The sequence below is a fragment of the Lewinella sp. genome, from assembly GCF_050633125.1.
Lineage (GTDB): Bacteria > Bacteroidota > Bacteroidia > Chitinophagales > Saprospiraceae > Lewinella.
On sequence record NZ_JBOEFX010000024.1, the window covers coordinates 1 to 52,203 of the forward strand.

Sequence of the window (52,203 nt, forward strand, 5' to 3'; positions counted from 1 at the left end):
TCGATGGTTCGATATAGTAAAATAAAAGCGGCAGTTCCTGGAAATGGGGACTGCCGTTTTTTGTTGGACCACCAGACATATTGAACGACCAGATATCTGAACCACCAAGCACTGAAGGTTTTTTTGAACCATATAAGGGATTATAAGGGCATTTAAGTGGGGGGGAGAGGGCGGTAAACCAAAAGACTGGTTAACTGGTCTTTATGTTTTTAGGGATGGAGACTGCGGAGTGAGTACGCTGCTTAATCAGGTATTCGGACAAGGGGTAGCAGTGGTATGTGCACCTTAGGAATACTCGCTTAGGAGAGGAACAAGGGTGCGCATAAGAACGGATGACCCGGTGGCCAGCCCGAAAGATGATGAATTGCTATTGATGATCAAAGCAACGAGGGCTGGGCATGGCCCCAAATGAATCATGTCTTGAGTCAAGTAAGGAACAAGGAGTCAAAGCCTATACCGAATCTGGATAAGGTAAATTCACGGATTTAGTAGATGCAAAAGTTTGCAAGTAAGCCAAGACTGCAAGGAGGCCCCAAAAGAGCGCAGCTACTTTGTCGTAATGGAGGAAGTTATTAAAAAGTCCGTGGACAAAGTAAGTGAGGAGACTAAAGAGGATACCCAGACTCAGCGTATTTTGCCAACTTGAAGGAGAGGCATAGTTGATATGGAGCACGGTCCAGAGAACGACGAAAATAAGTGTGATCCAAAGTAGTAGTGCGGGTAAGCCGGCTTCAGCGAGCAACTGGAAATACTCAGAATGTGCACCACCACCCATCCCTGCCCGATGTTTGCCGGGACTAGTAACACTGAGGCGAGTCATTTCTTCAGGGCGCTGATAGTCGAGGTAGGTGAATTGGAAAGTACCAGTACCGAAGCCAGTAATAGGGCGGTCAAGGAACATGCGCCAAGCACAACTGTAGCGATTGATGCGCTCTAAGTTGGAGACGTCGGTAGTGAGATTGGTAACAGAAGAAAGGTGCTCTAATTGGTCATCTGTCCTACCTGTGTTTTTGTTGTTGGATAGATGTGGAATAAGGCTTGGGGCAGTGAGGAGTATGCCGATGAGAGAAACTACAAAAGTAAAAAGTATGGTTTTGAAGCTTGGTTTGAATAGCTTGATAATGGCAAATAGAACAATGCTCAGGAGGCTACTTAACCATGCAGCACGAGAAAAAGATAGATAGATGCCCATAGCGAACAAACTACTGAGGGCGAGCCATAGCCAATGGCAAAGGAAGCCGTGTGTTTTGCGGTAGAAAGAAATGAGAAAAAGGCTGAAAATGGGCCCCAGTAGCAGGAGTAGGCAACTACTGTACAGGCCATGGTCAAAATAGAAGGGCCGAGCTGTAAGGACGGATGCGTCAATCCGAAAATTGTATTGAGCGTGTACCGTCCAGGCAAAAAGAAGGATAAGTAAGAAGCTGGCGGCGTACTGTTGGATAAAGCGGAATAAGCATTGTGGACGACGATCAAATAAGATGGGTAAACCGTGATAAAAGACCCACCAGTGGAGAAAGGTGATCAGAAAATATTTGGCACTCACCAAGGGGAGTGTTGTAAATATTACGCTAACAAATAGCCAAAACAACATTAATATGCTTGCAAATGTCAGCGGTTGGTGATAAAAGGAGCGACTCCACCAGCCTTGGGTGAAGAACCACAGGCCGAGTAAAACACTGATGATAACAATAAGCGGCTCACTGGGAATATTGATTTGGTGCTGGTGAAAACTGATAGGTAAGGAGAAAGGTAAGGACAAAAACAAAGCCAGGTAAGCATAGCGGATAATCCGATAGAGTAGGGGGGCTAAGGGAGTCGTTTTGAAAAGATATGGGAGGTTGCTAGAGGTTAGAGGCAGCGTAGAAGCGTGGTTGCAGTACTGAAGAAAAGCAGCATCGGATGCCCGATCTCCGTAGCCATAGACTTCGAAGGCGGGGTATTGTGATAAAATGGAAGCTATTTGTTTAGCTTTTTCTTCGCCGTAGCAATTCTTGCCTTCGATTTTACCCGTATAACGGCCATTTTGGATGGCGAAAGTTGTGGCAATGAGTTCGAATTGATGCGTTTCACACCAGTTTTTTAGCCAAATAGCGGAGGATGCTGTGAGGATGATAATCCGGTGGCCTTGCTGCTGATGCCAATGAAGTTGCTGCCATGCACCAGCATAAATCATGGAAGGGAGCTTTTGCTGGCAGAATTGCTTTCCTTTTTGTGCCAGGTCTTCTTTCGTTTTTCCGGCGTAGAAATGAGTGAATATTTTTTCTTTGAAGCGGTCATTGGGATAGCGGCCCAACAAGTACATCATCAAGTAAGGCAAATGAAGCAGAAAGCCCCAGTACAGCCCCCAGAAGCCATGCGTGTGGCGGATAAATGCCAAAAAGGAATCCTGATCGCTAATGGTGCCATCAAAATCAAAAACAGCAACCGCTGGCTGGGTGATCTGACTCATAAAGAAAGGCGTTGGAAGATAAACTCGGGAATATGGCGAATAATAAGCATGATTAGCCGCCAAGTTGGAAGCGTGTAAACAACCGATTTTTGTTGTTTGTAAGCCTTGTAGATGGTGTTTGCTACTGCCTCTGGGGTAGCCGTAAGAAAACCGGGTGTGGGTAGGTCGCCGATCATTTTGGTGCGGACAAAGCCCGGAATAACGGTGATAACCTTGACGCCTAGTGGCCGCAGGTGTTGCCGAAGGCCACTGAGGTAAGCAGTAAACCCAGCCTTGGCAGCACCATAATGGTAGTTGCTGGCTCGGCCTCGTTCTCCGGCAACGGAAGAAATGCCAATGATGGTGCCTGTTTTTCTTTGTATCATATCGGCCGCAACAATATCGAGTATTGTGACGAGGCCAGTATAATTTGCATTGATAATGCGTGTGACTTCTGCTTGGTCAGTGCGTGCTTTCTCAGGAGAACCAAGGTAGCCTATAGCAGTGAGGGCGACATCTGGTTTTTGAGGCAGCTGTTCGTAAAAAGTGGAATGATCCGCTTGATTCTCGGCATCGAAAGGGAGTGTATTCACTTGGATGTTGAAACGGATACGCAGGTCAGCAGCGAGGTGTTGCTGCTCTTCGTCGATGGTACGAGTAGCCAGTAAGAGGTCGAAACCTTCGGCGGCAAAACGGTAGGCACAGGCTTTGCCGATGTCTGAATTGGAACCAAGAAGTAATAAAGTGGGCATATAGTTACAGGTCAAATAAACGCTCTGATTGCAAAGATCGGAATATATGGGGAGAATGGAGGACAGCTTCAGGATACATCTTTTGAAAGGCCGCGGCCGGGAGCCTTGCATCCTTGGTGAGGTAGATGCGGCCGCTGTGTTGGATCACAATCTCGTCGAGCAGATGAAATAAGTCGAGCACCTTGGAGCTGTATTTGAAATCAATGGCCAACGAGTAGCCAGGCATAGGAAAGTCGGTAGCAGCATAAGGAGTGTGCTCGCCCATTCTTTTGAGTACGACTAAGTAAGGGCAAAGACGCGATGCCTTTATCGCCTCCAATACGGCTGTGATGCCATCTGTGGAAGAAGAGAATGGCAGCACGAATTGATACTGCAGCAGGCCTCTTTTTCCATAAAGGTTGTTCCAATGCTTTATAGCATCTAAAGGGAAGAAAAAAGAAGCGTAATGCTTGATGTGCTGCACAGACTTTCGATTGCTCCAGCGGTAGTAGAGGTTGTTTAAACGTAATACAATAGGTTGAAGTAACCATGATGGAACAATACCAGGAATACTAAGTTTGGCAGGAGGATGGACTTTCAGAGGATTAGGCATGGTTTGTGACGCCAAATCCTGGCGGGTACATGGCTTGCCGGTATGAAGTACTCCTCGTCCAAGCTGATTGCCAGCGGCAAGGCCATCCATCCAGGCAACCAAATAGGGCTGAGCGTGGTGCTGTTCGAAAAGCTCGAAAAGGTGGGATAGGGAAGTGGCCAGGTATGACTTCTGTTGGTAATAAGTCGTCTCTATTTTGGATAACAGCAACGTTGCTTCTAAGACAATACCCGTTGTGCCCATTCCGCCAATGGTGTTTTTAAACAGCGTTTCGTTTTTTGTTCTGGAACAAAGCAATAGCTGTCCATCAGCAGTGAGCAACTTAAAAGACTGTACATGATTGCCAAAGGCGCCAGCATGATGATGGTTCTTGCCATGTACGTTGGCAGCTATAGCGCCACCGATGGTGATTAGCCGTGTGCCAGGAACGACTGGAAGAAAAAGCCCTTTAGGAACGAGTACCGACAAGAGGTCCTCTAACAATACGCCGGCTTGAAGGCGGATAGTCCCTGATACTTCGTCTAACTGTAAAAGCTTGTTGAGCTTGAGGGTAGAGCATACGTTTTCTTGTAGCGCACTATCGCCATAGCAGCGACCATTGCCACGAGGGATGACAGCTTGCCCACTAAGTTGATTCAAGGTTGAACCAACTGTTGAGTAAGAATCAGCAAGGTGGAGGTTGGCGTCGGAGAACGGGTATTTACCCCAGTTGTATAATTTCATTCAGATGTTAAAATAAATTACTCATTTAAAATTTTCTCCCTATTGTGTTTCTGAAAAACAAAAGAAATCTAAGACAAATAGCGCAAATTTTGTACGTGTTTTATTAAAAAAAATCAGTGCAACTCCGCTTTCCGCTTTGATCTGTCAAATCCTTGCCTGTTCGGCTGTGTCTCAGGGGCAGGCAGGCGCGTCCGATCAAGCTAAAGTAGGGTAGGAGGTCGCTTTTACATTTACTACTGCACTTGCAATTCATTATAAAATCGCTTCTCTGTAATGGCCGCATACTGATAGGCCTGCGACTGAAATTGCTTGAAAGAAGCATAAACCCGGGCAGAGAAGGGGTCTTCTTCCGTAAGCGTTTGCAGCACTTCTTCTGTGAGTGTGCGGAAACGTTCGATAACCTCTTTGGGGAACTGCCGGAGTTCTACACCTTTTTCTACCAAGCTGCTCAGTGCTTCTGCGTTGCGCTTTTCCATTTCCATCCAGCACCACAGGTGCGTATGGTAGGCTGCAGAGCGGATGATCGCTTGTAGATCAGCGGGGAGCTCGTCAAATTTTTCCTGATTTGCGAAGAATTCGAGTGCCGTGCCAGGTTCGTGCCAACCGGGCGTATAGTAATATTTAGCAATCTCATGAAAGCCCATCTGGGTATCGTGATAAGGGCCTAGCCACTCTGTCGCATCAATGACGCCGCGTTCAAGGTTGGAATAAAGCTCACTTCCGGGCATCAGCACCTGAGCGCCACCAGCGGCATCGAATACGCGGCCGCCTAGCCCTGGGATACGCATTTTTAATCCTTGAATATCCTGAAGGCTGTTGATCTCTCGGTTGAACCAGCCGCCCATTTGTACACCGGTATTTCCACCGAGGAAGGGTACAACGCCAAATTGTGCGTAAAGCTCTTGCCACAGCTCCATACCACCACCGTTCATGATCCAAGCAGTATGCTGAGCGGCATTCATGCCAAAGGGGACGGAAGCAAAAAACTGTGCTGCCGGAGCAATGCCTGCCCAGTAATAGCCAGCACCACAGCCCATTTCGGCTCCGCCAGAGCGCACGGTCTCGAATGCCTTCAAGGGAGGAGCGAGTTCACCACCACCATAAACAGTAATTTTCATCCGCCCAGCCGACATGGTTTCTATAAGGCTTGACAACATCTCGCAAGCATCCCCCAAGACAGGGAAGTTGGGCGGCCACGTAGTCGTCATCTTCCATTCGTACCTTTTTTGATCAGCGAGGGTGGGGGAGCCACCACCTTTTTGGGCATTCATGTCTCCCGTAAGGGCACGAATAGCAAAAGGCAGAGAAATAGTGCCTAGTGCCAAGGCTTTGAATATCTTTCTTCGGTTAGACATAGCTTATTTTTGAACGATATAAGGGTATAGAAGATAATATAGGATTTTTCTTTATCACTGCCTTAAGTGGTTTAAATTACCTCCCCCAATGATAATAAAATGTTGGATAAAAACCCTAGTTTAGCGACGACAGTTATTAATCCGTCGTTACTTAGCACAAACGAAAATCCAGCATGTCAGAAACGATTTACGATGTAATTATAGTAGGTTCCGGAGCAGGCGGTGGTATGGCTACCAAAATGCTGTCGGAAGCAGGATTGAAGGTGGCGCTGGTGGAAGCTGGCCCTTACTTTGACCCGAAAGACCCTACGACGATGACCCAGATGAAATGGCCCTGGGAATCTCCTCGGCGAGGAGCCAGTACTAATCGCGCTTTTGGTGATTACGACATGTCTTGGGGCGATTGGGAGGTGGAAGGCGAGCCTTATACCCAGCAAGAGGGCACCGACTTTATGTGGTGGCGCTCCCGTATGCTGGGCGGTCGGACCAACCACTGGGGACGGATATCATTGCGCTTCGGGCCGGATGATTTTCAACGAAAAGACATTGATGGACTGGGAGACAACTGGCCTATCACTTATGAGGAAATCAAACCCTATTACGACCGACTGGATAAGATGGTAGGCGTTTTTGGTTCTAAAGAAAACCGACGTAATGACCCAGATGGATTCTTCTTGCCAGCGCCTAAGCCACGCTTGCACGAGCTTTACTACATCAAAGGCGCAAGAAAAGCAGGCGTAGATGTTATCCCTGCCCGTCTGTCGATATTGACAAAGAAATTGAACAACGACCGTGGGGTATGTTTCTATTGCAGGCAGTGCAATCGTTCGTGTAAGGTTTATGCGGATTTCTCTTCAAGCTCAGTCTTTATCATTCCAGCGCTTAACGGCACTGGCCAGGTGGATTTATATGTAAACAGCATGGTGCGTTCTGTGACCACTGATGCAGAAGGAAAAGCAACCGGGGTATCTTATATTAATAAAATAGATAGGAAAGAATATAAGCTGAAAGGTCGCTCTGTCGTTTTGGGAGCCTCTGCCTGTAGTTCTGCCCGTATTTTACTGAATTCCAAAAGTCCACAACACCCCAATGGTCTTGGAAATAGCAGTGATGTGGTAGGACGGTACTTGCATGATTCTACCGGTGGAGGAAGAACTGGTTTTATTCCTGCATTGATGGATAGAAAAACGGATTACAATGAAGATGGGGTAGGAGGAATGCACGTCTATTCCCCTTGGTGGCTCGACAACAAGAAGTTAGATTTCCCCCGTGGTTATCACATTGAGATTTGGGGAGGGCTGGGTATGCCTGCCTACGGCTTTGGTTTTGATGCTACCGCTTTTAATGAATACATTGGCCTGGAAGTAGGCGGCTATGGCGATAAACTGAGAGATGATGTGAAGCGGTTTTATGGTGCTGCTATCGGTTTTGGCGGCAGAGGAGAGTCTATCGCTCGAAAAGAGAACCGCTGCGAATTGGATCCTACTGTCGTCGATCAATTCGGGATTCCGGTACTCAAGTTTGATTACCAATGGTCGGATTATGAGCGTTACCAAGCCCGCCACATGCAGGATACTTTTGAAGAATTGATTCATGCCATGGGCGGGCATCCCGTTGGGGATAAACCAACCAAGGAGCAGGATTGGGGCCTGCTGAAGCCAGGGCAAATTATCCATGAAGTGGGTACTACCAGAATGGGCAACGACCCTAAGACATCGGTGACCAATAAATATTGCCAGTTACATGATGCAGACAATGTATTTGTTGTAGACGCAGGACCTTTTGTAAGTCAGGCTGACAAAAACTGTACCTGGACCATTATGGCATTGGCCATGCGGACTTCGGAATATATTGTAGAGCAGTACAAAAAACGGAACATTTAAGTAACAGCACGAAAAGAAACTATGAAAAGAAGAGAAACACTAAGGACCTTATTGGTCGGAACAATAGGAAGTGCGGCTTTACTAACCGCAAGTGGCTGTGATCCAGATGCTTCTGGTGCTGCCAACCTGGAAGTAGGAAACAATGACAACGGCTTATACGGCCGTACCCCCGCAGAAATAGAGCACGATGAAGAGGTAAATGCAGAGATTTATTTGAATGAACATGAGCTGGCTTCTATTGCCGTTTTGTGTGATATCATTTTGCCGGCTACCACCACGGCTGGGTCAGCAACCGACGCCAAGGTGCCGGACTTTATAGATTTTATCGTCAAAGACCTTCCTGACTTACAGTTGCCTATCAGAGGCGGATTGATGTGGCTTAACTATGAAGCCAATCGACGATTTGGCAAGGACTTTATTACTTGCCTGCCGGAGGAAGAGGTGCAAATTATTGAGGATATCGCCTATCCTGATCCGGAGGAACTTCGGCCCGACATGGCTTATGGAATTACTTTTTTTGACCTTATGCGCAATCTGACCTTAACGGGGTACTATACCACCAAAATGGGCTTGGATGACCTAGGATATACCGGGAATTTTGCCAATGTATGGGATGGCGTACCCGCAGAAGTACTCGCTGACCACGATGTAGATTACGACGAAGAATGGCTGGCGAAATGTGTGGATCAAAATGAGCGAATGACCATTGCGGAGTGGGATGAAGATGGGAATTTGTTGACTTGATGTTTTTTTATCACATAGACACAGAGATTCTTTTCAACACATAGCCACATAGTTTTTGATTGTATTATTTTTGTGTTCATTTTCCCCTAACCAATACCTTGTACCCTGTACAAAGTACCAAGTACCTAACCAAATTGGAAGCATATCTAGTAGCGGGCGTTCGTACCGCTTTTGGCAAGTTTACAGGAACCCTTTCGCCCGTTCGCACCGATGATTTAGGCGCAATTCCTATCCGTGAATTGGTCAAGCGTTTTCCGCAAATTCCTCCAGCGTTGTATGATGATGTAATCCTTGGTTGTGCCAACCAGGCAGGAGAAGACAACCGCAACGTTGCCAGAATGTGCCTCTTGCTTGCTGGTTTGCCTTTTGATGTTCCAGGAGAGACCGTGAATAGGCTTTGTTCATCTGGTTTATCCGCAATCTCACACGCGAACAGGGCCATCAAAGCAGGAGAGGGGGACCTCTTTATTGCAGGTGGCGTGGAACACATGACTCGTGGCCCGTGGGTGATTTCCAAAACATCCAAGCCTTTTGGTCGTGATGCCCAAATGCATGATAGTAGCTTTGGCTGGCGCTTTGTCAATCCCAAGATGCAGGAGCTTTACGGCACCGATGGTATGGGCGTAACTGCTGAGAATTTAGCAGATTTGTACAATATCAGCCGAGAAGATCAGGATTTATTTGCTTACAATTCCCAGCAGAAAGCTGCTGCGGCCCAAGCCGCCGGGCGTTTAGCAGAAGAGATTGTGCCTGTGAGCATTCCTCGCCGCAAGCAAGATGATCTTGTGTTTGATCAGGATGAATTCATTCGTGCTGGTACCACAACCGAGATATTAGGAAAATTACGTCCAGCTTTCCGTAAAACGGGTGGCACTGTTACCGCAGGAAATGCCTCTGGTTTAAACGATGGAGCTGCAGCAGTATTGGTAGCTTCCGCAAAAGCAGTGAAAGAATACGACTTACAACCATTGGCCAAAATTGTTACTTCTGCTGTTGTTGGTGTAGAGCCTCGCATTATGGGTATTGGCCCAGTAAAAGCTAGCTTAAAAGCCCTACAACGAGCTGATTTAACACTTGCGGATATGGATATCATCGAACTTAATGAGGCTTTTGCTGCTCAAAGCCTGGCCTGCATTCGTGAACTCGGTTTGCAGGATGATGACCCACGCATCAACCCCAATGGCGGTGCTATCGCTATTGGTCATCCACTAGGCGTTTCGGGCACAAGAATTGCACATACCGCTGCGCTGGAGCTCCACAAACGAAATGGAAAGTACGCCCTGGTGACCATGTGTATTGGGGTAGGACAGGGGTACGCCATGATCTTGGAGAGGGCGTAATCTGCCGGTTTTAAACCATATAAGCGTATAAGAAGGTACCAACCAACAAGGTAAATTCGTGAATTTACCTTGTTGGCTGGTGGTTACTCAAGGTCTGGTGGTTACCTAACCACTGATAGGTCAATAAAGTGTTCAAAACATTAAGATGAAGTATTACCTGACGTTACTAATCTCTGTTACCTTCTGGAGCCTACACGCTCAATGCCCCACTGGTGATGTTATCCTTATGAATCAAGCTGAGGTAGATGCATTTGTGGCTACTTACCCTGACTGCACCGAGATCAGCGGGTATTTGCAAATTGGAAGTTATGAAGAAAGTACGGACATTTCCGACATTTCCGGCTTAAGCAGCCTAACGAGTATTGCCGAAGGCCTTGACATTCTTTTCAATAATGGCCTAGTAGATTTAAACGGCCTACAGCACCTGACAACGATTGGCGGCCGCCTCTTTATTGCTTTCAATCCCAGTTTGGCCAACCTGGACAGCTTAGCGAATCTGCTTTCTCTTGGGAGAGGACTCAGTATTGAATCAAACAATACCTTGGCCGACATTAGTAGTCTGAATAATTTGACTTTTATTCCCGGACCACTTAGTATTGCCTCTAATGATGCGCTCACAAGTCTGGAAGGATTGGACAATGTGATCCATGTGGACGGCTTACTGAGTATTATGGATAATGATGGTTTGATAAGTATTTCCAACCTAGGAAATCTCACCTCGATCAATGGAACGCTAACGATTAGGTTCAATGCAGTACTTGCGAGCCTGAATGGCCTGGAGAATATTGATGCGACCAGTATTTCCGGACAAGGACTAGTCATCAGGCTTAACCCTCAACTCTCCGTTTGCGACATCCAAAGTGTCTGTAACTACATTGGGGTGGAAATGAACCCAGCTGATATTTCGGGCAACGCCGACGGTTGTGTTACCCGTACGGAAGTAGAGATGGCCTGCCCGGCTATGTGTCCGGAAGGAGATGTTGTGCTTCCTACTCAAGCGGAAGTAGATGCTTTCGTAGCTACTTATCCCAACTGTACAACGATCAACGGTGACCTACAGATTGGCCCTAATTCTGGATCATCGGACGTTACCGACCTCAGCGGATTATCGGCCATCACTGATGTACATGGAGACTTGCATATTTTCTTGACATTAGGCCTAGCGAATTTAGAAGGTTTAGCGGGCATCCAATCCGTAAGTGGTTGGATACGGATTGAGGGTAACGCTGTCTTAGCAAATGTAGATGCTTTATCCGGCATTAACACGCTGGCTGGAGACTTGAGAATTGGCTACAATGAGGCTTTAACAAATTTGGACGGGCTGTCCAACCTTACTACTGTCGGGGGAAATCTGTTTATTACCAGTAATGCCGCCCTCACGAATTTGGATGGACTAGCAAATGTCACGGTGGTTGGTGACAATCTGGGGATCAACTCGAATGCAGCCTTAACCAATGTGTACGGACTATCCGCTGTAGATTCGGTAGCTGGTAATCTGGATATTTCGACCAACGCTATGCTTACGGATATCAGCGGCATTGCTGGCGTAACGTATATCGGTGAAGATTTGAAGATTACGGAGAATGATCTCTTAACGGAAATTACAGGTCCGTTTGCTGTTGATTTCATACCAAGATCCTTACTAATTTTTTCCAATCCATTGCTAACGAGCTTAAGTGGATTATCATCTATTACGGGAGTGGGAGAGGACCTGCGCATTAATGACAACTCCTCTTTACCTGCTTTGAGTGGTCTGGAAGGCATCAGTTCTGTGGGCCAAAGTCTGAATATTAACTCCAACGACAATTTAACCGATTTAACAGGCCTGTCCGGTATCACTTCTGTAGGTTTGAACCTCTATATAGGGTTAAATAATGCCTTAACCGATTTAAGTGGTCTGGAGAATATTACCACGGTAGGTCTAAACCTGAAGCTCTTCAATAACGAGGTTCTGACTAACCTAAATGGGCTATCGGGCATCACAACGTTGGGCGGAGAATTAAGCCTGTTTAGCAACGAAACGCTCGCGGACATAAGCGGGCTGGAGAATATTGCCGCCAATACCATTACTTCCTTGGAGATTGTCTTCAATGATGAGCTTTCGGACTGTGCCATTCAAAGTATCTGTGATTACTTGGCGGTAGCGGAAAATGAGGCTTCCTTTCTTAGCAATGCCCCTGGTTGCCAGATTCGTACCCAAGTAGAAACAGCTTGTATTGTGCCGACCACTGAAATTTCTGCAACAGACATTGAACTATTCCCTAATCCCACCATAGGCCCCCTACAGCTGCGCAATGTCAATACCGAACGAGTAGAGGTATTCAACGCGCAGGGGCAGCAGGTAGCCAGCTACCGTTCACCTGGTCAGGAATTGGATTTGAGTGCTTTGCCCGCCGGTGTGTATTACTTACAGCTTATTGAGGCAAATGGTGCGTATGTAGCGCGGGTGGTGAAAAGGTAAAAAAACAGTACACCAGGTGGCAATAGCATTGATCCACTTGGTGTACTATCCATTTTAGTTGAATTTTATAATCTTTTTGCGAATTATTCCTTCTGAATGCATTAATTCGATTACATAAGCACCACTTGGAAATTCACTAATATTGATCGTGGTTTGCTCAGCCTCAATTAGACCGGAGTATACTTTGCGGCCATCGCTGTTATAGATGCTGTAGTTCGTAGCTTTTAAACTACTTGGTGTCTTAAGAAGTAGTAAATCGCGTACAGGGTTAGGAAATAGCATGATTTCGGCATCAATCTGTTCATTTACACCAACTATGGTAATATTGACACAGGCTGAGGTTGCTACGCAACTGCCTTGACTAATGATGACTGCATACTCTCCACTGCTAGTTGGTGTAAATAGGGGAGAGGTTGCTCCTTCAATGGAAGCTCCACTAATGCAATCTATCCATTGGAAGGTAGAATTGACGCTATCGGCTTGTGCCTGTAGCGTATTCTCCAGAACAAGAACATCGATATTGACGGCACAGAAGGTAGTACAATTTGAGGTCGCTGTACATTCACCTTGGCTGATGATTACGGCATATTCACCACTTTCTAGCGGACTGAAGGCAGGGCTGGTTTCGCCTGTAATTGCAGCTCCGGTGCTACAGTCAATCCATTGAAAAGTAGAGAATTCTGGATTTGCTAAAGATTCCAGGTTAGTAGCTGTAACAACCAGACTGGTATCTACAGCACAATAGGTGAAACAAGGAGAAGTAGCAGAGCAATCGCCACGGCGGATAATTACACCATATTCCCCACTCATAGGAGGGGTGAAAGTCGGGTCGGTTGCTCCCGTAATCCAGGATCCATTTGTGCAAGTGTACCATTGGAAGGTAGTATTCATGGTATCAGCTACCGACTGTAGACTACCGGCTTCATTTATGATAACTGTTTCATCAATACCTTCTACGCACATGAGCCGGCATAGCGAAGTCACGGAGCAGTTTCCATCGGTTACAACAACGGCGTAGGAGCCATCTGTGGTAGGTTCATAGATTGATTCTGTAGCGCCTTCAATTGGGCTTTGATCATTGCAGTTGATCCATTGAAAGGTAGCAGTGGGAGAGTCTTCATCTGCAATTAGCAAATCTCCGAAACGGTCTACCCAATCATTGACGGGGCAGATACTAATGCATTCGGAGGTGTCTACACAAGCCCCATTTTGGACAATTACAGCGTAATCACCGCCGAGTTCGGGGGAATAAATAGCACTCTGCTCACCTTCTATAAAGGAGCCGTCGCTACAATCGATCCATTGATAGGTGGAACTTGCTGCGACTTCTAAAGACTGCAGACTTTGATCCTCCATTTCGACCTCGGCATTTACACCACATGGGCCCAGTTTCACGACCCAAAAGTCATAGTCGCCGTGTTGACCCGTTACATCTCCATTGTCCGACGCCGTGCGCCCGGCAATAATATATCCGTCATCGGGGGTCTGTTTGACAGAGAAGGAACGATCATCCTCGGTGCCACCATATTCTTTTTGCCAATCAAGCTCCCCATCCGGATAGAGCTTCATGGTCAAAAAACGCTTATCACCGGCTGGCCCTATGCAGCCGGTGATGATGTAGCCACCATCAGTGGTCTCCCGAATAGCGCCAGCGATGTCATATGAATATCCGCCGTAGTTATTTTCCCAATTGATGGTTCCATCCGCGTTTAGCTTAACCACCCATAAGTCGGTGCCGAGTGGATTTCCCTCCACGTCACCATCCGAGGATCTTGCTAAACCAGCTACCACGTAGCCACCATCGCTGGTTTGCCGTACAGCGTAACCCTCGTCGAAATCCGTGCCTCCCAGGGCTCTTTCCCACTCCAGTACACCCTGATCCGATAGCTTTACCACCCAGGAGTCAAAGGAAAAGCTGGCACCTGTGTGAAAGCCGCTTACGTCACCATCATTAGATCGGGTTCTGCCCGCTACGATACAACCTCCATCGGTGGTTTTGTCCAAAGAAAACGCTAGGTCATCGCGAGATCCACCAAAGTGATTCTCCCAGACAATATCGCCCGTAGGAGATAGCCTTACTACCCAATAATCAATACCACCATAATTACCACTAACATCGCCATTGCTGGATTGCGAACCACCAGCCACGTAGTAGCCGCCATCGGCCGTCTGCTCAATGGCATAACCAAACTCACTACCGCTGCCTCCCAAGGTTTTTTCCCACTCAATACTTCCGCTTGAGCTCAACTTCAGCACCCAATAATCACTGAAGCCCTCAAGTTCACTCACTTGCCCATCTTCTGAACCTGTATCGCCCATTACGACATAGCCACCGTCCATGGTTGGTAATACATCACGGGCTGTTTCATGCTGGCTTCCTCCGTATGTGGATTCCCAATCCAACTCACCACTAGCTGTGAGTTTAACCACCCAAAAGTCTCGCCAGTTAAAGTTATCAGAGATATCACCATCTTCAGAGCGGGAGCTACCAACGACGATATAACCGCCATCCGGACACAGCTCTACATCGTATGCTATTTCTTCAGCACTACCACCGAGGGCAATTTCCCATTCGATATTAGGCTGCGCATGAAGCGTGAATAGTATTGGAAGCATACTAAAAAGTAGTAGGAAAGAACGAAAGTAGAACATGCTGATTATTTTGATGCACGAAGTTAATTGCATAAGGGGGATAAAGGTGAGCTATCAGTGAAAAAATAGCTGGATTAACTAGAGCTCCAATGGAGCATTACGATAAATCAAATAGTCATGTACGACACAAAATACTGGCCGACTATAGTTTTATTTTTCGTTGATTGCCACTTTCATTATATATTTGGTGGATAACGCGCCGCAGAAGCAGGGGCTTAAGTATTGCCCATGTACTCACTCTGTACGGCTTAACAAAGTCTAAATAACAATGAAATTCTTTACTACGCTCTCTTTAGTATTCACTTGCTGGATTTTAAACGCACAATGCCCTAGTGGTGATGTTGTTCTACTCAGCCAAGCTGAGGTAGACACCTTCGTTGTAACCTATCCAAACTGTACCGAAATTAATGGCGATTTGCAAATTGGCCTTCAATTTGATCCATCTGATATAGCGGACATAAGCGGCCTCTCTACTATTACTTCCGTTGAGAACTTAATTATTGCGGACAACCCTCTGTTAACCGACCTTGGTGGGCTATCCGCAATATCATCTGTAAATGACTTACGGATTTCTTCGAACGCTATCTTAGCTAATCTCAATGGGCTGTCGGGCCTCTCATTTATACACGGTAACCTATTGATTGAGTTCAACGCTGCCTTAACCGATCTTGATGGTCTATCAGAAATCACTTCGTTGGGCGGAGAGCTACGTTTGCGGGCTAACACCTCCCTAACGGACATCAGTGCTCTTTCTGGAATTACTTCCGTAGGAACTAATCTTCGAATTTCCGGACCCAATGCCTTCACGCACCTCGGAGGGCTAGAGAATATATCTTCAGTAGGTGGCAACTTGGAACTTTGGAGTACTTTTCTAACAGACATCAGTGCTCTTTCCGGAATTACTTCTATAGGCGGCTACCTGGATATTTACAATAATGCTAGCTTAACAAGTTTGATGGGCTTAGACAACCTTGCTTCTATAGGCGGTTACCTTCTGGTTTCCGACAACGCTACCTTAACGAGCATAGCAAGCTTAGACAATCTCACTTCCATCGACGGAGTCCTTCAGATATTCTCCAACACTGCTTTAATGAGTCTGACAGGTTTGGATAACCTTGATGCGACGACGATTACAGGTACTACATTTTTGGAGGGTCTTTACATTGGATTCAATCCACAATTGTCTGCCTGTGCCATAGAAAGTATTTGTGATTACCTGGGCGTAGCGCTGAATGAAGGGACCATCACTGATAATGCCATCGGCTGTGCTACACGCGAGGAGGTGGAGACAGCTTGCGTAGTTTCCATCACTGATATTTCCCAAACCGATATTAAGCTATTTCCTAATCCGACAAGCGGGCGATTACAATTACGAAATATCACAGCCGAGCATGTGGATGTTTTTACATCCCAAGGCCAGCGCATCGCTCGCTATGAGAGCCCCGGGCAAGAGCTGGATTTGAGCGCTTTACCCCCGGGAGTGTATCATTTACACCTTATTGCCCCGGATAGTGCGCATGTAGCAAGGGTGGTAAAAAGGTAGGTGAAGGCCTGGTTTTTCTTGTCGTAACTAATTGATTTTAAGGTGGTTGTGTTTTTGTTGTTTTTCAAACTCCGGGTTAGATGTCTTTTTCAATGCTTGATTTAAGCGCGAGAGTAGGGGAGAGGTGCACAAAAAAATGGGCAAAGTGTACTGCTACACTTCGCCCATTTTTATTAAAACATTTTGTTTCAATGCTTTCCCCAGAGTTCTACACGTCCACGGCGATTGGCGCGGTTCTTGGTGTCATACCAGAATACAACTTTAGTAATAATTCTTCGGTTTCCAGGTAAATCCAAGTTTCGAGTAACCTGACCAGCACGTAAGTCTCCGCCACTAAACTGGAATGATTCAGTAGTACCATTGGCAAAGTGAACTACGCAGCGATGAACGTTTATTGGAGCAATTTCTGCTTTCAAGCGAATGGAAGTAAATCGGCCTTCACGTGCAGTAACCAGAATCTCATCACGATCTAGGCCGTAATTGACACGTCGTTGGCCGAGTTTTTCCCAGCGAGGAGGATTCTCTAGGATTAAGCCGTTGGACACGCTGTGGGCGTTAATTGTAGTATTAAAGAAAAATACTGTACAAATGAGCAGTAAGCTGCTGGAGAAATAGGATTTCATGTTTTGTTTTTTTATGAAAAAAATCTGTGGTTAGATCAATCATTAAGATAGCACGTTTAAAGGTGAAGCGTTAAAAAAACGCTAAAATAATTGCCTATAATTTATATTATGTTAACTAAGACTTGAAAAACACCCTATTTTACTACTTCTAGCACTTTTTGCCAAAAATTAGCAGCACACTGTTCCCAAGAAAACTTTTGACCGTGTTGTTGATTTTTCAAGCTCCTGTCTTCATTGCTGCAGAAAATTTCTTCCATACGCCTTACAAGTGATGCAGCGTCATCTGTCTTGAAAAAAAATGCAGCTCCCTCTCCTATTTCCTTCAGGCTGGAATTTTTTGCAGTGATGACATCTGTACCACAAGCTAGCGCCTCTATGATCGGCAAACCAAAACCTTCGTAACGTGAAGGATAAATAAGCGCTGTAGCGTGTGTGTACAAAATCGGCAAATCTGAGAAAGCAACAAAGCCCAGCAATTTGATCTTATTCCTGTACGGATGCTCTGCCAGCGATTGTTGAAAACCAGCAGATTTCCAGCCCATTTGCCCTGCTATTACGAGTTCTACCTCTTGATTGTTGTTAGAACAAAAAGTTTTAAATGAACTAAGGAGCAGTTCTAGGTTTTTACGGGGTTCTATAGTGCCCACGTAAATGAAATAAGGTTTAGTAATCCCCAGTTCATTGATGCGATCGATATTTTTTGTTGGCTTAAAAGCGGCATTGTTACCTAAATAAAGATGCTGCGTTTTCTTTTCTGTAAAAGGAAAAAAACGGACAACATCCTTACTCGTATGGCGGGAATTGGTGAAGACCCAGTCTGTTTTTCGTAAAATCCTTTTCAGGAAAATTTTCTGCAACAATTGGCTGTGCCACCGATGATACTGAGGAAAAAGCAAAGGTGTAAGGTCGTGTATCATCGTGATCCGTTTAATCCTGTGAGGAAGATTAAAAGGACCAAAATGGGCAGGTTCAAAAACGGCTGCCACTCCCCTATTTCGTAATAAAAATGGGATAATAAAGAACAAACGAAACGAGGCGAAACCAATGGGCAAGTGTATATTTGGCACAACAATTTGTTTTACATCAAGACTCGGATCACGCTTTTCACGGATCAGTAGCAGTTGGTCGCCTTTACCTTGGTCTACCAGTGCACGTATTAATTCTCGCGTAAATACGTGCACTCCAGCTTGCTGATTATCAAGAGGATCAGCAAGGATAGCTATAATTGGTTGTTGAGTAGGCTTACTTGTTTTCAAGGAACTAAAAATCACCTGCGATAATTTTTTCGTAATAATGGAGCGTCTCAAAAGCTGATTTTAGGAGCGAAAAAGTATTCGCCTTTTTCCATGCAGCTTCTGCTAATTGTGTATGTAGCACATCATCGGTAATCAATCGGTACATTGCTGTGATAAGCTGTTCCTGATCATGGCTATTTACTGCGATACCTCCATCACCAGCCACCTCTGGCATTGAGCTATTGTCTCCATAGATAACGGGTACTCCAGACTGCATAGCTTCTAATATTGGTAAGCCAAAACCTTCGTAGTGGGAAACGTAACACAGCCCCCGAGCGTGCGCATAAAACAGTGGCAAATCCTCGTCATCAACGAAGCCTGTGAAATAAATACCTTGTTGTCGGTAGAGGTCCTCTTGCTCAAAGAGTTCATCCGTTAGCCAACCTTTTTTACCACAAATGTAGAGGTGTGTAGTGCATTCAGGATAGCGGGTTTTCATGGTTGTAAAAGCCTGAATAAGGTGAGCTATATTTTTTCGAGGTTCCACTGTTGATAAACTCAATAGATAATCACCAAAAGGAGGAAGTTGATATTTTTCTCTTATTGGATCAAAATCTTTTTCTTTTTGAGCACGATTAAACCTACGGCTGACGCCTTCGTAGATAACCTCTGTATTATTCTGAGAGCTGGGATAATGATGGACCAAGTCATTGGCTGTCGCTTTGGATATGGCGACAAAGTGGGTATTTTGAGTTAGCGCTAGCTGCATTCCCTCCTCGGCCAGACGAACATTTTCGGGGGTGTGGAATTCGGGGAATATTCGGTGGGTAAGATCATGTACAGTGACGAGCTGAGGAACGTCTATTTCTACAACCTTATGAAGATGCTGTGGCAAAGGTACGTGCAAAAGATCGTACTGCCTTAGACGTTCATGTGTATCAGCATCTTTATTCCGCAAGGATGCTGATATACGATTCTTGCGGAATCTTGCGAGTAAACCACGAAAAGGCCCATTACGGTAAATGTCACTCAAAGGCCGGTAAATAGCTGATGGCAGGGTTTTCTTCACGATAGACTTCACGCTTAATAATACTTTTTCGTAAGCGCGCAAATTTTCTATCTGGCCTACCTGTTTTGCAAAGGGTGCGAACAGGTTATCTAATTGGGTGTCAGTCAATGACTTTATCCCCCCCTCAAACAAGAGATCGATCTGCCAGTCGGGTTGTACCTGCTGAAACACATAGAGATGGTGTAATAAATCGAGTAGGTAGCGTTTCACTCCATCGTTATCTTGGGTGTAAGCCTTGCTTATTTCGATTAGTACCTTTTTTAGAGGGCGTTCTGTGGACGGCGGTAATACGCCGTCAATATACCCTAATTCCAACATAGGATCACGGTGCAAGTCCCAGAACAGCTGCTGCAGATCAGCCGGCATTTCTTCTTTCCAACTCCCTTTTTTTCCTTTTCGGAAGAATTTTTTTGCAAAATCGGGTCGTTTGCTTAGCGAAGAACCAGAACCGTATTGAGGCTTTCCAAATTTAAGTTCTTCAAAGGTAGGAATCTTGTTTTCAACCGGTTTTGGCAGTTCTACAAAACTACGCAAGCGCTCTGTTTGTGCTAGAGGATCTATGATTAAGTCTTCATATTTTATTATGATTGCCGCACGTTCCTTCCACGATTTTATATTACCTGACCAACCTCCAAAATTACTATCGCCCATCGCTAAAATAGCCTCTAGCAAGTTATTGTAAAAATCAGTTCCCGGTTCAACTAAATCCTTTCGGTGGTGCGCTAAGGATACTAGTGCATCGCGACCGTCTCTTACCAGATAAACGACGGTACTCCCCTCCATTTCAAGGGGTATGTCACTCGGTAGTAAATGCGTCTTTACAATAGGAAAAGAATTCCAATCTATTTGTAACAGGCGGGCTTCTTCCCGATGAAAACTACTGGAAGGCAACCCGTATAATTCGAACATGAGATTACGAAAAAACGTATTCCCAGAGCGTGGAAAGGAGACTAAAGCGATCATGAATCTCAAGATAATAGATAAAACGTTAATTTTACGACATGCTAGATTTTTTACGCAAAGAAAAGCGCATTGCGCATAAGCTTAAGCTCGTGTCCGTACATATTCCCAAGACGGCAGGTACCTCCTTTCGGAACACCTTAAAGGAAATCTACGGAACAGATCAAGTCGTACGCCTAGATGTTAATTTAGAAGACGAGGTGATCCGCGTCAACGAGCAGTTGTGGAATAGAAAGAAGCTTTCGAAGGAGGTACAAGTAGTACACGGCCATTTTTCGCCCCATTTGTTTGAAAAATATTTTCGCTCCTCCCCTGCCCCATTTGTAACTTGGCTTCGAGACCCGGTAGAGCGGGTCATTTCTAATTATTACTATTTGGAGAAGCGTTTAAAGGAAGAGCTCCAAGAGGAAAAAAAAGGCTTGAATATCCTAAGTAAGATGCAACGCAGCCTCCCTGAGTACGTTGCTGATCCTCTCAATCAAAACCGGATAGCAAAGTTTCTGCAAGGTAGATCGCTTGATGATTTTGCTTTTGTTGGCATTCAGGAATACTATGCAGATGACTTACAGCAGCTGGGGCGTATCCTCTCCTGGAAAGAAGTGCCTCACTATCATCATAATGCAACTGGGAAAAGCCGAGCAGTCGGTGATGCACTCCGTGAAGAAATTATTCGCTGTAATCAGGAAGATGTAGCTTTGTACAAACATGCTTTGTCTTTACGAGAAAAACGCTGCTGATCAATGGTAGAGCCCTACCCTAGTTTTGCTGATGTCCATACTTTTTTGCTCTTTGTGGGTTATCCTCGAAGCGGTCATTCATTGGTGGGCGCATTGCTTAACGCNNGCTCATCCACAAGCGATCGTTGCACACGAATTAGATGCGGTAGCAAGGATCAACGCTCAAGTCGAACGCGACCAACTTTTCAGAGATATTGTAGATAGAGATACCGAATTTAAAGATGCGGGCAGCCAGTGGATGGGATATTCTTATGAGGTAACACCTACCCTACCAGAACAGCAAAATAAACTTACTCATATTGGTGATAAACGCGGTGGTACTACTTCCAAGCATCTCTCGGAAAGTTGGCAAGCCTTGGAAGCCATTACTAATTGGGGACTACAGCTAAAAATTCTCCACGTAGTAAGAAACCCCTATGATTGCATTTCTACGGCAATTAAAAAAAGAGAAGCAAAACAAAGGCGGGTTTTTCAGTCACATGATGTTATTCGAAAGATGAATCATTTTATCGAAAAATCTACGGTCATTGATCAATTAATCAAATCGGAGAAATACGACATTTATACCTTAAAATTGGAAGAGCTCATTGCCGATACTGAAAAGGAACTCAATAAGCTTTTGCACTTCGTAGAATTGCCGATAACAGACGAGTACCTAGCTAATTGTAAGCGATTGGTTTGGAGCACGCCGCGTCAACCTCGTTTTGCAAGCCCCCACTGGTCTGCGGCACACAAAACCTACCTACAGCAAAAAATGAGTGCTTTTTCTTTTTTTCAAGACTACTCCTTCTAACTATGACTTCACAAAAAAGACGTGTATTATTCCACCGCTCCTGGACCAAGTACAACGGTGGTACCAGTGGAGGCCAACTGAAGGTAAGGGATGCTTACGAACACCTTTTGTCTTCTGAAAAATATGCTCCTGCACTTTATTATGGAGAAGAAACCGTCTGGTTTGACAATCCTGGGAATTTCTGGCTTCGTTACCGAAATGAAGGGATTGCCGACTGGAGAATTGACGAAAAGGATATTCTCTTTTTTGCTGGCAAGGATTGGAAAGTTCTTGATGAGCATACTGCAAAACACCCACCTGTTCCCATCGTAAATATCGCTCAACCCCGCCATACTCGCCCCGAAGACCCTCGTTACAATTATTTGCAATATCCCGCCATCCGGATAGCTAAAAGCTCTGTAGGAAAACAAATATTAGAAGATTTTGGTGTCAACGGTCCCGTATTCTTAATTCCAGATGCTATTGATTTTAAATTACTACCCGATCCAAATCCTCAGCCTGAATATGATTTACTCATTGTAGGCTTGAAAAACCCTCCCCTCGCCGAGCAGTTATACAAACGCTTACAAAGCCGCAACCGCTGGCGACGTAATAAATGGAAAATCAAAGTACAACTTCCGCCCAAGTTACCTACCCGACAAGACTTTCTAAAGCTAGTGAACAGTGCTAAAGCTGTTGTTTTCTTACCCTTGGATGCAGAACGTGGTGCGGAGGGCTTTTACCTACCTGCATTGGAGGCGATGGTGATGGAAAAGCTAGTGGTTTGCCCCTACGCAGTAGGTAACATCGACTTTTGTTTACCTGATAAAACCTGTCTACAACCTGCCTATGAACCAGATGCTTTATTCCAGGCAGCACTTACTGCATTGAAACTAAACGAAGAAGCCCGACAAGGCTTTATTCAGGCGGGTAAGGAGATCAGTAAACGGCATGATCTCCCCCAGGAACGCGAGGCCATATTAGGGCTATTGGATCGTGTGGATGAGATTTGGGCGGACGACACTCTGTTTTCCTCTAAAAAACAATAACATGGTCATCAACCATCAGCATCCTGGGGCTATGAATCCTCAGAATCATGGAAGGAATGTCTTTAAGTCCTAATAAGCAAGAATATCACCCAGAGTATAGTGCCCAGAAAAAGCATTACTCACTTTAGCCAGGTGGTTTTTGATGTCTCGAATTAATTCCAAGCTGTAGAGTGGATTTTTGTTTTTGCTACGCAAAGCATGTTCGTGATTTGCCGCAGCAGGAATGATGTTCTTCAGGGATTTCCCCCGAGAGGCAATCAAGTCTTCGTAATAAAGGAATTGGCTGCTCTCCAAGGAGCTGTAACCGTTATACATTGCTACTAAAAGTGCTACTTGCCGTTCTATCAGGTCTGGCATGCGTTCAAGAGAATGATAGCATTCAGGGTTCAGCGTCTTCAACACGCTGAGATTTCCCTTCGCTACCGGAGCTTGGATGGTATTCCAGGAAGCGATAGTCGCTACCGGATGCCGTAAGAGAACAAAGACGGGAAAATGGCTGCTCAGTTCGGGAAGTAAAAACGTAAAATGTCCATTCTGCTTAATCACTAATTTAAAATCAGGGCTAAACGACTTTTCAAAACGGAGGGTTCCTTTGCTGACAATGCTACTCCGTTCAGAAGTGCGGTCGTCAGCAAAGGGATTGGAAGGGATACTTCCTCCTTTTACCTTTGACAATGCGGTACCGGTTTCCAAAATACTGGTGCGCATACGGACGAAAAAATGCTGTGTTTCTTCCAGCGCAGTGACCGGATCAGGGAACATTTTCAAGTTCATTGGCTCGTGCAGTGCTGCGGTATTTGGCAATTCGTTCAACAGACTACAGGCTAGTGTTGTACCCGATCGTGGAGGACCAGTCAGAATAATGTCATTGCTCATAATCCGCCTGCATTTTTTGTGCCAAATCCTTCACGGATGATCGAGCATAAAAAGCCCAGTAAGCACCCTCTGACTGGAGTAATCGCTCTGCTAATCGGGATAGGTTCGTTGCGTTGTACAACTTGTTGGCATTGCGATTTTCGAGTATCGGAAAAGAGAAGTTAATATTATGACCGACAATTCGCCCGAGCGTTTTAGCTGGTGAAACAATGAGCTCTTCATAGCGAATGATTTGCCGCTCGGGGAGCTGCTGATATTGCTCGAAGTACCAAGAGAGTATAAATAGCTGGCGGGTCAGTAAGTCTTCTGGATGCTCATTGAGTCGAGCATGAAAACTTGGATTTAGACGGGCTGATTTTGCTACTTTACCCCGTGAGACCGGAACATCAACAGAGTTCCAAGATGCCAGTATGGCCAGCGGATTACGAATAACGGCATAGATCAAATAATGGTCTAGCAAAGCAGGTAGAATCAGCGTAAACTCCGCACAATGCTTCATCAGTAAGGTAAAATTAGGGGATAAAGATTTATTAAAGACTACCTTACTTCTGGTAACAAGTCTTGAACGATCTTTGGGGCTCTTCTCTGAGAAAGCATTGTCTACGATCTTTCCATTACTGGTCCTGGCAAGTGCTGATTGCTCAAAATAAAGGCTGCGGCGAAATTGGCGAAAGTGATCAGCAATAGCCGCCTGTGATTTTTCCGGCGAAGGAAAAAACTGACGATCCATCGGCTCATTTAAAGCGACCATATTGGGCGGTTCGCACAAAAGCCGACAGATGAGGGTAGTGCCTGAACGCGGAACACCCGTGAGTAGGATGTTCTCTCCAGATTTTGCGTAGCGCAGGTAATCGAGCTTTTTGCTAAGTCTCCACATTATTGAGCTGTAATTATTAGGAGTCGCAAAATATACCTTTTTTTAGGAGTTGCAAACGATTATCATTATCGTAGCTTGCTTGACTTTTTAATTTAAATGGGATGAAAGTTTTTTTTTGCAAGTTGATCGCTTTTATTTTATTAGTGGGTGTGCCCTACTACTATTTTCAGTACAATCTGATTACCCAACGTGATGCCTATTACTGGAAAGCGACTCAATCTGCTAACCATCTCATACTTGGAGGTTCAAGAGCATTTAAGGGTATTCTTCCAAGCGTTATAAAAGAAGAGTTACACATTGATGCTCCGATCATCAATTTTGCGTTCAATGGTTTGTTATCTCCTTACGGGGAACCATATTATAATGCTATCAAGCGTAAGCTAACTCCTTCTGACTCCCACAATGGGCTCTATATTTTGTCCGTCGCCCCAGGAAGTATAATGGACTTCGAGGGGGGCAACGGTCGGCGGGAAGAGGCTTTTCGATTCTATCAGTTATGGGACATGAATGCTCTTCCTAACGTCGAATATGTGTTTCGAAATCCCCGCCCTGGATCAGCTTTGTTGGTAAGATTACTACACAATACCTATAACGATAGCGAATCTGCTGTGCACCATCAGATTTACCAAGACGGTGCTCAGTCTACTTTTGTTAAAAAGGGAACGATCCATCGCGGTAAGAAAGAAGACCGCCTACTTCAACACACCATGTATCGTTCTTCTAGTAGAGAAAACAGCCTTAAACAATTGGTTAATCTGTTAGCTGATCGGGGAAACGTTTTTCTGATACGCATTCCGGTGAGCCAACAAATGCTTGCAGAAGAAAATCAAATCTATGAAGATTTTAATTGGGTAATGGAAAAAATTGCTGCTGATAATAAATACGTTAAGTATTTCAACTGGAATGACATCACACCTGAACAGGACTATCGCTTTTCTGACGGCCACCATCACCTAGAGGGAGAAAGTGCCCAGCGTTTTTCTTTTACACTAGCTCAATACATTAAAAATCATCTGGATCAATGAAGGTTAGATTAGTAATGATGATGATTGGTAGCGTGCTCGTGAGCGGGTGTAGTCCGCTATCCTCGGAAACCAACATACAGCATCCTGATCGTCCAAATATTATCCTCATTTTAGCAGACGACTTGAGTAAGGAAGCCTTAGGGTGCTACGGAAACCGTAATGTCCAGACCCCAACTATTGATTACTGGGCTGCTCATGGGTGGCAATTAGAAAGTTTCTATGTTACCAGCCCAGTTTGTTCTCCAAGTCGGGCGAGTATCTTAACCGGACACACTGCTGAAATGAATGAGGTCGAACGTGTTCTCAGGCCTCATAAAATGGCTGTCCAAGCAGGATTATCCACTACAATTCCCAGTTTAGCGGAGTGCTTGGGGGAAAATGGTTACCGGACTGCTCTTTTAGGCAAGTGGCACTTAGGATATAGACCAGAAGAACATCCATTATCGAGAGGGTTTGATTTTTTTCGAGGGTTTATCGGTGGACACATCGATTATATCAGTCACGTAGACGCGACTAATCGATACCGTCTTTTAGATGGCCGCGAAGCTTTACATCGGCCAGGAAAACACCTTACCGAGCTAATTACTGATGAGGCAATTGGCTATATTGAAAACGCTTCTCGAGACACCCCTTATTTTATGTTACTAGCGTATGCCAATCCGCACCGACCTTACCTATTACCAGGAGAAGAAGGCTTATTTCCTGGTAATAGCAACCGGGATGGTATCGACACTCCTGAGAATTACTTGAAATTGGTTGAATTATTAGACCGGCAACTCGCTAGAATTCAGGCCGTTCTCAGCAAAAGAGACAATAACACAGTAATCGTTTTTATATCGGACAATGGTTTTACTTTCAAGTCCGCAGGAAAAGAATCACCACAGGGAGGAAAAGGGACACTGTTCGAAACAGGTTTAGGCGTACCTGGTATTTTCTATTGGCCCGGGAAACTGCAAGCTCAAGTCATCGAAGAAGTGGTGTTGAGTACAGATATCTTTCCTACTCTCACAGCATTAGCTGATGACGAAATCCATTACGAAGGCAGTGGATTATCCATCATAGCGGATACAGGTATATACAACAGGCCCCAACGTGAAATCTATCAATGGTCATTTGGTCCTGCTAAAGTTGTACGACAAGGGGATTGGAAAGCTATCTTCTTATCTAATGATGGAAGTCAGATCACAACCCGACATTTCGAGCATAGTACCTTTACTAGGCACTATGAATTAAGTACGTCTTTTAGTAATCACTTTCCTTTACTATTTAACCTCGCGGAAGACCCTAGAGAGCAAACGGATCTATCCTTATCGGATACAGAAAAACTGCACCAACTTTGGGCTATTTATCAGAATTCAAAGTAAATAAACTCTAAATCCTCCGGAATCCGCAAAAACCAAATGGCCCAGCCTAAAATCAGGTAAAGTAACCACCGAAGAGCAGGATGGCGGAGATGGAGTAACTCTAGTGGCGGTAAATGCCGATGACTATACTCAAAAAGAACACTAAAAAATAAGACGATCCAAAGCAGGGCAAAATCAATGGGATGCATACCCGGATTCCATGCCGTAGTTGGGAGTAAAACTATGCTTTGTAAAAAATGCCACCCCTGGCTAACGGAGGAAGAACAAAAGAAAATATTGGCGAAAGTGAAGGCATTGAAAAAAAAGAAAAATCCAATACCGTTTCTTATTTTTTTACCAAAAAAACGTTTGATTACGGTGTTAACACCTCGCAGCTCTCGCTCTACAATCAAGAATATACCGTTTAATACCCCCCACAAGATATAGGTCCAATTAGCTCCGTGCCACAGTCCAACCAAAAAGAAAATGAACAAGGGGCTGATCATCACATGGCCAATTTTAGCTCTGTGCATGCCAAAGAGTCGGTAGGCATAATCACCAATCCAGCGGGTGAGTGTCATGTGCCAGCCCTGCCAAAATTTTATGGCGGATGAACTCAACAAGATAAGTGGTTTGAAATTATCGGAGAGTCGTACGCCCAGAATACGTGCAGTACCGACCGCCATATCCTGGTAAGCACTGAAATCGTAGTAAATCTGAAAAAAGAACAGGTATCCGGCCAGTAGGACCACCCCCCCACCGTGGGCGCCGGGTTCGGTAAAAACGGCCCCGACAAAGAGCCCAAGGCGGTCCGCCACCACTAGTTTTTTAAATAAACCCCAAAGGAAAAGTCGTAGTCCTTCGGTAACCCGCTGAGAATCGAAACGATAGTTAAAATGCAATTGAGGTAACAAATCCTTGGCGCGTTCGATCGGCCCGGCCACGAGTTGCGGAAAAAAGGAGACATAATTAGCAAAATACCCGAGTTGCCGAACGGGAAGCTGGCGTCCGCGGTACACATCCACAGTATAGCCGATAGTCTGAAAGGTATAGAAGGAAATCCCTACGGGTAAGACTACTTCTAAGAGGTAAGGACTAAAATCAGGATCAGACCATCGAATGAACCAGGCAAACTGTTCTGCAAAAAAATCGTAGTATTTAAAGATAGCCAGTAGCCCTAAATTCACGGTAAGACTAAAGGCAAGCCATCTTTTTTTCTTAGAGCGGTCTGCGGTAGCAGCGATGGCCAGAGCAGCGTAGAAATCCGTCAGCGTAGATGCGAATAAGAGGAGAAGATACCAAGGGTTCCAAAATGCGTAAAACGCATAGCTGGTCAATAGCACCCACCACCATCGATGCCGGACGGGCAGCAGAAAGTACAGCACAGTAAAGAGCGGAAAAAAAAGTAAGAAGTCAAAAGATTGAAACAGCATAAGCTACTATAAGTCGTAATGTTTTACGGTTTTCAATTTTGCCTGCCGCTTCTCTTTATCCAAATGCTTGAGGCAATTATCAACATAAAAAGTAAGCGCGGACTTAACGTCCTGAGAATCTAGAATAACCCTTCCTTCTTCCATCACAATCACTCGGGTAGCGATTTTTAGAATTTTACGAATATTATTCGACACGAACAGCACGCCCGTTGAAGGTTGTTTTACAAATTCTTTCAAGTGCTCAAAACACTTGGTCTTGAAAACAGAATCGCCGACAGCCAATGCTTCGTCAATAATGAAAATGTTGGGATCGGTAGCTACAGCGATCGCGTAAGCTAAACGAGCTCCCATCCCTGAAGAATAGTTACCAAACGGCGTATCCAGCTTCTCTCCTAGTTCACAAAATGCTTCGATAAAGGGTAATCGACGATCGATTTCTTGTTTACTCATACCATAGAGTGCCCCTTTGATATAGATGTTCTCTCGTCCAGTATACAGGGGTTGCATTCCTGATTTAAGCGCAAAAATAGCTGTTGTTTTACTGTTTGCCTTAGTGAGGATTTCGCCTTGTTCTAAGGTGTAAATACCAGCTATCATACGCATTAAGCTCGTTTTCCCAGAACCATTTGCTCCTACTATACCCAGTATTTCTCCGTCTCGTAAATCGAAGGAAATATCTTTCAAAGCCCAGAATTCTTGATGCCTAAGTTGTTCATAGTTATGGCTATAGCCAAATAGGATATCCTTGATTCCATAGTACAGATTGTAACGGATGTCTTTGGCAAATTTCTTGCTCACCTGTTTAACAGAAAGTAACGTTGCTGGCTGATCTGATGTATTCATACGTTGATCATCCTTTCTACAAGCTTGCGCTCAAATTTAGTAAAGGCCCAAAAACCAAAACCTAGAAATAATACACTTCCCAAGCTTACCCAGAGGTAAGTCATCGGTGAGAAAAATGTACCTGCCGTTAGTAGATCACGACTAAAACCAATAAGATAAGTAAGTGGGTTGTAGCTAACAACTGTAGCCAGAATAGGTAATGAAACCTTAGGGGCGTAAATAACTGGTGTCAAAAACATCAAGAAACCGACCATTTTGTCTACTAGCATAGCTAAATCTACGGCTACCACTCTCATCAAAGATACGAGTAACCCCAAGCCTACCCCGACAAATAAAAGAGGGATCAAGGTGAGGGGAAACAAGACACTCCAAGCAGTAAAAGGAATACCGTACAATAGTAATACTATAAGGTTGATCGCAAAAGGAATAACAAAACTAATCATGTGAACCAGCACTTTTTCGGCGATTAGCACCACATGAGGAAAGCGGATCGTAATCATTAAACGACCACCTTCTACGAGTACTTTGCTACTGGCCTGGTAAGCTCCGAGAAAAAAACTCCAAATCGAAGTACTCAGCAATACATAAGCAGGGTAAGGGATGGCAGTGTCCCCGGGGTCCATAATTCCTGCTCCTTGCAAAAGTACCCAGGCGACCACCGCTAAAAGAGGTGTAATGACCATCCAGGATAAACCAATGAATGATCGTTTATACGTACTGGTAACATTTACTTTTACCAACTGCCAAATCAAAAAAGCATTCTTCTTCAGTTGACTAACGTTGTGATACATTTGCTTAAGGATACCGCTCTTAAATGATTGATCAATCGCGATTAAGTCGTCGTCATTTGCCAGATTCATGTATTGATTTGATAATTTAGACCACTTAGTACAAGGTCTAGTTGAGAGACAGAAATAATTCCTTATTACAAAAGTAGCACAATGGATGGAATGATGTTGTATCTTTACCTTGATTGATGTTTAAGATCAGATTTTTTATAACTCTATACTTCTAACAAGCTATGTTGATTCGAATTCTAGCCCTCCTTTTTCTGTTTAGTGCATGTTCAGGTACTGCTGCTATATCCGATATGCCTGAAGAAGAGAAAGAAACCAAGGAACTGAAGTTTATCTTCAAGACACAAGCAGATGCTGCCGAACATCTAGCAGGAGTTTTAGCAGAAACGCCCTACCCTCTTAGAGAAAGTCAAAGAACAGCTATCAACAATGTTGCGGCTACCTATACAGTGGAAAGCCTTAATGCAGGAAAAGAAGCCCGTTCCAAATTGCGTAGAGAAGTCATCGGTATATTAGATGCAGAACAGGTGGAAGCTTGGATAGCTCATAACCAAAAAAAGAAAAGATCAGTTACGATCGAGTAGCACCTTGTTCGCCAGACAAGCTTTTATACAATTGCAAGTATTGTTTCCCTGTTTGTGCCAAAGGGAAACTTCTTTCAGGTACTGAAAGCCATTCTTTCCGATAGGCTTTTTCTAATGCCTCTGTTAGCGCAGAAACAGTCAATGCAGGCAAATGTAAATGCTTCCCGCTCACTACTTCGGGTAAGGCTCTCTGGCCTGAGCTAATAATCGGCACTTCCAAAGCTACGGCCTCTGCTGCCACAAAGCAAAAACCCTCGCTATAAGAAGGGATAACGACAGCATGACTGGATTTTACGGTCGTGAACAGTTCCTTCGTAGTGAGTTCGTGGAAAACAACAACGCTTTCAGGAGGGCAGTCTGCTGCGATCAACGCTTTAATGATCGATAATAAAGAAGGGGGATAGGTTGGAAGTACCAACTGTAATACCACTCGTTCAGAGGAGTGCTTACGAGCAAAAGCTCCCCAAGCTGGAATTAGTAAATCCAAACCTTTTGATACGCCTAGCCGGCCATAATAAATGATTGAAAAATAGGCTGTTTTATCCGTCTCAATCGCTTGAAAACGGTCATAATCAATACCGTTGTAGATGCGATGAATTTTTCCGGGAGCAATCCCCGCAATGATCAAACTAGACTTGGTCGCTTCGGATACCGCAATGTAATGATCAAAAGACAAGCGACTGATCATTTTTTCGAATAAAAAGTACAGCCAACGTTGCCAAATTGCTAGAAAAGGCAGCTGGAACCATAGTTTCCCCCAGTGTTCATGATAAGTAATAATGCTGGGCTTACGCCAAAATTTGGCCACCAGCCAAGCAGGAAAAGCTGCGTTGTAGGTAGTGGTATGAATAATGTCTACCCGTTTGGCCGCCCGAAATAAGACGGGCAGGCTAAACAAAGTGAATAAAAACCGATTGTAGCATTTTACGCGGCGAACCTGAACGCCTTCTATAATTTCGGTGGCAGGCAAATCAGCCCGAAACAAGGTAGTGACGACTTCAACTTCGTGGCCTTCTTGCACCAGCATAGAGGTTACCTGGTGGAACAACTTTTCTGCACCACCGAGGTAAGGGCTGAAATGTTCTAAGACAAAGAGGAATTTCATAACTTATTGAATGGACATTTGGATGGAGAATTCCCTGAAGTGTTATTCTTGTACTTTATTCTCCTCCTCTTTTAAAAACTCCTGTAGTGCCAAAGCCCGTGTGAGTTGGGTTAGTTGGCGGCGTTGTCGCACTTGAATATGATACAACCGATACTGGAAATAGAAAAGTAAACCAACCGCAAAAAACAGAATAGCATTTGTGTTACTCTTGAATCCTAAAACCTGAGCAAAGGCATTCGATATTGTATCAGGGAAAATGGCAAGCACCGAGACTCCAAGCCAAAGTAAAATACCACCTACGGTTTCTCGTAAGTCGATTCGGCCACGGTAATAGCGAAGCAGGTGACTCATAAGAAACAATAGAGCCAAAGCAGGTACCAACCATTGAAAGATGCGTATTTCCATAAGGTTATCTATTTAAAGATCAGTTTCCATAAGAAGTGGAAGGCGGTCATGACGCCCACTTGAAAATCCTGGCCTTTACTCATTGAATATTCCGTATAACGTACGAAAATCGGGCATTCTGAAATTTTCAAATCAGCTTGTTCTGCCTGAATAATCATTTCACTACAATAGCTAAAGTCGTCCTGATAGAGATCAATAGCTTCGATAGCGCGACGATTTAATAAACGAAAACCAGATTGGGTATCGGAGTAGTGATGTTTACAAAAAGTGTTGGTTAATATATTAGCTATCGTATTGAAGATACGGCGTATCCGCGGGATCATATTTTCAGCATGCATAAAACGACTACCTATGACGAGGTCTGCTTCTGTTTCTTCCATGCAAGCCTTTAATGCTAATAAATCCGTAGCTACGTGCTGTCCGTCAGCATCAAGAAAAGCTACCTGTTGCCAGTTTTTTTCTCTAGCAAGACTTATCCCTGTCATACAAGACGCACCTGCTCCTCGGTTTAACAGATGACGAATAACCATTACTCCTTTTCTACGAACATATTCAGTAGTGTTATCACTACTACCATCATCCACAACGACGATGCGGCAAGGAATGGCTGACTGAATCTCATCAATAACATCCCCGATGACTTTCGCTTCGTTATAAGCAGGCAAAATGACCGTAAGGAGCAACTGATCTGGCATTTTACCATTTATTTGATTCGGAACAAAGCGACTTGTCCAGGTAAAATAATTTGACCTTGCAATCCTGGCTGGGCTACAGCCGTTTGGCCGTTTGGTAGCCGGATGGGATTACTCCCTGCCGGGGCTGCGACATAATTATCCGTTATTACTAGTTCTACCTCAGAGCTAGTGAGTAGTACCTGGAGAAGATTCCGGCACTTGGCCTGCAAACTAAGCTCTGGTGTTTGATCTAGCGAAGGTGTATTGAGGTCATAAAGCACGTATTCAAAATCATTTTCTTTGAGGACACGGATGAAATCATTAGGATTGCTAATGAGGCTAGTTATCTGATCAAATTTCTGTAGTTGATTATCCTCTAAAACCCTAGTATCATTGTTGTCAATATGGAATTGTAAATAGGTGTTAACTCGGTAAATTCTTGATGATCGCCCTTGGTTAAGTTGCTTCGCAACCTGTGAATATGTCGGATTAAAGAGGTTCAATGTTTTAACCTGGTCAAGATCTCCACTGCACAGATATTGAACCATTGGCCAATTGTACATTTGTACTGCTGGCTGCCCGGGCTGGGTACTGGTCATCAGCACGCCTGTATTGAAAATTAACTGAAGAATAATAGTACCTCCAATCACGGTGCCAAATACCGCGGATCTTTCTGAAGTAATCTTCTTGGAAGATCGTTCTAAAATGTAAATAAACCAGGAAGGAAGGAGGACAATCGGTAATAGCGCATACCAGCTAATACTATTGGCTAGCAAAAACCATAAAAACAGGAAGGATAGCAAAATAATTCCAGTCTCCTTCATGGCCACTGGCCAATCTTTGACTTGTTTTTTCAAGACTAAAACAAGTAGAAAAACCAAGCCCAACAATACGGGGATAAATAGATAAGCAGGTAATGTAGAGAGTTCCGTAAACGGCCCCGTCATTTTACTCCCCAGGTCGATAAAAGGTTGTGCTAATTTTTGCCAGACACCCATCATTCCACTATTGTTTCCAGCAGGTACCTGTTGAATGTACTGGTCGAGGAAATTATTTGCTCCGGTAATATGCCCTTCAGAGGTGCCCGCCTCCGTTAAAGACCAGTACGCAGCTGCAAGGTAGATGGCTCCACCTATGACTAACAGTATTCCACGGAATCGCCAGCGTTTTGCATTAAAAAGAAAAAGGATAGGAAACAATGCCAACCAGAAAAAACTGACCTCCTGGTGCCTCAACCCTGGTACATTAAGATTAAAGGAAAGGTCAAAAGGAATGGTCAAATAACGCAAAATACCCTTTTCGTAACCGAGGTAGCGTTGGAGTTCTTCTCTTTTGGCATTGCCAATCATGCCCTTGTCATCTTCCTCTGCCTCTGACGATCCGGTCGCTATCTCATCCGATTTTGGTGAAGTTTGATCATTGGTGAGCAATCTAGTTTCTTTAAGTGTCCCAGTCTCAAAAGGAGACGTATTTACCTTTAGGGATAAATACCTTCCAGTTACTTCAATGGCTATCCGATCAGGTTTTCCGTAAAGGAAGCTTGAAAGTTCAAACTTATAATTACGCTCGGAAAAGTGCTTTCCGGCCCAAGGCGAGAAAACCAATAAAAAAGTCATGCCTAATAACAGTACGCCTTGTAATAATTGCCGTACCGCAAGCGGATTAGCATAAAGTCGGAAGATCATCAATCCAACACCTGCTAGTCCCATTGTTGCGCCCAACACCTGGGCTTCTCCCGTACTTAAAGGTAGGTTTCCCCAGGTATAGAAACCGCTGAGGAAGATAAAACCCGAAAAAAACAATAGCCAACCCCAAAACATAGCCATTTTCCCTAAACGATAGAATAGCAAAGCCAAGATTCCCCCAAAAAGAAAGACGGATGTATATTTTATGGAAAATGCGAACCCTAGTAAAGCACCTAAAAGAAGGAAGGGATAGTACGCTTTGTTCTGAAATAATGATTTCACATTTAATTTTTCCGGCAAACTGGAAAAATTAATCTGCAAGACAAGATAGATGGCGGCCAAGCTAATTAACAACAAGCCTAAATCTATTTTCTCATCCACCATTACCATAAAGCTAAACATAGGCAACGAAAGAACCAAGACGATGCTCAGCAAAGCATACGGTGCCTTGAGCCATTTTCGTAAGATATGATAACCCAATGCCAGTGCAGGCAGATAAATGAAATGTGACAAAAGAATACTCATAGAAAGGCTACCGAATAATAACTCGCCCCAACTCATCACCACTGACCAGCTGAATGCCTGATAAGCACCTGGCAGGGAATTTTTTTCCGCAACTAATTGAGCCAAGTTAGCATAGAGAGCAGCTCCATCAAAACCAGACGCAAAGGCTTTTACGCTCCCTACCCAGTAAACTGATAGGTAAAATAAGCCTAGTATTACAATAGGGAGTTGCCACCAATGCAATATGCGCCAGCGGTGTTTTGTCCATAACCACTCTTTTAAGGTAGTTAAAGCCAATTGTCTTTTTAGTACCACGGCTCCTACAATAACAACCCATAATAAAATACCGTACAACACGTGAAATAGTCCAAGGAAAGCACTGAATACACCTAAGAGCATTATCCCAATGGCCATGCTGAACAAGGAATGTTGCTGGAAATCTTGCAACTTTTCAGTAACAATACTGCCTAAAGCTATCATGCTTATTCCCAAAAACAGAAGCAACAACAGGTACCATAGACTATTGACGAAAAAATAAAAACCAGCTAAACCTTTATCCGAATTAGTGAAGTCAATGGCATGCCAAAAGCTAAATACAACGACTAAGCCTAATATTAGGGTAGCTAAAACCAAATGTGCACCGCGAAAAGAAAAGTGCCATTTTTTTTTCTGTCTTAAACGGCGCCAACTGTAGGCCCCCAACAATAAAGTCACTAGGCCTACAACTGATAACAACCCAAGGTAAGGATGGTCACTTAGCGTAACTAACTGGGATGGATGAAAACCGACATAGGTGATAAAAACCCATAATAGCCAGAGGAATAATGCAATTCCTGTAGACCATTTGACTAATTGTGTAGACATGAATAGCTAGGTAGTGTTATTCCGAGCAAGATAACTAAAAATGCTCCTCCTCCTTAGTTTTTAGCTTAAATGGTAGCTAAAAACCTGTTAGCGAAGGAATAATTCTCTATTATTGTACAAACGGATAATCTCCTGATATCCTTTTCGATATTCTCTTACTTTATCTTCAATAGATCTTGATTTTCTTTCAAATAAAAAAGGCTCAAACGGTCGCTAGTTAATCATGGATATTATTTCCATACATATTCCCAAAACAGGAGGGACGACTTTATATGCTGTTCTAAAGCAAGTTTATGGTGATAAACTTAGTAAGTCTTATCGGCGAAGGGATCTCATTGCTGAAACTAGTTTAGCTGGCGTATTTGCACCAAATACCTCTGGTAGGGTTACTGTTCTTCACGGACATTTTCATTATCCAGAGATAAAACACTTGCACCAAACATCAAATACCAAATTAATAACTTGGTTACGCGATCCGGTACAACGGGTTTTATCCAACTACCATTTTTTTAAAGCACTATTTGATCATCCTCAGAGAAACCCCAAGGATTATGAACGAAACAAGCATCGAAGCCATCAAACACTAATGGAATACGCTGCGCTTCCAGAGTGCCAAAACAGAATGAATCTTTTTCTTAACGGAGCAGTACTCCAAGATTTTTTCTTCATTGGTGTTCAGGATAACTTTGAAAGTGACTTGAAGCTGCTAGCCAATAAATTAGACTGGCCGAATGTTTCAATTCCATTCAAAAACGTTACCTCCAGGCCTTCTGCATCACCGAATAAAAAAGAATTAGAACAATTAATATCTTGGAATATAAAAGATGTAGCACTTTATGTGCAAGTCATGAAAGAGAGAGAACTCCCCTACCCTGTTATTTATGATGATTTTCTTTGAATACAAAAGACCAATGGATACTAAGTATTTTCGTGTTGTTCCTAAGTAAAAATGCCTCCAGGAAGCATTATCACTAAAAATTTCTATTTTTAAGCACTCTGTTTTCACTAAGCGGCGGCTATTTACGTTCTATCTGCAAATCCCCAACACATGCATTTTTGGCTTGGCCGTTTTGACTCCTCATTTACTTCTGTTCTCTTCGGAACATTATTCATTTGTCTAAGTTTCCCCCTTCTTGCACAATCCCCTCAGGATACCTCACGAAGTGATTATGCCTTGCTTTGGGAAATCAGTGGAAATGAGCTTGAAGCCCCCTCTTATGTGTTTGGTTCTATGCACGTGAGGTATAAATCCGTCTTCGAATTTCCTGATTCCTTATTGATCTATCTGCAAGCTTGTGATGCTGTTGCCAATGAAGTTCATTTGGATTCTGCGATGCTACGTATTTTGGAACTGTACGTTGGTAACGAAGAGGTTACTGCTGACTCGGCTTATATTCAGTTTATTCAGGAAAAAATCCTCCTGCCAGACACCAGTAAAGTAACCTCAAAACCTGACTCTACTACACTGGACTTCCGTCGGCTGCTCAAAGGATTGAGTGATGGAGAAGATCTTCGCAATAGTGGCTTTATGCCCACTATGCTGGATGCATATTTAATGGAGATTGGGCGCAGATTTGGGAAAAATCACTACGGGCTGGAAGAAATCGACAATCACCTTTATGAAAATGAAGAATCTACGCTCTCTGGTAAACAAATGAACTTCTCCTGGTTTGGCCGCAACCCTGATGAGTTACTGCGACTGTATTACGCTGGCGATTTAGGCCCCATTGCGACATTTATTGAAAGAGACCCCAGAGAGTTTAATCAATTGGCGCTTATTGCTCGCAATTACATCATGGTAGAGCGGATGCAAAAAATTATGCCAAGAGAAAGCTTATTTAGCATTGTTGGTGCAGCCCATTTGCCCGGAGAAGAAGGTGTTATTGAGTTATTGAAAAAGGCTGGTTATACATTACGTCGAGTTACACCCACATTTACCGGCCTTGCCGACAGTACCTTTATTCCTGAAATAGAGCGCCCTTGGCCCGTTAAAAATGACGCCAATGGTTTGTTCTCTTTTGGTATGCCTATTGATTTTCTTTTTCAGCATAGCGAGGGGGCTAGTACTTCTTACCTTTCTTTTGATATTGGTAGAGGGGCTTCCTATTTGATTCTAACCTCAAGTTTACTCCCTCTGGATTACGATGATTTTGATGATGCCTTTTTTGTACAAGATGGTTATGAAATAGAAGAGAAAACGCCTATCAGCCACAATGGTTTAGAAGGATTTCGATATGATATGACTAAGCCAAATGATGAATTGGAATTTTACCGGGGGTATACTTTCAACTATGATCAAACCCTCTACTACCTTCAGGTAGGTGCCTATCAACAGGAAACGCTGGAAACATTGGCAGATGTCGATACCTTTTTGAGTAAGTTTCAACTCTTAAAAGAGAGTAATAATAAATGGGTGACCGTAAAGGATACTTTGGGTGGTTTTCAACTCCGACTTCCTGGTCATTATGCGTACTCTTCTTCATTGGTCAATGAACGGTATCCCTACGAAAAAGAGAACGATTATCCACTTCACTTATACCGCGCGGGCTTTGAAGAACCTGCCGCGTCCGTTTGGTGCCAATACTATGATTACCTGCCTGGACAACAGCAAGAGAATGAGGCTACTCAGTTTCAAGAAGGGCTGGAATACCTTGAAGGGTTATATGCAATAGATATTCAGGTGACCAGCCGGGATTCATTGCAAGGATTTCCACGCTGGAAACTTGAGGGAGAGTTCGCCGACAAGGGTTTGATGTTTTCTGGCCAATTAATAGCCCGTGCGAACCGCATTTACTTACTAAGTCAGGTAGATTTAGCGAAAAGTAAAGTGACAAAGAAGTTTCAATCCTCTTTTAAGCTACTTCCGCTGGTTGGTGTGCCATCGAATTCGGTTGAACTCGTAAAAGATGTCTTATCTGTTTCTTTACCTACTGAAGCGACAACCAAAGTCATCGACTTACGGAGCGATGATGCACAAATGGCAAAAATCCAATACCAGGTAGGAGGAGTAGACCCCGGAACTAGCGCTACTTATCTTGTAGATGTATTCCTTTATCCCTCATCGATCAGTATAAAAGACAGCATAAGCTTTATTGAGCAAGGGATTGCTCCTTTGATTCACACCAATGATGAATTTATCAAAAACACCGAAACCTATTTAGCACCTGGCCGTGTTGCTTATGAAAAATACTATAACACCGGCCATGCACAACTCCAAAAGAGAATCCAACATTACCATCATGGGCGTTATTGGGTGAGAAAGCAAATGGTCGCTCCACAGACAGAATTGAACGGAAAAAATGGCACGCTCTTTTTTCAAGATGATAACTGGCAACCTTCGTCTTCCTCTTTTGATTTATTTTCTCCTCGGACAGAAGTCCTTTGTGAAGCCTTGCAAGCGCAAGATAGTATACACTTAAAAGAAGTCTTAAAAGTTCTCGACCCCGCACTGGCATTGGACCAGGACGACTTGCCGCTTTTGAGGAATGTCTTCTTGGACAATCATTGGGACAAATATGAGCTGGCGCAGCAAATAACAGACAAGCTTATTCCTGCATTCTTACGCGAAGGAGAATACGGCCAACAGGTTCTTCAGCAGATTTGTCAGGATGACCGGCTTAGCGACGCCTTGCGTTTGGCCATTGTTTCGGCATTGGCTACCGCTGATCAACCAGAGGGATATCAGCTTTTGTTCCGGCTTTTGGAGCAGGAAGGGCAACCCTCTCCTGCCCTGGCAGAAAAAGCCCTGGCTCCCTTTGATCAAAACCCGGAGCTTGTAATGACTTATTGGCCCAGTTTTGTCAAGTTGCTTACCAATGAACAAGAGCCACTTTTCTTGTGGGAACTTGCACGGCAAGTGCTTGTACAGGATTCCGTAGACAAAGCATTGGTCTATGGTGATCAGCAATTATTTATTAACCGTGGATTTCAACGGCTAGCCTCCTGGACAGCTACTCACGGAGATGAGGTCCCGAAAGCAGTATTTGGCCTTTACCGTAAGCTCCCCTTGAAGGAAGAGGTGCTTAATATGGCCACCTCCTATTACGAGCGTTCAAAAGTTGATTGGGCTAGCTTGGAAGCTGCTGCTTATCTATTTGAAAATGGGGAAATAACCTCTAAAAGAAAATGGAAACAAATGCTCAAAGACGAACGCTTAAAGGTTCCTTTCTTGAGGTTGTTAAACGAATTCGACTTGTTGCAAGATATTAGTGGCAAGTACTATGACGAGGAAGCTATTGCCCGTTATCTGTTTATGGAAAAAGTATCTCCTACAGGAAAAGTGTCGAGACTAGAATTGTTAGATGTTGTCGAAACTTTATTTAGAGGAGAACCGCGCAGGGCTTATGTTTTTTCCTTCGATATTGATGGTGACGAAAACCATTTGGCGGTTGTTGGTTTCTTCGCTCGTGAACCTAAGGATCGAGCATTTCTGGATGATGGACTGGTCAACTACACGCTTTATACGATAAGCCCTCGCCGGCGTGCCAAGAAAGCAGAGCAACTGATCAAGGAACTCGAAGATATTTCAATAGCAAACGGTGTGTACGAGGAAGATGATCCAACGCACACACCGTTTAAGTAGAAAGCTCAATGTACTAAGTACAGTGTATAGATATTTTGAGGCCTAAAGTGTATACTATACCAAGTACCTGATACTTTGTACCCAGTACCGTGATTTTGATGGATTCAGTTTGCTGATATAAGTCACTTACACTCAAATATCACGACAATAAGACTATTTGAATAAATTATCGTAGCCTTCTGAAGCGCCATTGGTCCGTTCTTGTCCTTCGGCAGTACGCGTTGGAGCAGAGCCAAGGTCAAGCGTATTCGTACGCTGTCCTTCTCCTAACAACATCAGGGTACTTTGCTGTTCCCATTGCTCAAGCATCCGGAGGCCGTCTTCTTCGAAGACACCATTCTGCAAGTCAACAGAATCCATAAAGTTGGCCGACATTTCCATGAAGCGTTCCATCTCTCCTACTTTGCTGGCTACGTCTTCTGCTACAGCTTCCATAGCCATATCAAACATTGCACGCTTATCTGGATCACCAGAAATAACGCTCATCGCTGATTGCATGGCTGAATGGGAAGCACGAATAGCTTTACGCTCCTGCTCCTTCAGTTTGACCTGATCTTTAGTGTCTTCGAGCAGTATCTCAGAGTTATCATGCATCTTATTTAAAATGCGAGACATTACTTCCATCCGTGAATGAAGCGCCTGGTATTTTGCGTTACTTTCTTTCAGGCGAGCTGCTTTACGAGAAGCAAGTACCATTTGCTGGTCCATGTTTTTCGCTTTAGCGGCACTGGCCAGTTTCATTTGCTTATTGATTTCGGCTTCGTTGCCTTCAATAAGGCCCAGCATGTGGCGCATCTGGCCGCGAAGCTTCCCTATTTGGGTGCGCATCTTTCCAAGGTTGCTTTCCAGATCTTCAATATAGGATTTCAAAATCCCGATAGGATCAATATTGACAAAGATTCCTGTAAGTCCGCGCATAAAGCTTTTGTAAGCGTAACCAATTAATCCTCTCATTTTAGGGTCAAGGACCATGTAGGCTACAACACCTACAACAGCTAGGGTACCTGCCAAGTAAAGGGTATTGGCAAAAATGGCCGCCCAGTTTACTGTGGTCAGTAGATAACCTGCACCGGCTACCAGTGCGGCAAGAAAAAACAACCCGGTAATTCCTTCTGGTCGTTTCCAGAAAGATTTTTCTTTACCCATGTTAGGCATTTCCGTAGACATATTCGTTGATTTTAAGCTAGTGGGTAGTTTGAATTAAAGGAAACGATCAATGTCAGTGACGTCTTGATCAATCTGGTTGTGCAACGCTTTTAGTGTTGCTTCAAAACGCTGATGAACATCGTTGATACTTTCTTGTGCTGATTCTATAGTTGCATCAGCTTCCGAGATGGTCTTTTCAGCAGCAGCTTTGAGTTTTTGCAACTCTTGAATCTTTGCTTCGTATTCCGTTAAACGTTTCCGTAGGGTTTCTACTTCTTTCCGTTTGCCGTCAATTTTGGCTTTGATTTGCTTCTTTAGTGCTGCATCGAAGCTTACTTTCTCTTTGTCCAGTACGTTCTTATAATGAGCAGCAGTTTTTAGTAGTTTCTCCTTTGTTAGCCCCATGGTAGAAGCTGTTGCAAAAGCAGATTTAAAAGCTACCTCTTCCTCTATATCCAAGGCTTGCAAGCGTTCCAGGGATTGCTTGAATTCCAAATAATCAAAGCCTGGGAGGTTCTCCCGCTCCAAAGCACCTACCAGTGATTCCATGCTGCGTTCATCAAGGCCGTGGTGGGCACCAAAAAAGTCTTTCATCTAAACTATGTTTTATACAAATACAACTTCACAATAATAATTGTTACTATCGAAGAAACCTAAACCAAGGCAAAAAGATGCTAAAATTAGACCAGTAAAGGTTGTTTTTCGACAGGTATTAGTATCTAGCCTCTTATTTCCAAGTGACTAAACCCATTACTCTGTTTCTGTAATTGAATTTGAACCCCTATCCGTTCCTTCAAAGCTTTTACGTGAGAGATGATTCCAATCGTTTTTCCACTTGATTGTAAATTCTCTAAAGTGCTAATCGCCAAGTCTAGGCNNAAAACCTTCGTCAATAAACAAGGACTGAATTTGTGCGTGTCGCCCTGCCAGGTCCGATAAGCCTAAAGCTAGAGCAAGACTTATGAGGAACGATTCTCCCCCGCTGAGGGTGAACATACTACGGTGGTTGTCGGCTTGGAAAGTATCAATGATCTCCAGTTCTAATTCGGCCTGTGGTTTCTTACTGATGAGGTAACGGCCATTGAGTCGCTCCAAATGTTGATTGGCTAAAACGACTAGACGCTGAAGGGTGAGTCCTTGTGCGAAACTGCGAAACTTCTTGCCGTCCTTCTGTCCTATCACCTCATTGAGCTGTGCCCAACGGTTGAAATTCTGCCTTTGGATTTCAATTCGTTCCAAGAGTTCTTTGAACTGGGCTTCTCGGGCTAGTTGCTGGCGGTGTTGTTGTTCCATTTGTCCCAAAGCCACCAATGCTTGCTCCTGTTGCGCTTTGGCTGAATTTAGCTGTAGGCGGTTTTCCTCCTGATTATTTAGCTCCTCTTCTTTCGGCCGGAATTTCTGTTCTTCCTTGGTGGCTTCTTTCAGTACTCTACTGCTTTCTGCTATTCTTTGCTGAAGTACTTGCTGGCGGTTTTGTAAAGCTTGTTCCTCCTTTGCTAGTAGCAAGTCTTTTTGAGCAGTCGCTATATCTGCATAACCTAATTTTTTACTGGCTAGTAGCAGTTGGTCACTTAACTGTTTGATCGCTAATTGCCCTTCACTGATTTGGATTTGAGTATCCTTGATGGACTGTCGGGTGGCAACATTAATTTCCTTTTGTTCTTGTGTTTGCTGTTGCAGTTTTTCCCAGCTATTTTCGGTGCTACTCAGGTTTTCTTCCAATTCTTTGCGAGCCTCCTCTACACTTTGCCCATCCAGTAATTGGGCTCTCTCTCCCTGTAGTGTTGTGCTTTGGTTTTCCAAAACAGACAAGGCTTCTTTACTATTCGCCAAAGCCTTCAGGTGTTTGTCCAACGCTGTTTGTGCTGCTTCTTTTTGGGATAAGGTTACAGATAGTTCATTCACCAACTGTTGGCTTCGTTCCGTATGGTTTCCGTAATCTTTGGCCAATGTGGTCAATTGATCAAAAGTATCCCTTGCAGTTGCAAGATCAAAGGTGAAGCCCAGTGGTGTAAGATAGGCTTGAAGCTCTTGCTGAGCGTTCGTGAACTTCTCTTGCTCTTGCTTTAAATCGTTTTCTGCCCGCTGTAACTGTACTTCAATTGTTTCAAGTTTAGCTTTGTTGTTCAGATAGTTACGTTCTGTAACCTGAAGTTCTTCTGTTGTTTTTCTTAGTTTTTTTCCTAAATCATCTAAAGCCACCTGTACCTTCCTCCACTGGCTAAGTTGCTGTTCGATTGTTTCGATTTGTGAGGAAAGTGCTTGCCCCCGAGCTGTGAAAACTTCCTTTTGATCAGGATGCACCAAGCCTGCTATCTGTTCTTCGTACTTTAAGAGCTTGTTACGTTGTTCATTGATGCGACCATTGAGCGGTTTTAAATCGTCGCCATGAAGCAAATCTATCTCTTGGCTGAGCTCTGTTTCCTCTTGTAAGACCTTTCGTTCCTTTTCTTTAAGTTGCTGGTATTGGTTTTCTATCTTGATCAGGTCATCCTTTGCCTGGTCTACAAACGGTTTTACCGGATGCTCGTGAAAAGGATGATCGGTTGACAAACACAATGGGCAAGGATCTCCTGCTTTTAGGGTCTCCCGGTCTTTTTCATAATTCGCAATCAATTGCTGCTGCTGGTAAATATTCCTACGATAGTCCAGCGCTTCCTCAACCTGCTCTCGTTCTTCCACCAGGTTCAAGAGGAGTTTGTTGTTAGACTGCTGTCTGGCAATCAACCCGGAAAGTCGCTCTTCGTACTGTTCTTGTTCTGTCAACAAGCCCTGATAAGCTTCATCCAGCGTTTTTAGTTGTAAGAGCAACTGTTTCTTTTCTTGCAGTTCAATGATCGCATTGTTAAACCGCTGAGTGCTGTCTTGTTCTTCGGGACTAAAGTTTTGAGGAAGTAATTCATCAAAAGCCCGTTGCTCCTGTAGTTGCCTTTTCTCTAGCGATACGTAGGCTTTCTCTAGTTCTTCCGTCAGCGTTACTTGCTCTTTTTGTTGGCCAAGTAGCTGCAGTTGCTGTGTTTGGTATTTATCCAACTCAACGTAGATTTCCCGTAAGCTTTCCCTTTCGCGTTCAATGAGCGGTAACTGGGAAGGAAGGGCGTTGTATTTTGCATGTTTTTCTAACCACGCCTGTATTTTTTCCTTTTCCTGACCAAGAGTAAGTTGTTTTTCAACGCAGGTTTTTAGTGTAGTTTTGAGGGTCTCTTCTTCCTGAATGCCACTCTCTAATGCAGATTTCGAGGCGCTGATCTGTCGATGGAGCCCCTTGATCTGTTCTTCCAGAATTTCTGCCTGTCGGAAAATGACTTCTTTCTCTTTTGCCGATGATTTTAGCAAGCTATACTGCTGCCTGGCTGCTTTTACTTGGGCTGCTAATGCTTTAAGGTGGCTTGTTTGTGCTTCTTCTTTCTGCTGTAACGTAATTACCTGTTTGTTTAAACCTTCGTTCTTTTCCTGCCGGAACGCTAGTTCCTGAAACGCTTCTCGCTGCGGTTGTAGCTTCAAGGATTTTGCTAAACGTTGTGCTTCTGGAGCAAACGCATCTTCTTCTTGCTGAAGCTGCGCTTGCTCTGCTTTGATGGTTTGAATTTTTTCAGAAGCTTCTTTCCATCGCTCAAACTGCTGTACAACAGCCTGGATTTTCTCTAAGCCTTTGGTTTGTTCTTCTACCTGCTTTCTTGCAGTTGCGAGCATTTCATCCGTGATGGCTTCTCCTTCCAATAAACCCAGCTGTGCCTGCTGCTCTTGCAGGTTTTTTAGCTGTTGTTCTTCGAGGCGATAACGCTCAAAAGCAGCCGTTGAAATTTGGGAATAAATGGCTGTGCCAGTGATTCGCTCCAGCAAGTCACTCTGCTCTTTATCACTGGCCTTCAGGAATGCCGCAAAATCTCCTTGAGAAAGCAGAACAGAGCGGGTAAAGCGCTCAAAATCAAGTTTTGTGATTTCCTTTATTGCCTCATCAATTTCCCTGATCTTTTCGGCAATGGGGAGGAAGTTTTGTTTTTCTGCTGACCATTTTGCCAACTCTCTTTCTGGTGCCAGCAGGTTGCCGTCTACCTTGTTGCGAGCCCTGTGCATGCCCCATCTAGCGAGGTACCGTTCGTCGTCAGCGACAAACTCTACCTCTGCGAGGCATTCGGTGGTACCGTAGCTGAGTACTTCCTTGTGGGCATCCTTGTCGCGGGCTACTTTACCGTAAAGGGCCAATGTAATAGCATCCAGGATCGTCGTCTTCCCTGCTCCCGTATTTCCCGTAATGGCAAAAATATCGGCATGTGCCAACGGCGGCTGCTCAAAATCGATGGTCGTTTGCAGCCGGAGGGAATTCAGGTTTTTGATGTGTATTCGTAGTATCCTCATGCTTCTTGTTCCGCCATCCAGTTTTGTAATTCACGAAAGGTTGTTACCAATTCTTCCAGCTTTTCTTCGGGGAGCTCGCCTTGGCTAAGGCATTTTTGTCGAAAGACTTCTTCTACGTCCAGGTCCTCTAAGTCGGGGACTTCTGCGAGGGTATGCGCCAACTCACGGTAAGGCCGGTTGATTCTGATTTTCACCAACTCCAGCGGCATCTCTTGGCAATAGTCTCGTAGAATTTGATCGAGTTGAGGAACATAATCTTCGGTATCGATAATCACCTCTACCCACGAAGGCAAGGGCCGATCTAATTTTGCAGCAAATCGATCCAGCTTTTGCTGAACATCTTCTAAATCTCCTTGAATAGTTTTTAAACGACGGAAATTCTCCACGGATTTTGCTTCAATCTGTGTCAATGCTTTCCCGGAAAAGTGGAGGATAAACACCTGCTTGTCGTCTTTGGTTTCGCTAAAGCTCAAAGGAACAAGAGAACCCGAATAACGAACGTGATCCACATCCTCTACTTTTTGTGCCCGATGAATATGTCCAAGTGCGACGTAGTCAAAAACGGTGGGAAACTGCCCTGCTTCCATGTTTTCGCGGTTACCAACGTAGATATTGTCTTGTTTGTCAGAAGCCACGGACCCTTTCGCGTAGAGATGGCCCATTGCGATGATGGGTAATCCTTGGTCGGCGTAGGGCTGGGCCAATTCTGCCAGGCTTTGATAATGCTGCTGGAGGCCTTCTTGAAGTCGAGCTTGGCGGCTTTGTTGCTCCTCTCCTACTTTGGTGATGCGCAAATCACGATCTCTCAAAAAAGGAACTGCTGCTACAATCAATTCCTCCTCTCCTTTGTCGTTTTTTAATACCAGAAGTTCTTCTTCAATATTATCAGTAGCAGCACCAACGACGTGGATATTGAAGCTCTCCAATAACTCACGCGGCGCATTGAGCATGGCTGGAGAGTCATGATTGCCCCCGGTAATCACAATATGCCGACAAGTAGAATTGAGTAAACGGCGAAGAAAGCGGTAGTAAAGCTGCCTTGCCTGGTTGGGAGGGTTGCCAATGTCAAAAATATCACCAGCTACCAAGAGCACCTCAATCTTCTCTTTCTCAATGACAGAATGCAGCCAATCGAGGGCCATCCGAAACTCTTCGTGACGGTCCATTTGCAGGAGTCGCTGCCCAAGATGCCAATCAGAGGTATGCAGAATTTTCATCCTGCCAAGATAGGAAAAGATTATCCATTAGGACAGCGGCCACAACGCTTTCCTTTTTTGTGTTTTTTACAACATTTCTTTTTGAGCTTCTTACCCTGTATGGTAGCAATAGGGCAAGGGAATCGTACTTCTGAGGGAAACGTACCCTCCTGGTTGCTTTTTTTAATAGCCATGACCTAAGAATTACGGTTGAGAGGTATAGAAGTCAGTATTCGACTTGTTGATCAAGCAGTGTAAACGATAATAGTTTGCCGTGATAAGTGCCATCTTTTCAGTGGAGCATTCTTTGGCAACGTAAACAAGTTCCCCCGTTACACTATCCGATGGTGAGGTGACCCAAAGTGCAGATAACCACTTGTTTTCTGCTTGCTGTAAGGCGATTGGCCTCGCACTAGATATATGCTCATGGAGTTCGGCCTTTAGCAAGCCCATTCCTATTGCTAAAGGATCTGACTGCTCCTGTGAGCTAAGATCGTCTAGGCAAATGGTGGCAAGTTGTTTACTAAGATTATTCATCATCTGTAATTAGAATGCAAATATAGTAAACGATTCGTTATTTTGATTTAGTCTAAATAAGATTTGACAATTAAAATACATAAAGTCTCTGACGACAGTAGTCCTCACTTTGATTTTTTCTAGCCGCGGAGACGCGGAGATACGGAGGTTTTTTATTGGACATTTCCGAAAAAAAACCTCCGTGTCTCCGTTTCAATTATTCTGCAAAGCGAGAACTGCTGTTCTGATTCTAGCACCTGTAGCACTACAGATCCACTAGATAAAACTACAACTTCGTAAACCGCTGTACATTCCACTGTTCACCATCTGTAAACCGTAGCGAATACTGACCACTAGGAAGTGATTCGATATCAATGTTGTTTACGCCAGTAGACAAATGAACGGATTTCACCAATTGGCCATTTGTGTTAAAAATGTTTGCAGTGCCAGCTGTAGCTACTGGCCATTCTAGTTGTAGATAATCCTGTGCAGGGTTGGGATACAGTGCTATATTCCAATCGAGTTGTTGGTCTCTTACATTCAAAGGCATATCACTGGTTGTAATATCATCTACACAAACGTAAGCAGGGGTATTCATACCAAACATCTCGCTATTGTCAGAAGAAGTCAATCCTAAGATCAGTTGATCTACATTCCCCAGAGGAGTTAAATCTATTTGAGTCCAGTCGGTTACGATATAATCTTCACTGTTGTCTGCAAAGCGATAGTCAGCAAGGTAAAATTCAATGACTTCGTCTTTGATTTCGCCCCCAAGCTCCCCTTGGATGGTGAGGAGAAAAAAGTCTGGGTCATCGCCCGTTTCTCCACCGAATCTTTTGCCAGGAGCTCCACCATTGAGCATATTGAGATGGGCAAAGGTGCTGTTATTGACATAAATGCTATTTACAGGCGCACCTATTGCATCTCCAGTTAGCGCTATCCGCTCCGGGAAAAATGCATAAGTAACAGCATAAGTAGTGCTGCCATTTGCTCCTTCTCCTGCTGCGGAAGAATATTGATTCATAAAACCGGTGGTCATCGTATCTGTTGTAGCAGAGATGGCCCAGCCTCCCCAATAATCATAAGTTTCATCGTAGAAATTACCCAAGCTTACACTTCCGCTTGTAAAAGTGCCATCAGGAGCTTGGTTGTTGAACTCTCCCGGGGTTAGGCCCATATCTTCAAAGTCAGTGGTCGTTTGAGCAGACAATATGCCGGCAAAAAGTAGTAGCGTAAATAGTAGATTGTTTTTCATAAAAATGGTTTTGTTGTTATGCTTTAAAAAAGTAGAGTTTTCTTGTTCGAAATAACCCGAGCGATAAGATGTTATTCTTTCTGTCGGGCTGAAACCCCGTCGACATTTCTGCCAAAGAATTTCATCAAGAGTCTCTTATTCATTGTTTTTTAATAAAAAATCTGTCTGAATACCGATGCGGAGATGTCGCCCTGGCATAGCTCTTCTTTCTATGACCCGATACGAAGTATTCCAAAGGTTGTTGACTTCCAGAAAGCAGCGAAAGCCGGTCTCTTTTTCAAGCTTTTGCCAAATGAGATGAAAATCGCCTAATTGATAAGCCGCCAAGTCTGCATTCACACCTTCTGTTTCACTTACGTAGCGATGGGTATACCGGAAAAGGAAATGGCCGACTTCCCAACTCAGCTGTAGGTTGGCCAAATGAATGGGGGTATACCATAGCTGCGTTCCTTTCTCAATCGCTGGATTAACAACAGCTTCTTCGTAAGTAGATTTGGTGTAATTGTACCTGGCATCAACATCTAACCTGCCTCTGCCTGTCGGGAATGAAAGTATTCCGGTAAACTCAAGTCCACGGCTCCAAACGCGGGTTACATTGCCGGCAGACCAGAAAACATTGCCGTCCTGTTGTGCCCATTGTATCCAGTTATCTACCATGCGATTGTAGACGGTAGCCCCAAAAAAGTACCTGCCCTCATCATCGTATTTATTGATTTCTAGTTCCTGGGCCCAGGATAGCTCCGTCTTTAGGTCAGGGTTGCCACCGGGAATCCAGTAAAGGTCATTAAGGGTAGGTACCCGAAAATCGCGACTAACGGCACCACTCACGCGCCAGGAGTACAAAAACTCTTTGCTCATCTCCACACGCAATGCCCAAAGCGGGGCATGGTCATCTATCTGATGAATCCGCGCCAGGAGTGTATGCTTAAAGGTGGGCGTAAAATGATAGGTCAGTCGTTGGTACAGCCCTTTTTGTTCTTGCAATCGTATTTGGCGATATTCCTTAGCTTCGGCACTTGCGCGAATATATTGGAGGCCGCTTTCCAAGTCCAAATTACCGATAGTCTGGTAGCGTTTGCTTTGCCAAGTCAGTTGATTAAAAGTACTCGGCGCATCTATCCCGGCAATTGGGTCTTGATAATAAATATCTTCCTTGTTATAGGCCAGTTGGTTTTCCCAAACAGCTTTGCGCCCTCTCGCTTGCCAAATCAGCTGCTGTCGCCAGAATTGATCCTCCTGGGTCGCCAAACTTAGGTTTTCTACCGTTGTTGGGGGGAGGTTTCGGTTGGTAGTTTGTTGCCATGCGTGAGCTGTGAGTCTGTGCTTAGGATGGAAATCCCAAAATACCGATTGCTGCCAGGCTTGCTGCTGAAACTCTGCGTGACTCAATCGTTGTTCGGGGAGGTCGTCGCGTAAGCGAAATGGGAAGTCGTTGGTGGCTTTGTCAAACTGCGCACTTAGCTTAAAGCGTAATTTCTCGGTACCACCACTAAGTCGATGAGCACTATGAAACAGCCCAAAACTGCCCGTCGTGAAATGGTGAGTCATCCGGAAAGTAGTGTCTGGTCGATCTGTTTTAAAGGAAATGCTTCCAGCTACGGCACCGCTGCCTATTGCGGCACTCTGCCCTCCCCCATCAACCTGAGCTTGATCGATATGGATGGTTGGAATAAGCGAAAGATCCACCAGGCCTAGCATAGGACTTTGCAGCGCGACACCATTCCAGCTGATGGCTGTTTGCCCTGCTGCTCCTCCACGTAGAGAAGCCGTAGCCAGACTACCGAGTCCATAGGTTTTGACAAACAACATCCCGCTTTCTTCCAATGCATCCACCAAACTTTGGCCTACATATTTTTGAATATAAGGCGTTGGTGCACTAACTGGCCCTGTCGTATTCTCCGACTTCACCGTAACCAACGGAAGATCGGCGTGACGCACACTATCTCTTTCCTCTTCCTGCGCAGAAAGCAGAAACGGAATAAACAACACTAATACGATTACAAAACGGAGCAAATTAATTACATTTTCCTTTCAGATAGGATACAAGGAAAATGCACACTGAGCAGTTGCCCAGGCAACAGCAAGGGCACACCAGTAAAGGTTAGCATTTCCTCCTTCTTTTCCTCCGAAAGATTTGAAGAATTATGACGCATTTACTGGCAGGTCTTCTGGCTCACTTCTCTGTATTGTTGCCTTCCCGTTATAATTTATATACAGTGGCACAAAAAACAATACATTCAACGAAGCTTACAGCAGCGGGGACTGCTCCGGATTCTCACCGGATTCCCTTTTAAAGTTGATGCTAAGACAACATCAACTACCGTAAAGCAAAGCAAAGATAGGAAAGATATTGGGTGTTTGAAAGCAAACTCCAAACACCCATTAAATATCTTAGTTGGCGCATTCGCCCGGACAAACAGAGGTTACAATTTTCCCATTAACGATTACTTCGTATTTGTAACTAGGAAATAGTGCATGTTCAGCAGGTTCATTGAAAGTTGGTGAGGTGTCCAAAACCTGTGAGAAAGTGACTTCATAGTCAGTATTAGAAGCATTGTTTTCACAATCATCTAACCTTTTCCTCAAATCCGCCAAGTCAATTTTGCATTGTTCAGCTTCGGTAACTTTTCGGTCGTACTGTTCTTGTAACCCGTCCTTTTCCGTTTTACATTGTTTAGCTTCTTCTATTTTTAGATCATACTGTTCTTGTAACCCGTCCTTTTCCGTTTTACATTGTTTAGCTTCTTCTGTTTTTAGATCGTACTGTTCTTGTAACTTGGATTTCTGTTCTTCACACAAGTCGGCTCTATCCGTCTCCGACTGTAGCTCGCCTTTGGTAGTATACAGCGCCAGTTGTAGCGAATCCACCACCAGCTGTAGCGAATCTCTCTGATTTATGGCCTCGTCACGCTGTTTCTTATATCCTTCTGCTATTTCAGCCAGATCACTATTTCCCAGCAGTATAGTGTCGCGTTGCCGTTCAAGTTCAGCCACCTCTTGTTTGATACGCTCCCGTTGTTCATCAAGTATAGAGATAGAAGTATTACATTCTTTTTCAAGAACAATGATTTTTTCTTCTAGTTCCGTATTATAATGGTGAATCTCCTCACACTCCGTAATGATTTTTTCACTGCTAAAATTGTTCGCCAGGATGACGACTGGTATTAGTAAATACAAAAGATTGATGGCGATGCGGGCGGTGTGTCAGATGTAATG

At 44.2% G+C, this 52,203-nt stretch carries 37 protein-coding genes, 1 pseudogene and 1 riboswitch; of the genes and pseudogenes, 13 read left to right on the top strand and 25 right to left on the bottom strand.

The window, feature by feature from the left end; all coding sequences use genetic code 11:
* Positions 1 to 451: 451 nt before the first annotated feature.
* The 4 genes from ACRBG0_RS07135 to ACRBG0_RS07150 form a co-directional block, all read right to left on the bottom strand.
* On the bottom strand, positions 452 to 2,449 hold the full coding sequence (locus ACRBG0_RS07135; RefSeq protein WP_431486218.1) for an HAD-IB family hydrolase: 1,998 nt from the start codon (positions 2,447 to 2,449) through the stop codon (positions 452 to 454).
* A complete protein-coding gene (locus ACRBG0_RS07140) occupies positions 2,446 to 3,180 on the bottom strand; it encodes an SDR family oxidoreductase (RefSeq protein ID WP_431486219.1) in 735 nt (244 codons plus the stop codon). Before ACRBG0_RS07140 ends, ACRBG0_RS07135 begins: the two co-directional genes overlap by 4 nt.
* Before the next feature lie 4 nt (positions 3,181 to 3,184).
* Positions 3,185 to 4,495 carry an FAD-binding oxidoreductase gene (locus ACRBG0_RS07145; protein ID WP_431486220.1) on the bottom strand — a complete coding sequence of 437 codons (1,311 nt, stop codon included), beginning with the start codon at positions 4,493 to 4,495 and terminating at the stop codon, positions 3,185 to 3,187.
* Positions 4,496 to 4,728: 233 nt separating this feature from the next.
* A complete protein-coding gene (locus ACRBG0_RS07150) occupies positions 4,729 to 5,850 on the bottom strand; it encodes a TRAP transporter substrate-binding protein (RefSeq protein WP_431486221.1) in 1,122 nt (373 codons plus the stop codon).
* A 173-nt stretch (positions 5,851 to 6,023) separates the two neighbouring features.
* On the opposite strand from ACRBG0_RS07150, the gene ACRBG0_RS07155 reads away from it, so the two are divergent.
* From ACRBG0_RS07155 to ACRBG0_RS07170, 4 genes are all read left to right on the top strand, one after another.
* On the top strand, positions 6,024 to 7,733 hold the full coding sequence (locus tag ACRBG0_RS07155) for a GMC family oxidoreductase (protein WP_431486222.1): 1,710 nt from the start codon (positions 6,024 to 6,026) through the stop codon (positions 7,731 to 7,733).
* Between the two features lie 21 nt (positions 7,734 to 7,754).
* Positions 7,755 to 8,477, top strand: coding sequence for a gluconate 2-dehydrogenase subunit 3 family protein (locus tag ACRBG0_RS07160; protein ID WP_431486223.1), 723 nt, complete (start codon positions 7,755 to 7,757; stop codon positions 8,475 to 8,477).
* 134 nt (positions 8,478 to 8,611) lie between these two features.
* Positions 8,612 to 9,817 carry a 3-oxoadipyl-CoA thiolase gene (gene pcaF, locus ACRBG0_RS07165; protein WP_431486224.1) on the top strand — a complete coding sequence of 402 codons (1,206 nt, stop codon included), beginning with the start codon at positions 8,612 to 8,614 and terminating at the stop codon, positions 9,815 to 9,817.
* Positions 9,818 to 9,962: 145 nt separating this feature from the next.
* Entirely contained in the window at positions 9,963 to 12,278 is a 2,316-nt protein-coding gene (locus ACRBG0_RS07170; protein ID WP_431486225.1) for a T9SS type A sorting domain-containing protein, read from the top strand.
* A 54-nt stretch (positions 12,279 to 12,332) separates the two neighbouring features.
* Here ACRBG0_RS07170 and ACRBG0_RS07175 read toward each other — a convergent pair whose 3' ends face one another.
* Positions 12,333 to 14,930 (bottom strand): T9SS type A sorting domain-containing protein, encoded by a 2,598-nt coding sequence (locus ACRBG0_RS07175; protein ID WP_431486226.1) that lies wholly within the window; start codon positions 14,928 to 14,930, stop codon positions 12,333 to 12,335.
* A gap of 268 nt (positions 14,931 to 15,198) precedes the next feature.
* Between ACRBG0_RS07175 and ACRBG0_RS07180 the strand changes: the two genes are divergently transcribed.
* The gene (locus ACRBG0_RS07180; protein ID WP_431486227.1) at positions 15,199 to 16,473 is read left to right on the top strand and encodes a T9SS type A sorting domain-containing protein; all 1,275 of its coding nucleotides are present in this window, start codon (positions 15,199 to 15,201) and stop codon (positions 16,471 to 16,473) included.
* 188 nt (positions 16,474 to 16,661) lie between these two features.
* On the opposite strand, the gene ACRBG0_RS07185 is transcribed toward ACRBG0_RS07180, so the two are convergent.
* From ACRBG0_RS07185 to ACRBG0_RS07195, 3 genes are all read right to left on the bottom strand, one after another.
* Positions 16,662 to 17,096 (bottom strand): hypothetical protein, encoded by a 435-nt coding sequence (locus ACRBG0_RS07185; RefSeq protein ID WP_431486228.1) that lies wholly within the window; start codon positions 17,094 to 17,096, stop codon positions 16,662 to 16,664.
* 134 nt (positions 17,097 to 17,230) lie between these two features.
* Entirely contained in the window at positions 17,231 to 18,403 is a 1,173-nt protein-coding gene (locus ACRBG0_RS07190; protein WP_431486229.1) for a glycosyltransferase family 4 protein, read from the bottom strand.
* Positions 18,357 to 20,309 carry a glycosyltransferase gene (locus ACRBG0_RS07195; protein ID WP_431486230.1) on the bottom strand — a complete coding sequence of 651 codons (1,953 nt, stop codon included), beginning with the start codon at positions 20,307 to 20,309 and terminating at the stop codon, positions 18,357 to 18,359. The genes ACRBG0_RS07190 and ACRBG0_RS07195 overlap by 47 nt, the downstream gene beginning before the upstream one ends.
* 92 nt (positions 20,310 to 20,401) lie before the next feature.
* On the opposite strand from ACRBG0_RS07195, the gene ACRBG0_RS07200 reads away from it, so the two are divergent.
* The 3 genes from ACRBG0_RS07200 (at position 20,402) to ACRBG0_RS07210 (ending at position 22,918) form a co-directional block, all read left to right on the top strand.
* Complete coding sequence (locus ACRBG0_RS07200) at positions 20,402 to 21,097, top strand: sulfotransferase family 2 domain-containing protein (protein ID WP_431486231.1); 696 nt, start codon at positions 20,402 to 20,404, stop codon at positions 21,095 to 21,097.
* 121 nt (positions 21,098 to 21,218) lie between these two features.
* Positions 21,219 to 21,890, top strand: coding sequence for a sulfotransferase (locus tag ACRBG0_RS07205; RefSeq protein ID WP_431486254.1), 672 nt, complete (start codon positions 21,219 to 21,221; stop codon positions 21,888 to 21,890).
* Positions 21,891 to 21,892: 2 nt separating this feature from the next.
* Entirely contained in the window at positions 21,893 to 22,918 is a 1,026-nt protein-coding gene (locus ACRBG0_RS07210; RefSeq protein ID WP_431486232.1) for a hypothetical protein, read from the top strand.
* 69 nt (positions 22,919 to 22,987) lie between these two features.
* Here the strand turns inward: ACRBG0_RS07210 and ACRBG0_RS07215 are convergent, their stop codons facing one another.
* Together ACRBG0_RS07215 and ACRBG0_RS07220 are read right to left on the bottom strand one after the other, a co-directional pair.
* Positions 22,988 to 23,794 carry a hypothetical protein gene (locus tag ACRBG0_RS07215; RefSeq protein ID WP_431486233.1) on the bottom strand — a complete coding sequence of 269 codons (807 nt, stop codon included), beginning with the start codon at positions 23,792 to 23,794 and terminating at the stop codon, positions 22,988 to 22,990.
* The gene (locus tag ACRBG0_RS07220) at positions 23,784 to 24,671 is read right to left on the bottom strand and encodes a hypothetical protein (protein ID WP_431486234.1); all 888 of its coding nucleotides are present in this window, start codon (positions 24,669 to 24,671) and stop codon (positions 23,784 to 23,786) included. The genes ACRBG0_RS07215 and ACRBG0_RS07220 overlap by 11 nt, the downstream gene beginning before the upstream one ends.
* A 101-nt stretch (positions 24,672 to 24,772) precedes the next feature.
* On the opposite strand from ACRBG0_RS07220, the gene ACRBG0_RS07225 reads away from it, so the two are divergent.
* The gene (locus ACRBG0_RS07225) at positions 24,773 to 25,696 is read left to right on the top strand and encodes a hypothetical protein (RefSeq protein ID WP_431486235.1); all 924 of its coding nucleotides are present in this window, start codon (positions 24,773 to 24,775) and stop codon (positions 25,694 to 25,696) included.
* A complete protein-coding gene (locus ACRBG0_RS07230) occupies positions 25,693 to 27,060 on the top strand; it encodes a sulfatase family protein (protein ID WP_431486236.1) in 1,368 nt (455 codons plus the stop codon). Before ACRBG0_RS07225 ends, ACRBG0_RS07230 begins: the two co-directional genes overlap by 4 nt.
* On the opposite strand, the gene ACRBG0_RS07235 is transcribed toward ACRBG0_RS07230, so the two are convergent.
* From ACRBG0_RS07235 to ACRBG0_RS07245, 3 genes are read right to left on the bottom strand one after another with little or no spacing between them, the layout of a single operon-like run.
* Positions 27,045 to 28,472: an MBOAT family O-acyltransferase gene (locus ACRBG0_RS07235; RefSeq protein ID WP_431486237.1), complete on the bottom strand. Its 1,428-nt coding sequence runs from the start codon at positions 28,470 to 28,472 to the stop codon at positions 27,045 to 27,047. The genes ACRBG0_RS07230 and ACRBG0_RS07235 overlap by 16 nt on opposite strands.
* 6 nt (positions 28,473 to 28,478) lie before the next feature.
* Entirely contained in the window at positions 28,479 to 29,315 is an 837-nt protein-coding gene (locus tag ACRBG0_RS07240) for an ABC transporter ATP-binding protein (protein WP_431486238.1), read from the bottom strand.
* On the bottom strand, positions 29,312 to 30,175 hold the full coding sequence (locus ACRBG0_RS07245) for an ABC transporter permease (RefSeq protein WP_431486239.1): 864 nt from the start codon (positions 30,173 to 30,175) through the stop codon (positions 29,312 to 29,314). Before ACRBG0_RS07245 ends, ACRBG0_RS07240 begins: the two co-directional genes overlap by 4 nt.
* 161 nt (positions 30,176 to 30,336) lie before the next feature.
* On the opposite strand from ACRBG0_RS07245, the gene ACRBG0_RS07250 reads away from it, so the two are divergent.
* Complete coding sequence (locus ACRBG0_RS07250) at positions 30,337 to 30,696, top strand: hypothetical protein (RefSeq protein ID WP_431486240.1); 360 nt, start codon at positions 30,337 to 30,339, stop codon at positions 30,694 to 30,696.
* Here the strand turns inward: ACRBG0_RS07250 and ACRBG0_RS07255 are convergent.
* The 4 genes from ACRBG0_RS07255 to ACRBG0_RS07270 are packed head-to-tail and all read right to left on the bottom strand — an operon-like array spanning position 30,683 to position 35,933.
* Entirely contained in the window at positions 30,683 to 31,801 is a 1,119-nt protein-coding gene (locus tag ACRBG0_RS07255; protein ID WP_431486241.1) for a glycosyltransferase family 4 protein, read from the bottom strand. The two genes, ACRBG0_RS07250 and ACRBG0_RS07255, sit on opposite strands and share 14 nt — an antisense overlap.
* A 42-nt stretch (positions 31,802 to 31,843) precedes the next feature.
* The gene (locus ACRBG0_RS07260; protein ID WP_431486242.1) at positions 31,844 to 32,206 is read right to left on the bottom strand and encodes a DUF2304 family protein; all 363 of its coding nucleotides are present in this window, start codon (positions 32,204 to 32,206) and stop codon (positions 31,844 to 31,846) included.
* A gap of 8 nt (positions 32,207 to 32,214) precedes the next feature.
* Positions 32,215 to 32,901 (bottom strand): glycosyltransferase family 2 protein, encoded by a 687-nt coding sequence (locus ACRBG0_RS07265; RefSeq protein WP_431486243.1) that lies wholly within the window; start codon positions 32,899 to 32,901, stop codon positions 32,215 to 32,217.
* 8 nt (positions 32,902 to 32,909) lie between these two features.
* A complete protein-coding gene (locus ACRBG0_RS07270) occupies positions 32,910 to 35,933 on the bottom strand; it encodes a hypothetical protein (protein ID WP_431486244.1) in 3,024 nt (1,007 codons plus the stop codon).
* Positions 35,934 to 36,156: 223 nt separating this feature from the next.
* Between ACRBG0_RS07270 and ACRBG0_RS07275 the strand changes: the two genes are divergently transcribed.
* On the top strand, positions 36,157 to 36,831 hold the full coding sequence (locus ACRBG0_RS07275; RefSeq protein WP_431486245.1) for a sulfotransferase domain-containing protein: 675 nt from the start codon (positions 36,157 to 36,159) through the stop codon (positions 36,829 to 36,831).
* A gap of 150 nt (positions 36,832 to 36,981) precedes the next feature.
* Entirely contained in the window at positions 36,982 to 40,515 is a 3,534-nt protein-coding gene (locus ACRBG0_RS07280; protein WP_431486246.1) for a TraB/GumN family protein, read from the top strand.
* A 153-nt stretch (positions 40,516 to 40,668) separates the two neighbouring features.
* Here ACRBG0_RS07280 and ACRBG0_RS07285 read toward each other — a convergent pair whose 3' ends face one another.
* From ACRBG0_RS07285 to ACRBG0_RS07320, 8 genes and pseudogenes are all read right to left on the bottom strand, one after another.
* Positions 40,669 to 41,682: a PspA/IM30 family protein gene (locus ACRBG0_RS07285; RefSeq protein ID WP_431486247.1), complete on the bottom strand. Its 1,014-nt coding sequence runs from the start codon at positions 41,680 to 41,682 to the stop codon at positions 40,669 to 40,671.
* A gap of 33 nt (positions 41,683 to 41,715) precedes the next feature.
* Positions 41,716 to 42,255 carry a hypothetical protein gene (locus ACRBG0_RS07290; protein WP_431486248.1) on the bottom strand — a complete coding sequence of 180 codons (540 nt, stop codon included), beginning with the start codon at positions 42,253 to 42,255 and terminating at the stop codon, positions 41,716 to 41,718.
* A 285-nt stretch (positions 42,256 to 42,540) separates the two neighbouring features.
* Positions 42,541 to 46,020 (bottom strand): annotated as a pseudogene (locus ACRBG0_RS07295) (AAA family ATPase); the annotation flags it as partial.
* Positions 46,017 to 47,237, bottom strand: a complete 1,221-nt coding sequence (locus ACRBG0_RS07300; RefSeq protein ID WP_431486249.1) for an exonuclease SbcCD subunit D C-terminal domain-containing protein — start codon at positions 47,235 to 47,237, stop codon at positions 46,017 to 46,019. The gene ACRBG0_RS07300 and the pseudogene ACRBG0_RS07295, both read right to left, overlap by 4 nt.
* Before the next feature lie 183 nt (positions 47,238 to 47,420).
* Positions 47,421 to 47,756: a hypothetical protein gene (locus ACRBG0_RS07305; RefSeq protein WP_431486250.1), complete on the bottom strand. Its 336-nt coding sequence runs from the start codon at positions 47,754 to 47,756 to the stop codon at positions 47,421 to 47,423.
* A 262-nt stretch (positions 47,757 to 48,018) separates the two neighbouring features.
* Positions 48,019 to 48,987: a DUF4465 domain-containing protein gene (locus ACRBG0_RS07310; RefSeq protein ID WP_431486251.1), complete on the bottom strand. Its 969-nt coding sequence runs from the start codon at positions 48,985 to 48,987 to the stop codon at positions 48,019 to 48,021.
* Between the two features lie 135 nt (positions 48,988 to 49,122).
* Positions 49,123 to 51,000, bottom strand: coding sequence for a TonB-dependent receptor plug domain-containing protein (locus ACRBG0_RS07315; RefSeq protein ID WP_431486252.1), 1,878 nt, complete (start codon positions 50,998 to 51,000; stop codon positions 49,123 to 49,125).
* Between the two features lie 128 nt (positions 51,001 to 51,128).
* Positions 51,129 to 51,327, bottom strand: a riboswitch (cobalamin riboswitch).
* A 51-nt stretch (positions 51,328 to 51,378) separates the two neighbouring features.
* Positions 51,379 to 52,164: a hypothetical protein gene (locus ACRBG0_RS07320; RefSeq protein ID WP_431486253.1), complete on the bottom strand. Its 786-nt coding sequence runs from the start codon at positions 52,162 to 52,164 to the stop codon at positions 51,379 to 51,381.
* Between the last annotated feature and the right edge of the window lie 39 nt (positions 52,165 to 52,203).

Excerpts from the sequence above, each read along its gene's own strand:
- ACRBG0_RS07220 (WP_431486234.1), bottom strand. The coding sequence starts at position 24,671 with ATGTGGAGACTTAGCAAAAAGCTCGATTACCTGCGCTACGCAAAATCT.
- ACRBG0_RS07260 (WP_431486242.1), bottom strand. The coding sequence starts at position 32,206 with ATGGAAATACGCATCTTTCAATGGTTGGTACCTGCTTTGGCTCTATTG.
- ACRBG0_RS07305 (WP_431486250.1), bottom strand. The coding sequence starts at position 47,756 with ATGATGAATAATCTTAGTAAACAACTTGCCACCATTTGCCTAGACGAT.
- ACRBG0_RS07185 (WP_431486228.1), bottom strand. The coding sequence starts at position 17,096 with ATGAAATCCTATTTCTCCAGCAGCTTACTGCTCATTTGTACAGTATTT.
- ACRBG0_RS07140 (WP_431486219.1), bottom strand. The coding sequence starts at position 3,180 with ATGCCCACTTTATTACTTCTTGGTTCCAATTCAGACATCGGCAAAGCC.
- ACRBG0_RS07200 (WP_431486231.1), top strand. The coding sequence starts at position 20,402 with ATGCTAGATTTTTTACGCAAAGAAAAGCGCATTGCGCATAAGCTTAAG.
- ACRBG0_RS07310 (WP_431486251.1), bottom strand. The coding sequence starts at position 48,987 with ATGAAAAACAATCTACTATTTACGCTACTACTTTTTGCCGGCATATTG.
- ACRBG0_RS07255 (WP_431486241.1), bottom strand. The coding sequence starts at position 31,801 with ATGAAATTCCTCTTTGTCTTAGAACATTTCAGCCCTTACCTCGGTGGT.
- ACRBG0_RS07235 (WP_431486237.1), bottom strand. The coding sequence starts at position 28,472 with ATGCTGTTTCAATCTTTTGACTTCTTACTTTTTTTTCCGCTCTTTACT.
- ACRBG0_RS07155 (WP_431486222.1), top strand. The coding sequence starts at position 6,024 with ATGTCAGAAACGATTTACGATGTAATTATAGTAGGTTCCGGAGCAGGC.
- ACRBG0_RS07135 (WP_431486218.1), bottom strand. The coding sequence starts at position 2,449 with ATGAGTCAGATCACCCAGCCAGCGGTTGCTGTTTTTGATTTTGATGGC.
- ACRBG0_RS07150 (WP_431486221.1), bottom strand. The coding sequence starts at position 5,850 with ATGTCTAACCGAAGAAAGATATTCAAAGCCTTGGCACTAGGCACTATT.
- ACRBG0_RS07265 (WP_431486243.1), bottom strand. The coding sequence starts at position 32,901 with ATGCCAGATCAGTTGCTCCTTACGGTCATTTTGCCTGCTTATAACGAA.
- ACRBG0_RS07180 (WP_431486227.1), top strand. The coding sequence starts at position 15,199 with ATGAAATTCTTTACTACGCTCTCTTTAGTATTCACTTGCTGGATTTTA.
- ACRBG0_RS07285 (WP_431486247.1), bottom strand. The coding sequence starts at position 41,682 with ATGTCTACGGAAATGCCTAACATGGGTAAAGAAAAATCTTTCTGGAAA.
- ACRBG0_RS07170 (WP_431486225.1), top strand. The coding sequence starts at position 9,963 with ATGAAGTATTACCTGACGTTACTAATCTCTGTTACCTTCTGGAGCCTA.
- ACRBG0_RS07175 (WP_431486226.1), bottom strand. The coding sequence starts at position 14,930 with ATGTTCTACTTTCGTTCTTTCCTACTACTTTTTAGTATGCTTCCAATA.
- ACRBG0_RS07230 (WP_431486236.1), top strand. The coding sequence starts at position 25,693 with ATGAAGGTTAGATTAGTAATGATGATGATTGGTAGCGTGCTCGTGAGC.
- ACRBG0_RS07145 (WP_431486220.1), bottom strand. The coding sequence starts at position 4,495 with ATGAAATTATACAACTGGGGTAAATACCCGTTCTCCGACGCCAACCTC.
- ACRBG0_RS07215 (WP_431486233.1), bottom strand. The coding sequence starts at position 23,794 with ATGAGCAATGACATTATTCTGACTGGTCCTCCACGATCGGGTACAACA.
- ACRBG0_RS07280 (WP_431486246.1), top strand. The coding sequence starts at position 36,982 with ATGCATTTTTGGCTTGGCCGTTTTGACTCCTCATTTACTTCTGTTCTC.
- ACRBG0_RS07275 (WP_431486245.1), top strand. The coding sequence starts at position 36,157 with ATGGATATTATTTCCATACATATTCCCAAAACAGGAGGGACGACTTTA.
- ACRBG0_RS07225 (WP_431486235.1), top strand. The coding sequence starts at position 24,773 with ATGAAAGTTTTTTTTTGCAAGTTGATCGCTTTTATTTTATTAGTGGGT.
- ACRBG0_RS07290 (WP_431486248.1), bottom strand. The coding sequence starts at position 42,255 with ATGAAAGACTTTTTTGGTGCCCACCACGGCCTTGATGAACGCAGCATG.
- ACRBG0_RS07250 (WP_431486240.1), top strand. The coding sequence starts at position 30,337 with ATGTTGATTCGAATTCTAGCCCTCCTTTTTCTGTTTAGTGCATGTTCA.
- ACRBG0_RS07240 (WP_431486238.1), bottom strand. The coding sequence starts at position 29,315 with ATGAATACATCAGATCAGCCAGCAACGTTACTTTCTGTTAAACAGGTG.
- ACRBG0_RS07195 (WP_431486230.1), bottom strand. The coding sequence starts at position 20,309 with ATGTTCGAATTATACGGGTTGCCTTCCAGTAGTTTTCATCGGGAAGAA.
- ACRBG0_RS07210 (WP_431486232.1), top strand. The coding sequence starts at position 21,893 with ATGACTTCACAAAAAAGACGTGTATTATTCCACCGCTCCTGGACCAAG.
- ACRBG0_RS07245 (WP_431486239.1), bottom strand. The coding sequence starts at position 30,175 with ATGAATCTGGCAAATGACGACGACTTAATCGCGATTGATCAATCATTT.
- ACRBG0_RS07300 (WP_431486249.1), bottom strand. The coding sequence starts at position 47,237 with ATGAAAATTCTGCATACCTCTGATTGGCATCTTGGGCAGCGACTCCTG.
- ACRBG0_RS07160 (WP_431486223.1), top strand. The coding sequence starts at position 7,755 with ATGAAAAGAAGAGAAACACTAAGGACCTTATTGGTCGGAACAATAGGA.
- ACRBG0_RS07270 (WP_431486244.1), bottom strand. The coding sequence starts at position 35,933 with ATGTCTACACAATTAGTCAAATGGTCTACAGGAATTGCATTATTCCTC.